Here is a 55,780-nt window from a genome sequence, read left to right on the forward strand (position 1 = left end):
ACGGTCTTCGTGGGCGACCGGCTCTGATCGCCTTCCCCAGGCATCCGACGCGGTGAGGACAGGGCCCGGACGGCGTGAGGTTGTCACGCCCTCCGGGCCCTGACTCGCGTCCAGCACGACCAGCCCTCGTAGGATCACGAGCGTCACAGAGCCTCTGGAGCCCCTGCATGAAGACGATCGACGAACTCCTCTCCGAAGGAGTCGCGGGCAAGCGTGTCTTCGTCCGCGCCGACCTCAACGTGCCGCTGGACGGCACCACCATCACCGACGACGGCCGCATCCGCGCCGTGGTGCCCACCGTGCGGGCCCTGGCCGACGCGGGCGCGCGGGTCATCGTCGCCTCGCACCTGGGCCGCCCCAAGGGCGCCCCCGACCCCGCCTTCTCCCTGGCCCCGGCCGCCGCCCGGCTCGGCGAACTCCTCGGCACCGAGGTCGCCTTCGCCGAGGACACCGTCGGGCCCTCCGCCGGGTCCACCGTGGCCGCGCTCACCGACGGCAGCGTCGCCGTCATCGAGAACCTGCGCTTCAACCCCGGCGAGACCGCCAAGGACGACGCCGAGCGCGCCGCCTTCGCCGACCGCCTCGCCGCCCTCGCCGACGTCTACGTCGGCGACGGCTTCGGCGCCGTGCACCGCCGGCACGCCTCGGTCTTCGACCTGCCCGCACGGCTGCCGCACTACGCCGGATACCTGATCGCCACCGAGGTCGGCGTCCTGCGCAAGCTCACCGACGACGTGGCGCGGCCCTACGTGGTCGCCCTCGGCGGGGCCAAGGTCTCCGACAAGCTGGCCGTCATCGACGAACTGCTCGGCCGGGCCGACCGCATCCTCGTCGGCGGCGGCATGGTCTTCACCTTCCTCAAGGCCCAGGGCCACGAGATCGGCGTCTCCCTCGTCCAGGAGGACCAGATCCCGGCCGTCAGGGAGTACCTGGAGCGCGCCGAGAAGAGCGGCGTCGAGCTGGTCCTGCCGGTCGACCTCGTCGTGGCCGGCGGATTCCCGGACCTCAAGGCCAAGGCCCCGACCCACCCCGAGACCGTCGCCGCGGACGCCGTCCCCGCCGACCGCATGGGCCTGGACATCGGTCCCGAGACCCGCGCGCTGTACGCCTCGAAGCTCGCCGACGCCGCCACCGTCTTCTGGAACGGCCCCATGGGCGTCTTCGAGCACCCCGACTACGCCGAGGGCACCAGGGCGGTCGCCCAGGCCCTCGTCGACGCCCCCGGCTTCACCGCCGTCGGCGGCGGGGACTCGGCCGCGGCCGTGCGCACCCTCGGCTTCGACGAAAAGGCATTCGACCACATCTCGACCGGCGGCGGCGCCTCCCTCGAATACCTCGAGGGCAAGACGCTCCCCGGCCTCGCCGCACTGGAGGACTGACCGCGATGACCACCCGCACGCCGCTGATGGCGGGCAACTGGAAGATGAACCTCAACCACCTGGAGGCCATCGCCCACGTCCAGAAGCTCGCCTTCGCCCTGGCCGACAAGGACTACGACGCCGTCGAGGTCGCCATCCTGCCGCCCTTCACCGACCTGCGCTCCGTGCAGACCCTGGTGGAGCACGACAAGCTGAAGATCAAGTACGGCGCCCAGGACATCTCCGCCCACGACGGCGGCGCCTACACCGGCGAGATCTCCGGCGCGATGCTGGCCAAGCTCCGCTGCGCCTTCGTCGCGGTCGGTCACTCGGAGCGCCGCCAGTACCACGCCGAGACCGACGAACTGGTGAACGCCAAGGTCAAGGCCGCCTACAAGCACGGCCTGACCCCGATCCTCTGCGTCGGCGAGGAGCTGGAGGTCCGCGAGGAGGGCCGGCACGTCGCCCACACCCTCGCCCAGGTCGAGGGCGGCCTCAAGGACGTCCCCGCCGAGCAGGCCGAGACCGTCGTCATCGCCTACGAGCCCGTGTGGGCCATCGGCACCGGCAAGGTCTGCGGTGCCGAGGACGCCCAGGAGGTCTGCGCGGCCATCCGCGGCAGGCTCGCCGAGCTGTACTCCCAGGAGCTGGCCGACGGGGTCCGCATCCAGTACGGCGGCTCCGTGAAGTCCGGCAACGTCGCCGAGATCATGGCGCAGCCCGACATCGACGGCGCCCTGGTCGGCGGCGCCTCGCTGGACACGGACGAATTCGTCGGGATCGTGCGCTTCCGCGACCAGTAGGGACCGGTACGCCGCCCGCCATCACGATCAGTGAGTATGCGGGGGCGGCGATACGTCGTACCCTTGCGGGGGCGCGGTGGTGTGCTGCCGCCGTGCCCCCGCCGTCCGTCAGAGATCCGAGGAAGTTGGTCCAGCCGTGGTTATGGGGTTCTCGATCGCCCTGATCATCTTCAGCCTGCTGCTGATGCTGCTGGTGCTGATGCACAAGGGAAAGGGCGGAGGCCTCTCCGACATGTTCGGTGGCGGCATGCAGTCGTCCGTCGGCGGCTCCTCGGTCGCCGAGCGCAACCTCGACCGGATCACCGTGGTGGTCGGTCTGCTCTGGTTCGCCTGCATCATGGTGCTCGGCCTGCTCATGAAGGCCAACAACTGACGCGGTCAACGCGTTTCGCACTTCTCCACGTAAAGCCCCATGTTCGGTACGCGCCCCGTGGCGCGGCCTATCATGGGGCTTGCGTCTGTGTCCGGGGCTCGCAACTCCCGTCACTGGACGCGCGTTGGGCCTTACGTAGACTGAGGCGCTCGCAGTGAAGCGAAACGCCGACTCGCTTCGGGCACCATCACGCAGGGAGTTACGACCGTGGCAAGTGGCAACGCGATCCGGGGGAGCCGGGTCGGGGCGGGGCCGATGGGCGAGGCCGAGCGAGGCGAGTCCGCCCCGCGTCTGCGCATCTCCTTCTGGTGCTCCAACGGACACGAGACCCAGCCGAGCTTCGCGAGCGACGCCCAGGTCCCGGAGACCTGGGACTGCCCGCGCTGCGGCTTCCCCGCCGGCCAGGACCGGGACAATCCGCCGGACCCCCCGCGCACCGAGCCCTACAAGACGCACCTCGCGTATGTGCGCGAGCGCCGCAGCGACGCGGACGGCGAGGCGATCCTCGCCGAGGCGCTCGCCAAGCTCCGGGGCGAGATCTGAGCCCTCCTTCCGCCTGATCCCGGACCCGGCCGGTCCGTGGAACGCGGCTGCCCTGCCGATCAATTAGGTTGATCGCAGAGGGGCAACCGCGACAAGGAAGAAGGCTGACTCCGACATGAACGCAGACGCCCGTACACGGCTCGACCGGCTGCCGGAATGGGCCGCGCTGGCCGACCACCGCGCGCGGCTCGGTGACGTACGACTGCGCGCGCTGTTCGACGCCGACCCCGGGCGCGGCACCCGTCTGGTGCTGCGGGTGGGCGACCTGTACGTGGACTACTCCAAGCACCTGGTGACGGACGAGACGCTGCGGCTGCTGCGGGGGCTGGCCGCGGCGGTCGACGTGACGGGGCTGCGGGACGCGATGTTCCGCGGCGAGCGGATCAACGTGACCGAGGACCGGGCGGTGCTGCACACGGCGTTGCGCGCGCCGCGGGGCGCCGTGGTGGAGTCCGGCGGGGAGAACGTGGTTCCGGCGGTGCACGAGGTGCTCGACCGGATGGGGGCGTTCGCCGAGCGGGTGCGGTCCGGGGAGTGGCGCGGCTTCACGGGGCGGCGGATCCGTACCGTGGTGAACATCGGGATCGGCGGGTCGGACCTGGGTCCCGCGATGGCGTTCGAGGCGTTGCGGGCCTTCTCGGACCGTTCGCTGGGGTTCCGTTTCGTGTCCAACGTGGACGGCGCGGACCTCCACGAGGCGCTGTGGGGGCTGGACCCGGCGGAGACGCTGTTCGTGGTGGTGTCGAAGACCTTCACGACGGTGGAGACGGTGACCAACGCGTCGTCGGCGCGGTCCTGGCTGCTGGCCGGGCTGGGCGACGAGGCGGCGGTGGCCCGGCACTTCGTGGCGGTGTCGACGAACGCGGAGGAGGTCGCGCGGTTCGGGATCGACACGGCGAACATGTTCGGGTTCTGGGACTGGGTGGGGGGCCGCTACTCCTTCGACTCGGCGGTCGGCCTGTCGCTGATGGTGGCGGTGGGGGCGGAGCGGTTCGGCGAACTGCTGGACGGCTTCCGGACGGTGGACGAGCACTTCCGGACGGCTCCGGCCGAGGAGAACGTGCCGCTGCTGATGGGACTGCTGGGGGTGTGGTACCGGAACTTCTTCGGCGCGCAGTCGCACGCGGTGCTTCCGTACAGCCACTATCTGTCGCGGTTCACGGCGTATCTCCAGCAGCTGGACATGGAGTCGAACGGGAAGTCGGTGACCCGGGGCGGGGAGCCGGTGGAGTGGGCGACGGGCCCGGTGGTGTGGGGGACGCCGGGGACGAACGGGCAGCACGCGTACTTCCAGCTGCTGCACCAGGGGACGGAGCTGGTCCCGGCGGACTTCATCGGTTTCGCCCGTCCGCATCCGGAGCTGGGGCCGGTCCTGGCGGAGCAGCACGATCTGCTGATGGCGAACTTCTTCGCGCAGACCCAGGCGCTGGCCTTCGGCAGGACGGCGCCCGAGGTGCGGGCCGAGGGGGTGGCGGAGGAGCTGGTGGCGCCCCGGACGTTCGAGGGCGGGCGTCCGACGACGACGGTGCTGGCGCCGGAGCTGACGCCGTCGGTGCTGGGGCAGCTGATCGCGCTGTACGAGCACAAGGTGTTCGTGCAGGGCGCGGTGTGGGACATCGACTCCTTCGACCAGTGGGGCGTGGAGCTGGGCAAGGTCCTCGCCCGGCGCCTGGAACCCGCCCTGACCGGCACCGGCACCGTCGCCGGCCTCGACCCCTCCACGGCCGCGCTCGTGGCCGCCTACCGGGAGTCGCGCGGCCGGGAGTGAGGGCCCGGCCCGTCCCGTAGACTCCTCCGCGATCAAGGACATGGTGACTCGGGGGAGTACGACATGGCTGGTTCGCCCGGCGGTTGGACGGGCGGCGGGCTGAGGGCACGGGACGCGCTGCGTCCCAAGCGCGTCGCGCGCGCGGCCTTCCACCCGGCCTGGATACCGGACGCGATCGACCCGGCCGTGGAGCGGCTCAAACGGGCCCGCCTCATCGCCGGGCTGGTCGCTGCCGTCGGCGTCTACACCTTCGTCGAGGGCGGCTTCTCGTTCGACGAGATCCTGGAGAACATGCTGACGGCCTCCGCCGTCCTGCTGTTCATCACCCCGGTCACGGTGGGGGTGATGGTGCTCGTCTGGCGGCGCGGCGGGACCGTCCGCTCCCTCCGGACCCCCCTGCTGAACTCGCTGAAGCTGCTGCTGCTCTTCGTGGGCTCGATCATGCTGACGGTCTTCCTGCTGCAGATCTCGATGGGCTTCTACACGCTGCTGCTCGGGCCGCTCGCCCTGTGGCTGATGGTCGTGGTGGCCCGGGGCGCGGTGCACGTCTCCGGCAACTTCTTCGGCACCGCGGGGGTGCACCGCTGCCTGCCGCCGCTGCTGGCCACCGTGACCACCTGGCTGATGGCCGTTCCCGACCTGGTCACGGGCGATCTGCACGGGCTGAGCCTCACGATGGGCGTCGTCTTCATCCTGGGCGCGCCCGTGACGGTCACCTGTATCGCGCTGCTGGAGGCGGGGCGGCTGCGGCGCCACTACGGCATCCGGCTCGCCGCCCACCCGGCCCCGACGGCGCCCTTCACGGGGCGGATCCCGCCGATGCCGCCCCCGATGCCCCCGACGGCTCCGATGCCCCCGACGGCTCCGATGCCGCCGGTGCCGCCCGTGCCCCCGCCGTACGGTGTCCCGCCGCAGGGCAGCCCCTACGGGCACCGGCCCCCGACGGGCAACCCGTACGCTCCACCCCCGGGCAACCCTTACGGTCCGCCGCAGGGCACCCCCTACGGTCCGCCGCAGGGCAACCCCTACGGCGTCCCGCCCCACGGCAACCCCTACGGGCGCAACCCGTACGGGCCGTGACCCGGGCCGGGGAGCGGGCCCCGGCCCGGCGGGGCACCCGGGCCCACGGAGGCGGCGGGCCCTGAGCGGGCCGGCCCGACGACGGCGGGAAGCGGACGCGCGGGCCCCGGACGGCACCGCGCCGGGGCGGCCCGGACCGCACGCGGGACGAACGGCGAAGGGCCGGGGCACCGGGGTTCTCCCCCGGTGCCCCGGCCCTTCGCCGCGGCGCGGCCGGTTACGCCGACGCCGGCGGGTACAGGGACCTCGGCAGCCGCGCGGCCGCCGCCGAGTCCAGCAGCCACAGGGTGCGGGAGCCGCCGCGGGCGCCCGCCGCCGGTGCCTGGACCTCGCCCGCGCCCGACAGGGCCATCGCCACCGCGTTCGCCTTGTCCTCGCCCGCCGCCAGCAGCCACACCTCGCGGGCGGCGCGGATGGCGGGCAGGGTCAGCGAGATCCGGGTGGGCGGCGGCTTCGGCGAGCCGTGCACCCCGACCACCGTGCGCTCCGTCTCCCGCACCCCCGGGTGCTCCGGGAACAGGGAGGCCACATGGGTGTCCGGGCCGACCCCGAGGAGCAGCACGTCGAAGGACGGCACGGCGACGGGGTCCCCGGGCCGCGCCGCCCGGGCCAGCTCCGCCGCGTAGGCCGCCGCGGCGGCCTCCACGTCGGTGCCGTACGGGCCGTCCGAGGCGGGCATCGGGTGCACCCGCTCCGGCGTCAGCGGCACCGCGTCCAGCAGGGCCTCGCGGGCCTGTGTGAGGTTGCGCTCCGGGTCGCCGGACGGCAGGAACCGCTCGTCGCCCCACCAGAGGTCGACGCGGGTCCAGTCGACGGCGTCCCGGGCCGTGGACGAGGCGAGGGCGGCCAGCAGCCCGTTGCCGTTGCGGCCGCCGGTCAGCACGACGGACGCCGAACCCCGGGCCGTCTGGGCGTCCACGATCCTCGTGACCAGACGGGCTGCCGCGGCCTCGGCCATCAGCTCCTTGTCCCGGTGCACGACCACCTGGGGAGTGCTCACTTGGCCACCGTCCTCTTCGCCGGGGTCTTCCTCCGGGCCTTCACGGGCGCCTTCGCGTCGTCCCCGGCCGCCCCCTCGGCGGCCACGGCGTCATCCGCGGCGTCCCCGGACCCGCCGATGCCCTCGGCACCGTCACCGTCCCCTTCCGCGGAGCCGGGGCCCGGGCCGGAGCTGTCCCCGGCGCCCGTCCCGCCGGGCGCGTCCGGCGCGGCCAGCCGGTCCACGCCGTAGCGCAGCGCGGAGGCGTAGGTGTCGTCCGGGTCCAGGCGCCGCAGCTCCTCCGCGATCAGCTCGGCCGTCTCGCGGCGCTTGAGCGCGACCGCGCGGGCCGGCTGCCCCTTGACGGACAGGGTGGCCAGTGAGCCGTCCGCCCGGTCCAGCACGACCGGACCGCAGTCGGTCTCCATCCGCACGGCGGTCAGCCCCGGTCCCCCGGAGGCGGTGCGCCGCACCGGCACCTCCAGCCGGTCGGCGAGCCACATGGCCAGCAGCTCGCAGCTCGGGTTGTACTCCTCGCCCTCCACCTCGACGCCCTGCACCGTGCAGTCGACCTGGTCCAGCGCCGCCGCCAGCATCGAGCGCCACGGGGTGATGCGGGTCCAGGACAGGTCGGTGTCGCCCGGGGTGTAGGCGTCGGCGCGGGCCACCAGCTCGCCCACCGGGTCCTCGCAGGCGTAGGTGTCGGTGACCCGGCGCTGGGCCAGCGCGCCCAGCGGGTCCCGGGCCGGGTGCAGCGGCGCGTTCACCGGCCACCAGACCACCACCGGGGCGTCCGGCAGCAGCAGCGGCAGGACCACCGACTGGGCGTGGTCCACCACATCGCCGTACAGCCGCAGGACAATCGTTTCCCCCGTGCCGGCGTCGGTGCCGAGGCGGACCTCGGCGTCCAGCCGGGACTGGGTGCGGTCCCGGGGGGAGCGGGAGACCCGCTTGATGACGACGAGGGTGCGCGAGGGGTGCTCGTGCGCGGCGTCGCTCGCCGCCCTCAGCGCGTCGTAGGCGTTCTCCTCGTCGGTGACGATGACCAGCGTGAGCACCATGCCGACGGCCGGGGTGCCGATGGCCCTGCGGCCAAGCACCAGCGCCTTGTTGATCTTGCTGGCAGTGGTGTCCGTGAGGTCTGTCTTCATGGCCGGCGCCAGCTCCGTCCGTCTCGCTCCAGCATCTCGTCCGCCTCCACGGGGCCCCAGGTCCCCGCCGGGTACTGCGCGGGGGTGCCGTTCTCGTCCCAGTACCGCTCGATCGGGTCGAGGATCTTCCAGGACAGCTCGACCTCCTCGGTGCGCGGGAAGAGGTTCGCGTCACCGAGCAGCACGTCCAGGATGAGGCGCTCGTACGCCTCCGGGCTGGACTCCGTGAAGGACTCCCCGTAGGCGAAGTCCATGGACACGTCCCGGATCTCCATCGAGGTGCCGGGCACCTTGGAGCCGAACCGGACGGTGACGCCCTCGTCGGGCTGGACGCGGATGACGATCGCGTTCGAGCCCAGCTCCTCGGTGGCCGTCGTGTCGAAGGGGGAGTGCGGGGCCCGCTGGAAGACCACCGCGATCTCCGTCACCCGGCGGCCCAGCCGCTTGCCGGTGCGCAGGTAGAAGGGGACGCCCGCCCAGCGGCGGTTGTCGATCCCGACCTTGATCGCGGCGTAGGTGTCGGTCTTCGAGGCGGGGTCGATGCCCTCCTCCTCCAGGTAGCCGACGGCCTTCGCGCCGCCCTGCCACCCGGCCGCGTACTGCCCGCGCACCGTGTCCCGGCCCAGGTCCCTGGGGAGCCGGACGGCGCCGAGCACCTTGGTCTTCTCGGCGGCCAGCGCGTCGGCGCCGAAGGAGGCGGGCTCCTCCATGGCGGTCAGCGCCAGCAGTTGCAGCAGGTGGTTCTGGATGACGTCGCGGGCGGCGCCGATGCCGTCGTAGTACCCGGCCCGGCCGCCGATCCCGATGTCCTCCGCCATGGTGATCTGCACGTGGTCGACGTAGGACCGGTTCCAGATCGGCTCGAACATGGTGTTGGCGAAGCGGAGCGCCAGGATGTTCTGGACGGTCTCCTTGCCGAGGTAGTGGTCGATGCGGAACACCTGGTCCGAGGCGAAGACCTCGTGGACGATGGCGTTCAGCTCCTCGGCCGACCGCAGGTCGTGGCCGAACGGCTTCTCGATCACCGCGCGCCGCCACGAACCGCCGCTCTGGTCGGCGAGCCGGTGCTTCTTGAGCTGCTGGATGACCACGGGGAACGACTTCGGCGGCACCGAGAGGTAGAAGGCGAAGTTGCCGCCCGTGCCCTGGGCCTTGTCCAGCTCGTCGATGGTGGCGCGCAGCCGCTCGAACGCGTCGTCGTCGTCGAAGGTGCCCTGCACGAAGCGCATCCCCTGGATGAGCTGCTGCCAGACCTCCTCGCGGAACGGCGTGCGGGAGTGCTCCTTGACGGCGTCGTGGACGACCTGCGCGAAGTCCTCGTGCTCCCAGTCCCGGCGGGCGAACCCGACGAGCGAGAAGCCCGGCGGCAGCAGACCGCGGTTGGCGAGGTCGTAGACGGCGGGCATGAGCTTCTTGCGGGACAGATCGCCGGTGACGCCGAAGATGACCAGGCCCGACGGCCCCGCGATGCGCGGGAGCCGTCGGTCTGCGGGGTCACGCAGCGGATTGCTGCTCGACAATTTCTAGCCCTCCGAGGGAGCGAGGCGCTTCAGCTCCGCCTCCGTGGACTCCAGCAGGTCGTTCCAGGCCGCCTCGAACTTCTCGACGCCCTCGTCCTCGAGCAGCCGGACGACCTCGTCGTAGGAGATGCCCAGCTTCTCGACCGCGTCCAGATCGGCGCGGGCCCGCTCGTACGTCCCGGTGACGGCGTCGCCGGTGATCTCGCCGTGGTCCTCGGTGGCCAGCAGGGTCGCCTCCGGCATGGTGTTCACCGTGTTGGGCGCGACCAGGTCGGTGACGTACATGGTGTCGCTGTACGCCTTGTCCTTGACACCCGTCGACGCCCACAGCGGACGCTGGCGGTTGGCGCCCAGCTTCTCCAGGTCGTTCCAGCGGTCCGAGGAGAAGAGCTCCTCGTACGCCTGGTAGGCGAGCCGGGCGTTGGCGACGGCGGCCCGGCCGCGCAGGGCCTTGGCCTCGTCGGTGCCGAGCTCGTCGATCCGCCGGTCGATCTCGGTGTCCACGCGGGACACGAAGAAGGACGCCACCGAGTGGATCTTCGACAGGTCCAGGCCGCGCTCCCGGGCCTTCTCCAGGCCGGTGAGGAAGGCGTCCATGACCGCGCGGTAGCGCTCCAGCGAGAAGATCAGCGTGACGTTGACGCTGATGCCCAGGCCGATGGTCTCCGCGATGGCCGGCAGCCCGGCCTCGGTCGCGGGGATCTTGATCAGGGTGTTGGGCCGGTCCACCAGCCAGGCGAGCTGCTTGGCCTCCGCGACCGTCGCCCGGGTGTCGTGCGCCAGGCGCGGGTCCACCTCGATGGAGACCCGCCCGTCCTTGCCGTCCGTGGCGTCGAAGACCGGGCGCAGGATGTCGGCGGCGTCACGGACGTCCGCCGTGGTGATCATCCGGATGGCCTCCTCGACGGTGACCCGGCGCGCGGCGAGGTCGGCGAGCTGACGGTCGTAGCCGTCGCCCTGCGAGATGGCCTTCTGGAAGATCGAGGGGTTGGTGGTGACGCCCACGACGTGCTGCTGGTCGATCAGCTCGGCGAGGTTGCCGGACGTGATCCGCTTGCGCGACAGGTCGTCCAGCCAGATCGCGACGCCTTCGTCGGAAAGGCGCTTCAGTGCGTCTGTCATGGAAAATGCATCTCCTACGTGTCGTATACGGGCGTCAGCGCTGAGCCGCGGCGAGGGATTCCCGCGCGGCGGCGGCCACGTTGCCGGCGGTGAAGCCGTACTCCTGGAAGAGGACCTTGCCGTCCGCGGACGCGCCGAAGTGCTCCAGGGAGACGATGCGGCCGGCGTCCCCGACGTACTTGTGCCAGGTCAGGCCGATCCCGGCCTCGACCGCGACGCGCGCCTTCACGGACGGGGGCAGGACGCCGTCCCGGTACCCCTGGTCCTGCTGTTCGAACCACTCCACCGACGGCATGGACACCACCCGCGTCGGCACCCCCTCGGCCTGGAGCCGCTCACGGGCCTCGACGGCGAGGTGCACCTCGGAGCCGGTGGCGATCAGCAGCACCTGCGGCTCGCCGCCCTCGGCCTCGAACAGCACGTAGCCGCCGCGGGCCGCGTTCTCGTCGGGCTCGTAGGTCGGCACGCCCTGGCGGGTCAGCGCCAGGCCGTGCGGCTGGCCCTTGCCGTACTCCTTGGTCCAGCGGCGCAGGATCTCGCGCCAGGCGATGGCCGTCTCGTTGGCGTCGGCCGGGCGGACCACGTTCAGGCCCGGGATGGCGCGCAGCGAGGCCAGGTGCTCGACCGGCTGGTGGGTCGGGCCGTCCTCGCCCAGGCCGATGGAATCGTGGGTCCACACGTACGTCACCGGCAGGTGCATCAGGGCCGACAGCCGCACCGCGTTGCGCATGTAGTCGGAGAACACCAGGAAGGTGCCGCCGAAGACGCGCGTGTTGCCGTGCAGGGCGATGCCGTTCATCTCCGCGGCCATCGCGTGTTCGCGGATGCCGTAGTGGATGGTGCGCCCGTAGGGGTCCGCCTCCGGCAGGGGGTTGCCCGCCGGGAGGAAGGACGAGGTCTTGTCGATGGTGGTGTTGTTGGAGCCGGCCAGGTCGGCCGAGCCGCCCCACAGCTCCGGGATCACCGCGCCGAGGGCCTGGAGGACCTTGCCGGACGCGGCGCGGGTGGCGACGCCCTTGCCCGCCTCGAAGACCGGGATCTTCTCCTCCCAGCCCTTGGGCAGCTCGCCCGCGGCCACCCGGTCGTACTCGGCGGCGCGCTCCGGGTTGTTGTCCCGCCACTGCTGGAAGGACTTCTCCCACACCGCGCGGGCCGCCCGGCCGCGCTCCAGCGCGCCGCGGGTGTGGCCGATGACCTCGTCGGAGACCTCGAAGGTCCGCTCCGGGTCGAAGCCCAGGACGCGCTTGGTGGCGGCCACCTCCTCGTCGCCGAGCGCCGAGCCGTGCGAGGCCTCGGTGTTCTGCGCGTTCGGGGCGGGCCAGGCGATGATCGAGCGCATGGCGATGAAGGACGGCCGGTCGGTGACCCGCCGGGCCTCCTGGACGGCCGCGTGGATCGCCGCCGGGTCCAGGTCGCCGTCCGCCTTGGGCTCCACGCGCTGCACGTGCCAGCCGTAGGCCTCGTAGCGCTTGACGGTGTCCTCGGAGACGGCGGTCTCGGTGTCGCCCTCGATCGAGATGTGGTTGTCGTCCCACAGCAGGACCAGGTTGCCGAGCTTCTGGTGGCCGGCCAGGGAGGACGCCTCCGCGGAGATGCCCTCCTGGAGGCAGCCGTCACCGGCGACGCAGTACACGAAGTGGTCGAAGGGCGACTCGCCCTCGGCGGCCTCCGGGTCGAACAGACCGCGCTCGTAGCGGGCGGCCATGGCCATGCCCACCGCGTTGGCGACGCCCTGGCCGAGCGGCCCGGTCGTGGTCTCCACGCCCGTGGTGTGGCCGTACTCCGGGTGGCCGGGGGTCTTGGAGCCCCAGGTCCGGAAGGCCTTGAGATCATCCAGCTCCAGACCGAAACCGGCCAGGTAGAGCTGTGTGTAGAGGGTCAGCGACGAGTGGCCGGCGGACAGCACGAAGCGGTCGCGGCCGACCCAGTTCGCGTCGGCCGGGTCGTGCCGCATCACCTTCTGGAAGAGGGTGTAGGCCGCGGGTGCCAGGCTCATCGCCGTTCCCGGATGGCCGTTCCCGACCTTCTGTACGGCGTCGGCGGCCAGGACACGAGCGGTGTCCACGGCCCGCTGGTCCAGCTCGGTCCAGTCGAGGTCTGTGGTGGTCGGCTTGATGCTCACCCTGGGTCAGGGCTCCTCTCCACATGTCGGATGCCGGTGCGCGTGGCCGCGTCACCGGCTGCCGGCGCCTGGTCGTGCGTCGGCCGGCCGCTGCCGAGCCTACCCTTGGGAGGACGTGCGTTTTCCCCCGGAATCAAGACTGACGGGACTCTTCGGAAACCGCCTGCCGACTGGGCGGATGCCGGTTCAGCAGGTGAATGCGGAGCCGCTCATCTGACCGCTCGAACGATCTTCGCCGCGCACGTCGGAGCACCCCCGTCAACACGACCCCACCCCCGGGGAGAACGGGGTATGGGCAACGTCTAAAGTGGCGTGGTACGCGCGAGCCTTCACCGGCACTTCACAGGGTGGCTCGCTGGGATGTCTCTGTCAGGGGTGTGCGTGACGGCCGTTGAATCCCGTCCTGCGGGGGTTATCGGGACGAGCCAGAGCCCGAGTCACCGGCCGTTCGGGGCCCGTGTCAAGGCGTTCGTGGCGCTGACCAAGCCGCGGATCATCGAGCTTCTGCTGATCACCACCGTTCCGGTGATGTTCCTCGCCGAACAGGGCGTGCCGGATCTGAAGCTGGTGCTGCTGACCTGCCTCGGCGGCTATCTGTCCGCGGGCGGCGCCAACGCGCTGAACATGTACATCGACCGCGACATCGACGCCCTGATGGAGCGGACCTCGCAGCGCCCGCTGGTCACCGGCATGGTCGGGCCGCGCGAGTGCCTGGCCTTCGGCATCGCCCTGGCGGTCGTCTCCACCCTGCTGTTCGGCCTCACCGTCAACTGGCTGTCGGCCTGGCTGTCGCTCGGCGCGCTCCTCTTCTACGTCGTCGTCTACACGATGATCCTCAAGCGCCGCACCTCGCAGAACATCGTCTGGGGCGGCATCGCGGGCTGCCTGCCGGTGCTGATCGGCTGGTCCGCGGTGACCAACTCGATGTCCTGGGCCCCGGTCATCCTCTTCCTGGTCATGTTCTTCTGGACCCCGCCGCACTACTGGCCGCTGTCCATGAAGGTCAAGGACGACTACGCGCGCGTGGGCGTCCCGATGCTCCCGGTCGTCGCCTCCAACAAGGTCGTCGCCCGGCAGATCGTGATCTACAGCTGGGTGATGGTGGCCGTCTCGCTGCTGCTCACCCCGCTCGGCTACACCGGCTGGTTCTACACGGCCGTCGCCCTGCTGGCCGGCGGGATGTGGCTGTGGGAGGCGCACGGGCTGCAGAACCGGGCCAAGGCCGAGGTGACGGGCTCCAAGCTCAAGGAGATGCGGCTGTTCCACTGGTCGATCACCTATGTGTCGGTGCTCTTCCTCGCCATCGCGGTCGACCCCTTCCTGCGCTGAGCGGACCCACCCCGGCATCCGGCGGGCGGGAGTGCGTGGCCCGGGCCACGGACCCCGCCCGTCGCCGTCCGCTCTACCCGTCGGTAGCATCCTGCCCATGGCAGACACGCAGCAGGTTGACGCGAAGGCCGGGCGCCAGGTGACGCGGCTCGCCCGGTGGATCGGCGCCTTCTCCCGGGCGCACGGCGGGGCCGAGGCCCAGGTGGCCTACCTCGGACAGCGCGGCGCCCGGATCGTCCTCGTCGGCGCGGACGGCATCTGGGGCGACCTCGTCGCCACCTCCTACGACAACGCCCGGCAGGCGGTCGGGAAGGCCGGGATCACCCTCCGCGAGGACTTCGACGGCGAGATGGCCGCCAAGGTGCGCACCGGCCCCTACGAGTGGTCGCGGATGGCCGGGCTCCAGCTCGGCGGGGCGAGCGGCGCCTGAGCCGCGGGACGGGGCGGGACTTCCGGGACCGGGCGGGACCGGGCGGGGCGCCGGGACCGCGAACGCTCGGGGCGCCCGGTGCCGCGTGGGGTTACGGGCCGGGCCCGGGCCGGGGGAGACTGGGCCGATGCAGACCGACGTCCTGCTCGACCGCTTCCTCGACGCCCTGGCCCCCCTCACCCCCGCCGCCGTGTGGGCGCACGGCTCACTGGCGGGCGGCGACTACCAGGAGGGGCGCAGCGACCTCGACCTGATCGCCGTGCTGGACGGCCCCCTGACCCCGCGCACCGCCTGGCGGCTGGGGGTGCTCCACGCCCGGCTGCGCACCGCGCCCCTCGCCGGGCGGCTGCACTGCAGCTATCCGGTGCCCGGAAGCCTGGACGACCCCGCCCGCCGCCACGCCACCTAGGCCCACGGCGGCCTCTTCACCCGGCCCGTCAGCCCCGTCACCCGCGCCGAGCTGCACGCCTTCGGACGCGTCCTGCGCGGCGCGGAGCCGGGGGAGCTGCTGCCGCCGGTGGACCCGGCGGAGCTGGCCGCCTTCGTCGTCCGGGACCAGCGGGACTTCTGGCGGCCCGCCGTGCGCCGCCCCGACCTCTGGCACCAGGACGTCTGGGTCGACCTCGGGCTGCTCACCTTCGCCCGCGCGACGGCCACCCTGCGCGACGGCAGCCTCATCACCAAGCGGCGGGCCCTGGACGAACTGCCGGGGCTCGGGGCGCCCGCCGAGGTCGTCGAGGACATCGTCCGGCGCCGCTACGGCACTCCCGGTCCGGACGCCGGGCCGGGCGCCGCCCGCCGCGCCGGGCTGACCCGGGCCTACTTGGGCCCGGCCATCGACAGGCTGGTGGCGTCGTACTCCTGAGCGGGCGGCACCGGCGTGTCCGAGGGGCGCTCGCGCAGCGACAGCAGCAGCCGCAGCACCGCGATCCACATGACGCAGGAGCCGAACATGTGCAGGCCGACCAGGATCTCGGGCAGGTCGGTGAAGTACTGCACATAGCCGACGGCGCCCTGGAGCAGCAGCACCACGAACAGGTCGCGGGTGCGGGCCAGGGGGCCCGCGGGGGCGTCGACGGCCTTGAGGACGAACCACGTGGCGAAGACCAGCGACACCACGATCCACGCCAGCACGGCGTGCAGCTTGCTGACTGTCTCCCAGTCCAGCGGCATCCGCGGCACGTCGCTGGAGTCGCCCGCGTGCGGCCCCGCCCCGGTCACCACGGTGCCGACCGCGATCAGCGCGGCCGAGACCCCGACCATGACCCACACGAGCTGCACGACCGACGTGCCGACCAGCGGGCGCGGTGCCGCGTCGCCCTCCCGGGTGCGCTGCCACATGACGGTTGCGACCGCGATCAGCGCCGTGGAGAGCAGGAAGTGGGCGGCGACGGTGTACGGGTTGAGGCCGACCAGGACCACGATGCCGCCGAGCACCGCGTTCCCCATGACCAGCCAGAACTGGGCCCAGCCCAGCAGGACCGTCCCGCGCCGGTACGGCTTCTGCGACCGGGCGGCGACGATCGCCCAGCCGACGGCGGCGCACAGCACGTACGTCAGCAGGCGGTTGCCGAACTCGATGACGCCGTGGACGCCCATGGCGCTGGTGGCGGTGAGCGAGTCGTCCGTGCACTTGGGCCAGGTCGGGCAGCCGAGGCCGGAGCCGGTCAGGCGGACCGCGCCGCCGGTGACGACGATGATCACCGTCATGGCCAGGGCGCCGAACGCGGACCGGCGCACGGTCACGGGCCTCGGGGTCCAGCGGGCGGCGATGAAGGCCAGGGGGTTGCGCGCGAAGGCTGCGGCGTCGGCACGGGTCACGTTGGGCACGCCGTCCATCGTAGGCCGCCGCTTGTGCACGCGTTCACGAGGGGGGTCGTCCGGTGCGCCGGGGCCTCCGGGCGGCGGGAGCCGCTTCCGGGCCCGATACCCCGCCCTAGCGGGACCGCCCTGCCCGGCCGGCCCCGCTCCCGGGCCGGGAGCCCTTCCCGGGCCGGTTCCCTTCCCGGGCCGGACCCCGCCGACGCCCGGACCCGGGAGGCGGCCCGCTCACCCGGGCTACTCCCAGCGGAAGAAGCGGCCGGCCGCCGCCAGCCCCGCGACCGCCCACACGGCCAGGATCGCCAGATCGCCCCACGGCATGCCCGCGCCGTGCTGGAGGACCTCCCGCAGTCCGTCCGACAGCGCCGAGATGGGCAGCAGGCCCAGCACCTGCTGCGCGGCGTCCGGGAACCGGTCCAGCGGCACGATCACGCCGCCGCCCACCAGCAGCAGCAGGAAGACCAGGTTGGCGGCGGCGAGGGTGGCCTCGGCCTTCAGGGTGCCCGCCATCAGCAGGCCGAGGCCGGAGAAGGCGGCCGTGCCGAGCACCAGGAGCAGCAGCACGGGGAGCGGGCCGCCCCGCGGCGACCAGCCCAGCGCGAAGGCGATCACGGCCAGCAGCACCACCTGGAGGACCTCGGTGACCAGGACGGACACCGTCTTGGCGGTCATCAGCGCCCAGCGCGGCAGCGGCGAGGCGGCCAGCCGCTTCAGCACCCCGTAGCGGCGCTCGAACCCGGTGGCGATGGCCTGCCCGGTGAACGCCGTCGACATCACGGCCAGCGCCAGCACACCGGGGGCGAGGAAGTCGACGGACTTCCCGGCGCCGGTGTCGATGATGTCGACGGAGCTGAACAGCACCAGCAGCAGCGTCGGGATGATCACCGTCAGCAGCAGCTGCTCGCCGTTGCGCAGCAGCATCCGTGTCTCCAGCGCGGCCTGCGCGGCGATCATCCGGCCGAGCGGCGCGGCACCGGGCCGCGGCGCGTAGGTGCCGGGCCCGCCGGGGGTCGTGGTGGTCATGAGCGCAGCTCCTTGCCGGTCAGCTCCAGGAAGACGTCCTCCAGGGTGTGCCGCTCCACCGAGATCCGGTCCGGCATCACCCCGTGCCGGGCGCACCAGGAGGTCACCGTCGCCAGCAGCTGCGGGTCGACCAGGCCGGCGACCCGGTAGGAGCCCGGCGCCGACTCGGCGGCCGAGCTGCCCGGGGGCAGGGCCTTGAGCAGGGACTCCACGTCGAGCCCGGGGCGGCCGGTGAAGCGCAGGGTGTTCTCGGCACCGCCGCGGCACAGCTCCTCGGGGGAGCCCTGGGCGATGACCCGCCCGGCGTCGATCACGGCGACGTCGTCGGCGAGCCGCTCGGCCTCGTCCATGTGGTGCGTGGTGAGGATCACCGAGACGCCGTCGGCGCGCAGGTCGCGCACCAGGTCCCAGGTGGCGCGCCGGGCCTGCGGGTCCAGCCCGGCGGTGGGCTCGTCGAGGAAGACCAGCTCCGGGCGGCCGACCACGGCCATGGCCAGGGCCAGCCGCTGCTGCTGGCCGCCGGAGAGCCGCCGGTACCCGGTCCGGCCGCAGGAGCCGAGCCCGAGCCGTTCGATCAGGGCGTCCACGTCCAGCGGGTGGGCGTGCAGCGCGGCGATGTGCCGCAGCATCTCGTCGGCGCGGGCGCCGGAGTAGACGCCGCCGGACTGGAGCATCACCCCGATGCGGGGGCGCAGCTCGTCGCCCTGGGTGACCGGGTCGAGGCCGAGGACGCGCACCGTCCCCGCGTCCGGCCGCCGGTATCCCTCGCAGGTCTCGACGGTGGTGGTCTTCCCCGCCCCGTTGGGGCCGAGGACGGCGGTGACGCCCGGCCGGGCCTCCAGGTCGAGGCCGTCCACCGCGGTCCTGGTGCCGTACCGCTTCACCAGGGACCGGACCTGGACCACGGGCTCGCTTCGCATGGGTCACGAGTCTAGGGAGGCGGCGGGGCGCTCAGGAGCGGGGGTGCCCGCCGCCCTCCCCGCGGGGCCGGTGCGCGGGCAGCCACCGCTCGGCGTAGGCCACCGCGTCGGCCACCGGGAACAGCCGCGCCGCCGCCGCGCCGACCGTGCCGCGCGTCACCGGGCGGTCCCGTTCGAAGGCGTGGCCCAGCTCGGCGAAGCGCTCGGCGCTGACCGGCACCTCCACGGCGGTCTCCCAGCCGTCCGGCCCGGGGCGGCCGACCTCCACCGGGGGGCCGGGGATCCGGTACTCGGCCAGGTGGAAGGAGGTGCAGGCGTCGTAGCCGGCGCCCAGCAGCAGGACCCGGGCGCCCATCCGCTCCAGCGCGCCCAGGGGACTGCGGGCGCCGAGCCGGCAGTCGGCGGCGTGGCCGTCGGTCACCTCGGCGGCGCGCGGGCCGAGGGCGGCGAAGGAGGTCTGGGGGTGCGCGCTGCGCAGGGCGCCGGGCCAGGTGCGCACCGTCTCGGGGATCACGCCGACCCCGAGGGAGGGGCTGGTCCGGGGATCGTAGGGGGGCATCGACGCGCGGATGGTCTCCCACCACTCCTCCGGCACCGGAGGGGCGGTCCATTCCGCCGGGTCGGAGAGGTCGCCGGTGTGGGTGGGCACGACCAGGGTGCCGTCGGCGCCGAGCGCGTCGAGGAGGGCGCGCACCACCGCGACCGGACCCCCGCAGACCCAGCCCAGGGAGCTGAGCGAGGAGTGCGCGAGGAGCGTCTCACCGGGGCGGACGCCCAGCTCGCGGAGGTCGGCGGCGAGGGTGCCGCGGGTGGCGAGGGGGCCTGCGGGAGGGGGTGCGGACATGGGCCGGAGTGTGACCGGTGCCCCGCCGGCGGCGCCACCCGGTTTCCGCGCTCCCGGCGGCGGGAGATCGTTTCCGCAGGTCAGCTTAGGTTTGCCTAAGTGATGCAGGGCACCCCGTGTGATCCGGTGGCGGCTTGCCCGGCCCCGATGAATTACGCAACAATGGCGTTGTGAAAAACGTTGGCGAGGCTCCGCAGGAGGAACTCGCGACCGGGGAGCGGTCCACCCGCAACCGGGTCGCGCGCTCCATCCTGGACCACGGGCCGTCGACCGTCGCGGATCTCGCCGGACGCCTGGGCCTGACCCAGGCCGCCGTCCGGCGCCACCTCGACGCGCTCGCCGCCGATGACGTGGTGGAGGCCCGTGAGCAGCGGGTCTACGGCACGCGGACGCGCGGGCGGCCGGCCAAGGTCTTCGCGCTGACCGACTGCGGACGCGACGCCTTCCACCACGAGTACGACCGGCTCGCGCTGGACGCCCTGCGCTGGATCGCCGAGCACGGGGGCGGGGAGCAGGCCGTGGCGGCCTTCGCCCGCGCCCGCATCGCCGCCCAGGCAGGCGCCTACCGCGAGGCGCTCGACGGCGTCGCACCCGAACGGCGGACCGAGGCGCTGGCGAAAGCCCTGAGCGCGGACGGGTACGCCGCCATGTCGCGGAGCGCGCCCCACCCCCAGCAGGGCGAGCAGCTGTGCCAGCACCACTGCCCGGTCGCCCACGCCGCCGAGCGGTTCCCGCAGCTCTGCGAGGCGGAGACGGAGTTCTTCGCCGAGCTGCTCGGTACCCACGTGCAGCGGCTCGCGACCATCGCCCACGGGGACGGCGTGTGCACCACCTTCGTGCCCAGGGCCGGGAAACCCGCCCCGGCGGCCGGGCCCGCCCGCGCCGCCGGACCCGGCGGGGTCCCGCGGACCGCCTAGCCGTCCCGGCCCGATGCCCCGAACCCCGATGTCCCAGACTTCTACGCACCCGCACAACACGGCCGGGAGGAACCCCGCATGACTCTCCCCACGGAGACTGCCCACCCCGAACTCGAGGGCCTGGGCAAGTACGAGTACGGCTGGGCCGACTCCGACGAGGCCGGTGAGTCGGCGCGCCGCGGCCTGAACGAGGACGTCGTCCGGGACATCTCCGGCAAGAAGAGCGAGCCGGAGTGGATGAGCAAGCTCCGGCTCAAGGGCCTGCGCCTCTTCGAGAAGAAGCCCATGCCGAACTGGGGCTCCGACCTCTCCGGCATCGACTTCGACAACATCAAGTACTTCGTCCGCTCCACCGAGAAGCAGGCGGAGTCCTGGGAGGACCTCCCCGAGGACATCAAGAACACCTACGACCGGCTGGGCATCCCCGAGGCCGAGAAGCAGCGCCTGGTCGCCGGCGTCGCCGCCCAGTACGAGTCGGAGGTCGTCTACCACCAGATCCGCGAGGACCTGGAGGAGCAGGGCGTCATCTTCCTCGACACCGACACCGCCCTCAAGGAGCACCCGGAGCTCTTCAAGGAGTACTTCGGCACCGTCATCCCCGCCGGTGACAACAAGTTCGCCGCGCTGAACACGGCCGTCTGGTCCGGCGGCTCCTTCATCTACGTGCCGAAGGGCGTGCACGTGGAGATCCCGCTCCAGGCCTACTTCCGCATCAACACGGAGAACATGGGCCAGTTCGAGCGGACCCTGATCATCGTCGACGAGGGCGCCTACGTGCACTACGTCGAGGGCTGCACCGCCCCGATCTACAAGTCCGACTCGCTGCACAGCGCCGTCGTCGAGATCATCGTCAAGAAGAACGCCCGCTGCCGCTACACCACCATCCAGAACTGGTCGAACAACGTCTACAACCTGGTCACCAAGCGCGCGGTGGCCTACGAGGGCGCGACCATGGAGTGGGTCGACGGCAACATCGGCTCCAAGGTGACGATGAAGTACCCGGCCGTCTACCTGATGGGCGAGCACGCCAAGGGCGAGACCCTGTCCATCGCCTTCGCGGGCGAGGGCCAGCACCAGGACGCCGGCGCCAAGATGGTCCACATGGCCCCGAACACGTCCTCCAACATCGTCTCCAAGTCCGTGGCGCGCGGTGGCGGCCGCACCTCCTACCGCGGACTCATCGAGATCGGCGAGGGCGCCCCGGGCTCCAAGTCCAACGTCCTGTGCGACGCGCTCCTCGTCGACACCATCTCCCGCTCGGACACCTACCCCTACGTGGACGTCCGCGAGGACGACGTGTCCATGGGCCACGAGGCGACCGTCTCCAAGGTCTCCGAGGACCAGCTCTTCTACCTGATGAGCCGCGGCCTGAGCGAGGACGAGGCGATGGCGATGATCGTGCGCGGCTTCGTCGAGCCCATCGCCAAGGAACTGCCGATGGAGTACGCGCTCGAACTCAACCGGCTGATCGAGCTCCAGATGGAAGGCGCGGTCGGCTGACCCGACCGGCACCGACCGCCCAGCCCCCTCACGTACGGAAAGAGAGCACCACGACAGCCATGGCTGAGGCTCAGAACTCCTCCACTCCCACCTCCGGCCGAGCGGGAGGACCCCCGGTGGGCTCCACCACCGCCGGTGCGATCGCGGTGGCCGCCGAGGCCCTGTCGACCGTCGCCACGCGCATGAGCGCGCCCCCCTCCTTCGACGTGGCGGACTTCCCGGTCCCGCACGGCCGCGAGGAGGAGTGGCGGTTCACCCCGCTGGAGCGGCTGCGCGGGCTGCACGACGGCACCGCCATCGCCACCGGCACCGGGGTGAAGGTCGTCGTCGAGGCCCCCGAGGGCGTCACCGTCGAGACCGTCGGCCGCGACGACGCCCGGCTCGGCTCCGCCGGGACCCCGGTGGACCGGGTCGCCGCCCAGGCGTACTCCGCCTTCGAACAGGCCGGCGTGGTCACCGTCCCCAAGGAGACGGTGCTCACCGAGCCCATCCGCATCGCCGTGCACGGCGAGGGCGGCGTCGCCTACGGCCACCAGGTGGTGGAGCTGGGCGCCTTCGCCGAGGCCGTCGTGGTCATCGACCACACCGGCGACGCGGTGCTCGCCTCCAACGTCGACTTCGTCGTCGGCGACGGGGCCCGGCTCACCGTCGTCTCCCTCCAGGACTGGGACGAGAAGGCCGTCCACGTCTCCCAGCACAACGCCCTCATCGGCCGCGACGCCACCTTCAAGTCCGTTGTCGTCACCTTCGGCGGCGACCTCGTCCGGCTCCACCCGCGCGTCCGGTACGCCGGCCCCGGCGGCGAGGCCCGGCTCTTCGGGCTGTACTTCACCGACGCCGGACAGCACCAGGAGCACCGCCTCCTCGTCGACCACAACGTGCCGCACTGCTCCTCCAACGTGGTCTACAAGGGCGCCCTCCAGGGCGAGGACGCCCACGCGGTCTGGATCGGCGACGTCCTCATCGAGGCCAGGGCCGAGGGCACCGACACCTACGAGATGAACCGCAACCTCGTCCTCACCGACGGCGCGCGGGTCGACTCGGTCCCCAACCTGGAGATCGAGACCGGCGAGATCGTCGGCGCCGGGCACGCCTCCGCCACCGGCCGCTTCGACGACGAGCAGCTCTTCTACCTGATGGCCCGCGGCATCCCCGAGATGGACGCCCGCCGCCTGGTGGTCCGGGGCTTCTTCGCCGAACTGGTCCAGCAGATCGGTGTCCCGGACATCGAGGAGCGCCTGCTCGCCAAGATCGAGGACGAGCTGGAGGCGGCGGTCGCATGACCTTCGTACGCGTCTGCGGGGCCGGCGAGCTGGAGGAGGACACCCCCAAGCGGGTGGAGATCGACGGCACGCCCATCTCGCTCGTCCGGACCGAGGGCGAGGTGTTCGCGATCCACGACATCTGCTCGCACGCGAACGTCTCCCTCTCCGAGGGCGAGGTCGACGACTGCCACATCGAGTGCTGGCTCCACGGCTCGCGCTTCGACCTGCGCTCCGGCAAGCCCGACAGCCTTCCGGCGACGCGCCCCGTCCCCGTATATCCCGTAAAGATCGAAGGGGACGACGTGCTCGTCTCCCTCTCCCAGGAGTCCTGAGGCATCCATGGCAACGCTTGAAATCCGAGACCTGCACGTCACCGTCGAGGCCGACAACGCCACGAAGGAGATCCTCCGGGGCGTCGACCTGACCGTGAAGCAGGGCGAGACGCACGCCATCATGGGCCCCAACGGCTCCGGCAAGTCCACCCTGGCCTACTCGCTGGCCGGCCACCCCAAGTACACGGTCACCGGCGGCACCGTCACCCTCGACGGGGAGAACGTCCTGGAGATGTCCGTCGACGAGCGCGCCCGCGCCGGACTCTTCCTCGCCATGCAGTACCCGGTCGAGGTCCCCGGCGTCTCGGTCTCCAACTTCCTGCGCACCTCCGCCACCGCCATCCGCGGCGAGGCCCCCAAGCTGCGCACCTGGGTGAAGGAGGTCAAGGAGGCCATGCAGCGCCTCAACATGGACCCCGCCTTCGCCGAGCGGAACGTCAACGAGGGCTTCTCCGGCGGTGAGAAGAAGCGCCACGAGATCCTCCAGCTCGAACTGCTCAAGCCGAAGATCGCGGTCCTCGACGAGACCGACTCCGGGCTCGACGTCGACGCCCTGCGCGTCGTCTCCGAGGGCGTCAACCGGGTCCGTGAGAGCGGCGCGGTCGGCACCCTGCTGATCACCCACTACACGCGCATCCTGCGCTACATCAAGCCCGACCACGTCCACGTCTTCGCGGGCGGCCGGATCGTCGAGTCCGGCGGCCCCGAACTGGCCGACAAGCTGGAGAACGAGGGCTACGAGGCATACACGAAGGGCGGCGCATCCGAGTGACACTGCTGCCGGGCCTCCTCGACACCGAGGCGATCCGCAAGGACTTCCCCATCCTGGACCGCCAGGTCCACGACGGTCACCGGCTCGTCTATCTGGACAACGCCGCGACCTCGCAGACCCCGCGCCAGGTCATCGACGCGGTCAGCCAGTACTACGAGCAGCACAACGCCAACGTCCACCGCGGCGTGCACGTCCTCGCCGAGGAGGCCACGGCGCTCTACGAGGGGGCGCGCGACAAGGTCGCGGAGTTCATCAACGCGCCCTCCCGCGACGAGGTGATCTTCACCAAGAACGCCTCCGAGTCGCTGAACCTCGTGGCGAACATGCTGGGCTGGGCCGACGAGCCCTACCGCGTCGACTCCGACACCGAGATCGTCATCACGGAGATGGAGCACCACTCCAACATCGTGCCGTGGCAGCTGCTCGCGCAGCGCACCGGCGCGAAGCTCCGCTGGTTCGGCCTGACCGACGACGGCCGCCTGGACCTCTCCAACATCGACGAGGTCATCACCGAGAAGACGAAGATCGTCTCCTTCGTGCTGGTCTCCAACATCCTGGGCACCGTGAACCCGGTCGAGGAGATCGTCCGCCGCGCCCAGGAGGTCGGCGCCCTGGTCTGCGTCGACGCCTCCCAGGCCGTGCCGCACATGCCGATGGACGTGCAGGCGCTCCAGGCCGACTTCGTGGCCTTCACCGGCCACAAGATGTGCGGCCCGACCGGCATCGGCGTCCTCTGGGGCCGCCAGGAGCTGCTGGAGGACCTCCCGCCGTTCCTCGGTGGCGGCGAGATGATCGAGACCGTGTCGATGCACTCGTCGACGTACGCCCCGGCGCCGCACAAGTTCGAGGCCGGCACCCCGCCGATCGCCCAGGCGGTCGGGCTGGGCGCGGCGATCGACTACCTGAACGACATCGGCATGGACAAGGTCCTCGCCCATGAGCACGCCCTGACCGAGTACGCGGTCAAGCGGCTGCTGGAGGTTCCCGACCTGCGGATCATCGGGCCGGGCACGGCCGAGGACCGCGGCGCCGCGATCTCCTTCACGCTCGGTGACATCCACCCGCACGACGTGGGCCAGGTCCTCGACGAGCAGGGCATCGCGGTCCGGGTCGGCCACCACTGCGCCCGCCCCGTCTGCCTGCGCTACGGAATTCCTGCGACCACGCGAGCGTCGTTCTATCTGTACTCCACGCCGGCCGAGATCGACGCACTGATCGACGGTCTGGAGCACGTACGGAACTTCTTCGGCTGACGGGACGAGCGAAGACCATGAAGCTGGACTCCATGTACCAGGAAGTCATCCTGGACCACTACAAGAACCCGCACGGTCGTGGTCTCCGGGACGGCGACGCCGAGGTGCACCACGTCAACCCGACGTGCGGTGACGAGATCACCCTCCGCGTGAAGTACGACGGCACGACGATCAGCGACGTGTCGTACGAGGGCCAGGGCTGCTCGATCAGCCAGGCCTCGGCCTCCGTACTGAACGACCTGCTGGTCGGCAAGGACCTCGACCGGGCCCGCCGCATCCAGGAGACGTTCCTGGAGCTGATGCAGTCCAAGGGCAGGGTCGAGCCCGACGACGCCATGGAGGACATCCTGGAGGACGCGGTCGCGTTCGCCGGGGTGTCGAAGTACCCGGCACGGGTCAAGTGCGCCCTGCTGAGCTGGATGGCCTGGAAGGACGCGACCGCCCAGGCCCTGGACGGAGCCGACGCCGAGAAGGAGACGACGGCATGAGCGACACCCTGGAGATGAAGCCCGCCTCGGAGGAGGAGCTCCGCGAGGCCCTGATGGACGTCGTCGACCCCGAACTGGGCATCGACGTCGTCAACCTCGGCCTCATCTACGGCATCCACGTCGACGACGCGAACATCGCCACCATCGACATGACCCTCACGTCGGCGGCCTGCCCGCTGACGGACGTGATCGAGGACCAGGCCAGGTCCGCCACCGACGGCCTCGTCAACGAGCTGCGGATCAACTGGGTCTGGATGCCGCCGTGGGGCCCGGACAAGATCACCGACGACGGCCGCGAGCAGCTCCGGGCGCTCGGGTTCAACGTCTGAGCCGACGCCCCCGTCCCCCTCGGGCTATCCCGGCCCGGCCGGGGACCCGGCGGCTCACCGGAACGGCGGTGCCCCCGCGGGCGCCGCCGTTCCGGCGTTCCCGCCCGCCCCGCTGCGTACGCTCGTCGCCATGGGATACCTGCTCCTGGCCGGAGCCATCGCCGCCGAGGTCGCCGGGACCACCGCTATGAAGTACAGCGACGGGTTCAGCAGGCTCTGGCCCTCCCTGCTGACCGCCCTCGGCTATCTGATCTCCTTCACCCTGCTCGCCCAGACGCTCCGCACGCTCTCCGTCGGCACCGCCTACGCCATCTGGTCCGGTGCCGGCACCGCCGCCGTCGCGGCGATCGGCGTCGCCTTCATGGGGGAGGGGATGACCCTCACCAAGGCCGCCGGGATCGCGCTGATCATCATCGGCGTGGTGGTCCTCAACGTGGGCGGCGCGCACTGACCGGTGCGGTGCGGTGCGGTATGGGGTGCGGGGTGCGGGGCGGACGGGACACGGGGCGGGGAGCGGGGGCCGCGCTCCGGACGATCCGCGGCGCTCCCGCCGTGCCCGGTCTCCCGACCGGTGCCGTCCGGTCCCGCGCCGCTCAGGTCCCGGCCGGTGCCGCGGTGCCCCGGCGTGGTGCCGTCCGCTCCCGCGCGGTGCCGCGACGGGCCCGCCCGGCTCCGTCCGATCGGTCCCGTCCGCTCCCGCCGGGCCGCGCCCGGTCCCGTCCGGCCCGGTACGCGAGACGGGCGCGGGGTCGGCTCGCATCGGCGGGCGACGGACGGTTAGGTTGCCCTCATGACCGACACGACTGCTCCCCGCGCCACCGGCGCCGTGGCCGCCGGCCTCGCCACGATCGCCGCCGACGGCACCGTCCTCGACACCTGGTACCCCGCCCCCGAACTGTCCGACGAGCCCGGCCCGTCCGGCACCGAGCGGCTGACCGCCGAGCGTGCCGCCGAACTGCTCGGCGGCGGCGCCACCGCGGCGACCGGCCCGGACACCCGCCGGGGCGTCGAGGTGGTGGCGGTCCGCACGGTCATCGCCTCGCTGGACGACAAGCCGGTCGACACGCACGACGTCTACCTGCGGCTGCACCTGCTCTCCCACCGCCTGGTCCGGCCGCACGGGCAGAACCTCGACGGGATCTTCGCCCACCTGGCCAACGTCGCCTGGACCTCCCTCGGCCCGGTCGCCGTCGACGACCTCGAGACGGTCCGGCTGAACGCCCGCGCGGAGGGCCTGCACCTCCAGGTCACCTCGGTCGACAAGTTCCCCCGCATGACGGACTACGTCGCCCCCAAGGGCGTGCGCATCGCGGACGCCGACCGGGTCCGGCTGGGCGCCCACCTCGCCGAGGGCACCACCGTGATGCACGAGGGCTTCGTCAACTTCAACGCGGGCACGCTCGGCACGTCGATGGTCGAGGGCCGCATCTCCGCCGGCGTCGTCGTGGGCGACGGCTCCGACATCGGCGGCGGCGCCTCCACCATGGGCACGCTGTCCGGCGGCGGCAACGTCCGCATCACCATCGGCGAGCGCTGCCTGGTCGGCGCGGAGGCGGGCGTGGGCATCGCCCTCGGCGACGAGTGCGTGGTCGAGGCCGGCCTCTACGTCACCGCGGGCACCCGGGTGACCATGCCCGACGGCGAGGTCGTCAAGGCCCGCGACCTCTCCGGCGCCTCCCACATCCTCTTCCGCCGCAACTCGGTCACCGGCGCGGTCGAGGCCCGCCCGAACAACGCGGTCTGGGGCGGCCTGAACGAGGTCCTGCACAGCCACAACTGAGGCCCGGTCACCGGGAGCGCGCCCTCGCGGGACGGCACGGCGCCGCTCCGGCGGGGGCGTGCGGGATGCGGGCCCCGCCTCACCGGACCCCGCCGCACCGGCCCTCCGCCGTGCGCGCCCCCGCCGTGCGTGCCATCGCCGTACGCGCCCCCGCCCGGCGGGCGTCCGGGCACGGGTGGCGGCGCGTCCACCGGGTCACGCGGCGGCGGCCCGCCCGGCCGGGGCGGTCAGCGCGCGGTGGGCCCGGACGAGGGCCCCGGTCACCTCGGGGGAGGCCGGGAGGAGCGGGGCGCGGACCGGGCCGGCCGGGAGCGAGAGGGCGTTCAGGAGGGCCTTGGCGGTGACCGTGCCGGGGAGTCCGGAGGCCATCATCAGGTCGATCAGGGGCAGCGCCCGGCGCTGCCGGCCGGCCGCCCCCGCCGTGTCGCCCGCGTCGAAGGCGTCCAGGACCGCGCGCAGCGGCCCCGGGGCGGCGTTGGCGACCGTGCTGACGAAACCGGCGCCGCCGAGCGCGTACAGGGGGAGTATCTGCTCCTCGCAGCCCGCGTAGTACGCCAGCTCCGTCGCGGCCAGCACCTTCTGGGTGCCCATCAGGTCGTACGCGCAGTCCTTCACGGCCACCACGCGCGGATGGGCGGCCAGCCGGATCAGGGTCTCCGGCGCGATGCGCACACCGGTGCGGCCCGGGATGTCGTACAGCGCGAGCGGCAGCCCGGTGGCGTCCGCGACCTCCCGGAAGTGCGCCTCCAGCGCGTCCTGGGGCGGGCGGCTGTAGTACGGCGCGGCCACCAGCAGCCCGTCCGCGCCCGCCTTCTCCGCGGCGAGGGCCAGCTCCACCGTGTGCCGGGTGTCGGCCGTGCCCACCCCGGCGACCAGCGGCACCCCCGCCCCGACCGCCTCCCGCACCGCCTCGACCAGCGCCGCCTTCTCCCCGTCCGTCGTGGTCGGCGACTCGCCCGTCGTGCCGGAGAGCACCAGGCCGTCGCAGCCGTCCGCCACCAGGCGCGCGGCGAGCCGCCCGGCGCCGTCCAGGTCGAGCGCGCCCTCCTCGGTGAAGGGCGTGACCATGGCGCACAGCGCGCGGCCGAAGGGAGCGGCCGGGCGGGGCGGGGTGGCGGGCGCGGTGTCGTGTCGTCTGCTCATGGGAGCAGTGTCCGGCCCCCGACCGTGTAGGGCCACTTAAATTTGCTACGCGGTACGGGTAAGCAGAACTGAGAGGTCGCGGGCGGGGAGCGGCGGCGCGGTAGCGGTGCCCGGCCGGGGGTACCCGGGGCCCCGGACCGAGAGGAGGCGGAACACCGTGACGGGAACCCTGCACACCAGGCCGGTGCGCGACGAGCGGCACTCCGTGGGCGAGCTGGTCGGCCGGGCCACCGAACAGCTCTCCCGGCTCGTACGCCAGGAGGTGGCCCTCGCCAAGGAGGAACTGGCCGAGAAGGGCAGACGTGCCGGACGCGGCGGCGGCATGCTCGGCGCCGCCGGAGCCGTCGCCTACGTCGGCCTGTTCGCCCTGGCCGGGACCGGGGTCGCCGCGCTCGCGCTGGTGCTGCCGGTGTGGGCGTCGGCGCTCATCGTGACGGGAGTGCTCTTCGTCGTGGCGGCTCTGCTGGCCCTCACCGGCCGCTCCCAGCTCCGCCGGGCCGTCCCGCCGAAGCCCGAGGAGGCCCTCGACGGCCTCCGGGCCGACGTCGACACCATCAGGGAAAGGGCGCACCGATGAGCGACCGCACCAGCCGCGACCGCACGGGCAGCGGAGCCACCGCCGAGCACACCGGCGGCGCCAAGGGCCCCGACGAACTGCGGCGGCAGATCGAGCGGACCCGGGGCGAACTCGGCGACACCGTGGCGGAACTCGCCGGGAAGGTGGACGTCGGGCGCCGGGCCAGGGTCAGGGCCGCCGCACTGCGGGACCGGGCGGGCGCCAGGGCCGTCCAGCTCCGGTCCACCGCCGCGCACGCCGGGCACGCGGCGCGGGAGAGGGCGGCCGGGTGGAAGGCCGCGGAGGCCGGGGCGGACGGGAACGGTCACGGTCACGGGACTGCGTCCGGGACAGCGACGGGGGCCGAGGCGGAGGGCGCGGGCACGGCGCCCGGCGGCGGTCCGGACACCGCCGCGCCCGGCGGCGCGCACCGGGCGCCCGGACGGCTGCGCGGAGTCGTGGACGCCGGGCGCGGACACCCGCGGGCGGTGCTGGCCGCCGGAGCGGCGGGCGTCGCGGGCGCGGTGGTCGCCGTGGGTGTCCTGCGGCGCGGGCACCGGGGGAGTTGCTGAAGCGGGGAGCCGGAGGCCGGGAGAGAGATCCGGACGCTCGGGAACCAGGAACCAGGAACCAGGAACCAGGGGCCGGGGGCCGGGCGGACGGAGCCCGGGGCGGACGGAGCCGGGGAGCGGAACGTGGGGCGAGTGGATCGCGGTGCGGACGCGGCGTTGGGGCGGCCCGGGGCCGCGTCGTATACGGCCCCGGCCGCGCAGCCCGGCCACGTGCGTCGCCGGACGCCGGGCCCCGGCCGTCAGAGTCCGGGACCTCGGAGCCCCGGATGTCGGTACCCCGGACTTGAGGTCCCGGACCTCGGGCCCGCGCATCGCAGCCCCGGAGGCCGACCGGTCTCCGGGGCCGCGACGCGAGCCGCTCCGGGCCGACGCCCCGCCCCGGAGCGGCACGGCGGGGCGGGGCGGGTGTGGGGGCCGGGCCGGGGCGACTTCAGGCCAATGCGCCCGGCCGTCCCACGCCCGCTTGACCTCAACCTTGGTACAGGTCACAGGGTGGTGCCGTACCCGACGAGCACGCCCCGTGGAGGCCCGTATGACCCGCCGTACCGACGCCCACCCCGATCTCCTCCGCCCCGACGTGGGCGCCCCCCTCTTCAGCACCTGGAGCGTCGGCACCCCCGAGCGGCAGGCGCGGACCGTCGAGGCCGTCGCCCGCGCCTGGGAGCGCCGCCCCTGGCCCGCCGAGGCCCTGCGCTCCTACCACCTCTACACCGCGCACGACGGCAGCACCCTGCTGCACCACTCCCAGTGGGAGAACGAGTCCGCCTACGAGGGCTTCGCCAAGACCCACCGCCAGGAGCGCGTCGACGAGATCGACACCGCCGTGCCCGGCATCGAACGCCACGGGCTCCGCCGCTACCGCCGCTACCGGAGCGGCACCTCGGCGACCGGCCCCGGGGCTCCCGTCCCCGGCTGCGTCATCATCGTGGACATCGAGTTCGAGAGCCCCGACCCGCAGCGGCAGCGGGACTGGGTCGACGCCGTCTTCGAGGCCCTGGACACCGACCCGGAACCGCACACCGGCGGCGGCTCCGCCCACTTCCACCTCAGCACCGACGGCACCCGGGTCCTCAACTACGCCGAGTGGGTGAGCGCCCAGGCGCACATCGACGCCCTCGCCACCTCCGGCGACGGACCCGGCTCGCCGAGCCCCGAGTGGGAGCGGGTGCAGACCTGGCCGGGGATCAGGAACGGCACCTTCCTCCGCTACGACCATGCCCTCGGCCTCGTCCCCCGCTGAACCCGCCCCGTCCGCCCGGCGCCGGGCGCCGTCCGTCCCCGAGCCGGCACCTCCGGCCCCGGCTCAGGGACGGAACCGGAGGACCTGCGGATCGTGGTCGCTGATCCGGTCCTGGAACTCGGCGTTGATGTGCACGCTGTCGTAGGAGGGCCGGCCGTGCCGCCGGACCGACGGGCTCACCAGGATCTGGTCCAGGAGCTGGCTGTTGCCCTGGTAGACGTACGAGTAGCGCTCGGCGCGCGGCAGCGACCCGACCGCCGACCACAGGGCCCCGCCGTCCTCCAGGAGCCCGGTGGTCGTCGAGAACTCGAAGTCGTTGATGTCGCCGAGGGCGATCACGGCGGCCCGCTTCTCGACCGCGAGCACCTGCTTGACGAAGGTGTTCACGGCCTTCGCCTGGAGGTGCCGCTGGGTCTCCGAGGAGCGCGCCGGCGGCTGGTACCGCGCCGTCAGTCCCTGGTCGCCGCCCTTGGAGCTGAAGTGGTTGGCGATCACGACGACCGTCCGGCCGCGGAAGACGAACTCGCCCGCCAGCGGCTTGCGGCTGTCCTTCCAGGCCGGATCGGCCGGGGCGACGCGGCCGGGGGAGAGGGTCAGCGCCGCCCTGCCGCGCACCTTGTGGACCCGGGTGGCGGTGACGGCGTCGCCGCCCGGGCGGTCGGTGAACGCGACCCGCCGGGGGTTGAACAGGAACACCTGGCGGATGTTGCCGCCGGGCTGGCCGCCGTCGGCCTTGTCCACCGGGTCGACGCTCCGCCAGTCGTACCGCGGGCCGCCGGCCGCCACGACGGCGTCGACCAGCCTGCCGACCGTCGCGTCGGCGGACACGGTGCCGTCGTCCGTGACCCCGCTGTCGTCCTGGATCTCCTCCAGGGACACGATGTCGGGCGACCGCAGGTTGCGGGTGATCGCCTCGGCGTGCGCGGCGAAGGTGTTGTCCGACGGGTCGAGGTTCTCGACGTTGTACGTCGCCACCGCCAGTTCCCGCTCGTCCTGCGGGCGGGTCGACTCCCGCCGGACGCCGCCGTCCCGCAGCGTGCCGATCTCGCCCGCGACCACGGTGTAGCCGCCGAACTGGTTGTAGTCCAGCGGGCCCGAGGTGGTCCCGGCGAGGGTGTCGCCCACGTCGGCCCTCGGGAAGTCGGCCGGCCTGCCCTGCGACTGGATCTGGAGCCGGCCGGTGTTGGCGTCCTCGTAGGAGCCGTGGAGCGCGCCGCCGCGGGGCGTCGCGTTCTCCGACGGCTTCACCGTCACCCACAGCTCCGTGTACGGGTCGGAGGCGCCCACCACCCGGACGTCGTCGACCCGGACGGCCATGCCCTCCAGGGACTCGTAGAGGTCCAGGGCGTACCGGTCCGGCCGCAGCGCCAGGCGGTCGATCGAGCCACCGGCGGCGGCGTCGCCCTGGGGGGCGTAGGCGTCCGGCACCGTGGCGGCGGAGACCACGGCCGCCGCCGGGACCTCGTTGCCCCGCGAGACGACCGTGACCACCGGGCGGACGATCTCGGTCACCGACTGGTGGCCGGATTCCGTGCCTCCGGGCACGAACTCCGAGACCGTCCCGGAGACGGTGACCGCGTCCCCCACGGCCGCCTTCGGCGTCGAACCGGTGAAGACGAACACGCCCTCACTGGTCGCCGGGTCGCCGTCCGGCCGGGGATCCTGCATCCAGAACCCCCGCGCGGAGCCGTAGCCCCGGAGACCGGTGACGATTCCGGCCACGTCCGTGACCTGCTCCCCCGCGTACGGGGAGAGGCGGGTGGTGCCCTGGATGTCATGGATGCGCACCACTTCGGCGGAGCCGGAGCCGGAGCCTGCGTGCGCCGGCGCGCTGGCGGCGACGAGGGACGAAGCCGAGCAGACGGCGGCGACGGTGAGCGCGGCGAGGCGCGCGGAGGACTGACTGGCCAACGGAATCCCTCCGGGGGACATGCGTGACGGGGCGCCGGGACGGGGCGGGACGGATGGAGCCGGTCGGGCGGGCGGGACGCGGGGCGGACGGAGCGGCCCCGCGCGGGCCGGGCGCGAGGTACCGAAGACCGCTCCGGGAGGCCCGCGCCGGCCCCGGTGAACAGTTGTCCCGCCGATTTCTACGCGCGTCAATCTCGTGCCTGGCCAACCTCGTTGTCAAGGTTTCGGCCATGTACTCCACCCGTCGGGGAGATGAACCGGGCGGCATGGGCCCAAACCCGTCTAGGCTGAGCCGCTGAGCCCTACGGCGCGCAGGCCGCCCGTACGGCAGTGAGGATGGCCGTGCGGCGGTGAGGACGCGCACGGCGGTCACGGCGCGAGGAGAGAACAGCCGATGTCAGACAGCTCCACCCTGCCGCCCGCACGGTTGCGCCCCGAGGCGGAGCTGGCCCGCGAGGCGCTGTCCACGCCGGTGCTCTCCCGCGCCGCGCGGCTCGCCCGCTGGGCCGGGCCCGCCACCCGTGTCGACGCCGGCGGCGGGCTCGTCGAGGAGCAACTGCCCGCCGCGGCCGCCGCGCTGGACCTCACCGGGGAGGACGCCGCGGCCCACGCGGGCGAGGCGTGGCGGATCGCCGTCGACACCGGCCTGGTCGAGATCACCGACGAGGAGGAGGGCACCGTCGTCCAGGGCGCGGACCTGGCCCTGCTCACCGGCGGTTCCCCGCAGGACGTGCTCGACGTGTGGCTCACCACCCTGGAGACCGTCCTCGCGGACGCGAGCGTGCCCGATCTGGACGATCTCGTCGACGCGATGGCCGAGGGCGGCGAGGTCGACCTCTCCTCCCTCGACTGGGACCCGGAGGCCGAGGCCGAGTTCCTCGACAGCGTGCTCGGCAACCTCTACCTCCTCACCGTCGCCGAGGAGGGGCCCGCCGACGCCCCGGTGCCGCTGCCCGCGCTGGCCGCCTCGGTGATCGTCCCCAGCGACATGGGCGAACCCACCAACGACGTGCTGGAGCAGGTGTCCGACGCCATGATGCGGCTGGACGACCAGTTCCGGATGCTGGAGCCGGTCGGCCTCGTCGCCTACCGCCCCGTCGACGAGGCGCTCATGGCCGACGCGGACGAGGAGCCCGCCGCCCCCGTCGACGAGACGGACGTCGCCCGCTACGGCATGGTCCGGCTCACCCCGCTGGGCCTCTACGGGCTGCGCAACCGGCTGCTGGAGGCCGGCTTCGGCGCGCCCGCCGTCGGCGACCTCGCGGACAAGGGCGCCGACGCGCTGCTCGACGGCACCGCCGCCTACCCGCCGCAGGCGGCCCACGCGGAGACCCTGAACTGGCTGGAGTCCCGCGAACCGCTCACCGCCGCAAGGGAGTTGCTGGCCGCCGCGCGCGGCACCGACCCGGGCGCGCCGCTGCGGCGGCTGCGCTGCCAGCAGGCCCTGTCCCTGGTCGGGACGGAGGCCGGGCCCGCGCTGCGGGAGGTGCTCGACGACGCCGAACTGGGCGGCCTGGCCCGGGTCTGGCTCACCGAGCACGGCGCGCGCGACGTCCCGGCGCCGCCCGAGGAGATGGTCTTCTGGCTCACCATCGACACCCTCGCCGCCCAGCTCGCCGCCGAGGGCAACTCCGAGGAGCTGCGGGCCCTGGTGGAGGGGCTCGCGCGGCAGCACGGCGGCTTCTTCGACACGGCCTGGCGGGTCGAGCACCCGGCCACGGCGGACGTGCTGGAGGCGATGGGGCGGCTGCACCCCGACAAGAAGGTCGCCAAGGAGGCCCGCAAGGCGGCGTTCAAGGCGCGCTCGCAGCACGGCGGATAGCACGCCGGCGGGGCCGTCGGACGGGGCCGGAGGGGCGGGGCGGGCCGCCCGTGCCCGCCGTTCACTGCCGTGCGGTCGCACGCGGCGCGAGGTCCGTGCGGGACGCGAGGGGCGCACGGTACGGGATCCGGGGGCCGGCGGCGGGCGGGTTCCGGAAGGGGCCGGACGACGGACGGGCGGTGTTCAGGCCCCGTTCAGGCGGGAGCGGCACCGTGTGCGCCGTACGAGGACCGCAGTCCTCCGGCACCACCACCCCGTATCAGGAGACGCAGATGCCGCTCACCCGCAGGGACTTCACCCGACGGTCCGCACTCACCGGTGCCGGAGTCGCGCTGGCGGGCAGCGTCGGTGTCCTCGCCACCGCCCCCAACGCGCTGGCCTCCGCGGACGTCAGGACCGCGGGTGCCGGGCGGGGCCAGGGCGAGGACGAGGACCAGGACCGGGACGACCAGGGCCGGGACAACGGCCGCGGGCACGACGGAGCCGGCTACGGCCCCCTCGTCCCCGACCCCGCCGGCATCCTCGCCCTGCCCGCCGGTTTCCGCTACGAGATCATCACCCACAGCGGCCGGACCCGGCTGGAGTCGGGCGAGTACACCCCCTCCCACCACGACGGCACCGCCGCCTTCGCGGGCCCGCGCGGCAGCACCCTGCTCGTCAACAACCACGAGCTCGGCGGCGCCCGCGGCAAGTGGGACCACCCCGTGCCGCTGACCGAGGGGCTCGTCTACGACCCGGCCGCCGCCGGCGGCTGCACGGTCGTCGAGGTCCGCCGCGACGGGCAGGTCGCCGAGTGGGTCGGCATCGCCGGGACCGCCACCAACTGCGCGGGCGGCAGCACTCCCTGGGGCACCTGGCTGACCTGCGAGGAGACCGAGGACAAGGCCGGCAGGAACGGCATGACCAAGGATCACGGCTATGTCTTCGAGGTCGACCCGGAGGACCGCCGGGCCAACCGCGACCCGCGGCCGGTCAAGGCCCTCGGCCGCTACGCGCACGAGGCCGTCGTCGTCGACCCCAAGGGCGGCCACCTCTATCTGACCGAGGACGCCTCCAACCCCAACGGCCTGCTCTACCGCTGGACCCCGCCCCAGGGCTTCCGTCACGGCCGCGGCCGGCTGCGGACCCTCGCCGCCGACGCGGGGGTCCTCCAGGCGTTCCGGTGCTTCGACTCCGGCGGCCGGTTCGTCGACGACCTCTCCCACGCCACCCGGACCGGCACGGTGTACGGCGTCGACTGGATCGACGTCCCCGACCGCGACGCCGCCGCCACCTCGGTGCGCAAGCAGTTCACCACCGGCCAGGTCACCCGAGCCCGCAAGCTGGAGGGCATGTGGTGGGGCGACGGCGGTGCCTACATCGTGTCCTCCTACGCCCGCGCCGAGAGCCCCGGCCGGCCGCACGACGGCCAGGTCTGGTTCTACGACCCCAAGCGCCGCACCCTCACCCTCAAGGTGCTGCTCGGCGTCAACCCCGACCCGTCGGCCGAGGGCGCCTTCGACGGTCCCGACAACATCACCGTCTCGCCGTACGGCGGCCTGGTCATCGCCGAGGACGGCGACGGCCTCCAGCACCTCTTCGGCGCCACCGACAGCGGGCGCACCTACCCCATCGCGCGCAACGAGCTGAACACCGGCACCGCCGCGGACCCCGAGTACAGCGAGTTCACCGGCGTCACCTTCTCGCCCGACGGCCGCACTCTGTACGCCAACATCCAGACGCCGGGCATCATGCTCGCCGTCACCGGTCCCTGGAAGCGCCAGAAGCGCGGCTGAGGCGCGGACCCGCACCGCGGCCGGACCCCTCCGGGCCGCAGGGGTGTGTCAAATGACGTGAACAGTGGCCGCGACCCTGTGCACCGCCCGCTCGGATGAGCGCGCGATGCACAGGGTGCGGCCGTCTGTTCACCTATTTTCCTCCCCGCCCCTCGCGGGGACGGGCGATGGGGGGACCGGTCCGGCGGTCAGAGGGCCTGGGCGGCGGGCTTGACCATGCCCCGGACGGTGCGGGCCTTCAGGAAGTCGCCCATGGCGGTCATCTCCCACTCGCCGGAGTACTGGCGGATCAGCTTCGCCATCATCACGCCCGTCTGGGGCTCGGCGCCGGTGAGGTCGAAGCGGACCAGCTCCTCGCCGGTGGCGGCGTCGAAGAGGCGGCAGTACGCCTTGGCCACCTCGGTGAACTTCTGGCCCGAGAAGGAGTTGACCGTGAAGACCAGACCGCTGACCTCCTGCGGGAGACGGCCCAGGTCGACGGTGATGATCTCGTCGTCGCCGCTGCCCTCGCCGGTGAGGTTGTCGCCCGAGTGCTGGACGGCGCCGCCGAGGATCTGCAGTTTGCCGAAGTAGCAGCTGTCGATGTGGTTGCGCTGCGGGCCGTAGGCGATGACCGAGGCGTCCAGGTCGATGTCCTTGCCCCGGTACGCCGGCTCCCAGCCGAGCCCCATCCGCACCTGGGAGAGCAGCGGACGGCCGCCCTTGACCAGGGACACCGTCTGGTTCTTCCGGAGGCTGACCCGGCCCTTGTCCAGGTTGATCTTCCCGGCGCCCGGCGAGGGCTGCGCCGGCTGCGCGGGCGGGGCCGCGGGCATCGCCGGCACGGCGGCGGACGGCCTCGTGTACGTGACCGGCGGCACCGGGGGAGTCGCGGGTGCCGCCGCGGCCGGGGGCGCCGGGGGTGCGGGGGGTGCGGGGGGCGCGGGGGGTGCCGTGGGCACCGGTGCCGTCGGTGCCGCCGGTTCGTCGACCGTGACACCGAAGTCGGTGGCGATACCGGCCAGGCCGTCGGCGTAGCCCTGCCCGACCGCGCGGGCCTTCCAGACCCCGTTGCGCCGGTAGATCTCCATGACCACCAGCGCCGTCTCGGCACCGAGCCGCGGCGGGGTGAACGTGGCGAGGACGGCGCCGTTCGCCGCGTCGCGCAGGGTCGCGGTCGGCTCGATGCCCTGGAAGGTCTGCCCGGCGGCGTCCGGGCTGGCGGTGACGACGACCCTCTCGACGCCCGCGGGGACGGAGCCGGTGTCCACGGTGACCGAGTCGGGCGCGGTGCCGCCGCCGGAACGGTAGGTCACACCCGGTCCGGTGGGCTGGTTGTAGAAGATGAAGTCGTCGTCGGAGCGCACCTTGCCGTCGGCGGTGAGCAGCAGGCCCGATACGTCGAGCCGCACGGGCGCGGTGACGTCCACCGCCACGCGGGCGGCGGTCAGAGGGATGTTCGAGCCGGGGGTCATAGCTGTCATGCCGGGTGAACGAGCGAAGGTGTTTTACCGTTCCCTTACCCTCGGCCGATCGGGTACGGGACGCCCGGCGCCCCGCCCGTACCCGATCGGCCGCCCCGCCGGTCCGCCGCCCCGCCGCCCCGCCGGTCCGCCGGTCCGGGGGTCCGGGGGACGTCGGCGCCGGTTGCGGGGGTGGCCTCTCCCGCCCCTCCCGCGCGGGGGCCTCCTCTGCCGCTGTCTACCCCTCGAGCGCCGCGCGCATCATCGCCCGGGCCACCGGTGCCGCCAGTCCGTTGCCGCTGACCTCGGAGCGGGTGGCGTCGGACTGTTCGACCACGACCGCCACGGCGACCTGCCGGCCGCTCTCCGGAGAGGTGGCGTAGGAGGTGAACCAGGCGTACGGGGTCCTGCTGTTGTTCTCGCCGTGCTGGGCGGTGCCCGTCTTGCCGCCGACGGTGAGGCCCGGGATACGGGCGTTCGTCCCCGTGCCCTCCTGGACCACCGTCTCCATGGCCGACCGCAGCTGGGCCGCGGTGGCGGTGCCGACGATCCGACGCGACGTGGCCTCGCCGTCGTAGTCCCGGAGCACGTCGCCGCCGCCGTCGGTGACCCGGGAGACCATGTGCGGGGTGACCAGCTCACCGCCGTTGGCGAGGGCCGCCGAGACCATCGCCATCTGCAGCGGTGTCGCCGTCACGTCGAACTGGCCGATGCCGGTCAGCGCCGTCGAGGGCCGGTCCATGTCCTCGGGGTACACGCTGGGGTGGGCGCGGACGGGCACGTTCTGCTCCGTGTCGTTGAACCCGAACCGCTCCGCCATCGCCCGCAGCCTGTCCTGGCCCAGGTCGACGGCCAGCTTCCCGAAGACGTTGTTGCAGGAGTGGCGCAGGGCGGTGCGGAGCGTGGCGTCCTCGCAGGGGGCCGACGGGTCCTCGTTGGTGAGCTTCCGCGAGGTGTCCGGGAGGAGGTACGGGTCGGGGCTGTCCGTCGGTTCGTCCACCGACCCGTACAGCCCCTCTTCCAGCGCCGCCGCCGCGACCACCAGCTTGAAGGTGGACCCCGGGGGCAGCGGCCGGCGCAGCGCCCGGTTGGTCAGGGGCTCGTCGGGATCCCCGGTGAGCCGCTCCCAGGCCGTGGCGGCGGTGTTGGCGTCGGTCAGCTCCGACGGGTCGTAGGACGGGGTCGACACCACGCCGAGGACGCGGCCGGTGCCGGGGTCGACGGCGACGGCGGCGCCCTTCTTCCCGCCGAGCGCCTCGTACCCGGCCCGCTGCACGTCCGGCTCGATGGTGGTGATCACGTCGCCCGGCGCGGACCGGGCGCCGGTGACCGTGTCCATCGCGGTCCGCAGCCGGGGGTCGGTGCCGTTCAGCGCGTCCTGGTGGACGCCCTCCAGCAGGGTGGGGGCGTAGCTCTGGGAGGCGTAGCCGGTCACCGCCGCGTACAGGGGGCCGTCCGTGTACGTGCGCCGGTAGCGGAGGTCACCGCCCTCCGTCGGCGCCGATCCGGTGACCGGGTGCCCGGCCACGACGATGTTCCCGAGCGGCTGCGCGTAGGTCCTGATCGCGTTGCGCCGGTTGTCCGTGTCGTCCGCGAGCGCGCGGCCCTCGTAGAACTGCACCCAGGTGGCCCTGACCAGCAGGGCGAGCACCAGGATCAGAGAGAAGGCCGCCGCGCGCCTGATCATCCTGTTCATCCCGTTCCCTGGACGAGCGGGGGGCGGGGGATCGTTCCGCCGGCGGTGACTTCTCATCGTCCGCTCATCCGTCGCCGGGCGTCCGGTCCCGCAGCCGGAGGACGACCTCGTCGATCTCCCCGCCGCGCGCCGGGGCGTGCCCCCGGGTCCGCGCGCTCGGAGTGAAGCCGCACTTCTCCAGCACCCGCAGCGAGCCCGCGTTGTCCGCCGCCGCCCGCGCGTAGAGCGGCCGTTCCGGCACCTCGGCCAGCAGGTGGCGCAGGGCGGCCGTGGCCACCCCCCGCCCCCAGTAGGCCCGGTCCACCCAGTAGGTGACCTCGCGTTCGCCCGGCTCCCCGTACACCGCGGCACTGCCCAGCACGTCGCCGTCGCCGAGGATCGTGCGCACCACGTCGGAGGAGGCCCGGGCCCGCGCCCAGCGGGCGTCGAAGGCGGCCCGGTCGGCCGGGTCCTCGGGGGTGAAGGCGGCCATGAGCAGCGCCTCAGGATCGTTCAACTGCCGGAAGAAGACGGGCAGGTCGCTGTCGTGAACCTCACGCAGTGCGATGTCCATGGGGAGAGCCTAAGGGGCGGTGCCGGTGGTGCGCCGGGGACCGGAACGACCGGCCGGCCGGTTTTCCCCGGGGTCCGGGAATCACCCAGGCTGCTTGAACGTTCACGTACAGGCTGAGGAGTCCCCGCAGCCGTACGCCGACGACCTGGAGAGAGCCGAGAGATGCGCGTCGAGATCTGGAGCGACATCGCCTGCCCCTGGTGCTACGTGGGCAAGGCCCGCTTCGAGAAGGCGCTCGCGGCCTTCCCGCACCGGGACGCCGTCGAGGTCGTCCACCGTTCCTTCGAGCTGGACCCGGACCGGGCCAAGGGCGACGTCCAGTCCGTCCTGTCCATGCTCACCGCCAAGTACGGCATGAGCGAGGCCCAGGTGCGGGCCGGCGAGGACGACCTGGGCGCCCAGGCCGCCGCCGAGGGCCTGGAGTACCGCACCCGCGACCGCGACCACGGCAGCACCTTCGACATGCACCGGCTGCTGCACCTCGCCCGGGAGCACGGGCGGCAGGGGGCCCTGCTGGACGCCCTCTACCGGGCCAACTTCGCCGAGGAGGCCACGGTCTTCGACGACGACGAACGGCTGGTGGCCCTCGCCACCGGCGCCGGGCTGGCGGAGGACGCCGTCCGCGCGGTGCTCGCCGACCCGGCCGCCCACGCCGACGCGGTGCGCGCCGACGAGCGGGAGGCGGCGGAACTCGGCGCCAGGGGCGTGCCGTTCTTCGTGATCGACCAGAAGTACGGCGTCTCCGGCGCCCAGAGCGCGGAGGTCTTCGGCCAGGTGCTCACCCGGGCCTGGGGCGAGCGCACCCCGCTGACCCTGATCCAGGGCGGCGCCGGGGAGGACGCGGAGAGCTGCGGCCCGGACGGCTGCGCGGTCCCCGGGCACTGACCCGGCACCGGGCACCCGCGCGCCCACGGCATCCGCCGCGCCGCGCATCCCGAGCCGCACACCCCGCGCCACCACGGCAGCCGCCGCGCACGCGCACGGCACCGGGCGGGCCCCCGCCAGGGAGGCTCCGCCCGGTGCCGTCGCCCGCCGCCGGGCTCGTCCGCCGTTCACCGCACGGGCGTGAAGTCCCGCGCCCCGATGAACTCCGGCCGGCGCACCGGCGCCGCGAAGGGCTCGACCGCCGTGTTCTCCACGCTGTTGAACACGATGAACACGTTGCTGCGCGGGAACGGCGTGATGTTGTCGCCGGATCCGTGCATGGCGTTGCAGTCGAACCAGGTCGCGGAGCCGGCCCTGCCGGTGAACAGCTTGATGCCGTGCTCCGAGGCCATCGTGGTGAGCGCCTCGTCCGACGGCGTCCCCGCGTCCTGCATCTGCAGGGACTTCTTGTAGTTGTCCTCCGGCGTGGCCCCCGCGCAGCCGAGGAACGTCCGGTGCGACCCCGGCATGATCATGAGGCCGCCGTTGGTGTCGTGGTTCTCGGTCAGCGCGATGGAGACGGAGACCGCGCGCATGCGCGGCAGGCCGTCCTCGGCGTGCCAGGTCTCGAAGTCCGAGTGCCAGTAGAAGCCGCTGGCCCCGAAGCCCGGCTTGACGTTGATCCGCGACTGGTGGACGTAGACGTCCGAGCCGAGGATCTGCCGGGCCCGGCCGACGACCCGCTCGTCGCGCACCAGTTCCGCGAACACCTCGCTGATCCGGTGCACCTCGAAGACGGACCGGATCTCCTTGGACTTGGGCTCCACGATGGAACGCTCGTCCGCGCGGATCTCCGGATCGGACACCAGCCGGTCCAGCTCCCGCCGGTAGACCTCGACCTCCTCGGGGGCGAGGAGCCGGTCGAGGGCGAGGAAGCCGTCGCGCTCGAAGGAGCCGAGGTCATCGGCGGCGAGCGGGCCGGGGGCGCCCCGCTCCCCCCAGACGACCGGGTCGCGGCGGGGCGTGGCCACCTCGGTGGAGCCCCGGGTGGGGTAGGGATCGGTGACGTTCGTGGCCGTGGTCACGGTGGTTCACACCTCCTCGGTGAGCAGGGGGTAGACGCCGTTCTCGTCGTGGTCCTCGCGCCCGGTCACGGGCGGGTTGAAGACGCAGATGCAGTGGAAGTCCTCCTTGACCCTGAGCGTGTGCCGCTCGTGGCCGTCCAGGAGGTACATGGTGCCGGGGGTGATGTAGTAGGTCTTCCCGGTCTCGCGGTCGGTCAGCTCGGCCTCGCCCCGGGTGCAGACGACGGCCTCGATGTGGTTCGCGTACCACATGTCGGTCTCGGTGCCCGCGTAGAGGATCGTCTCGTGCAGGGAGAAGCCGACCTTCTCCTTGGCGAGGACGATGCGCTTGCTCTCCCAGGTGCCGGACGCCGACTTCACGTGCCGGTCGGTGCCTTCGATCTCCTTGAACGAACGGACGATCACGGTGTTGCGATGCCTCCTCGGTGAAGGGGTGGTGCGGGGATACCGGCGCCCGCGGGTCCGCCGCGGGGCGCGGGCGCCGGAAGCGCTCGGGTTCAGGCCGTCTCGCGCACCGCGCGGGCCAGCGTCTTCATGCCCTCGTCCAGCTCGTCGGGCGTGATGGTCAGCGCCGGGAGCAGCTTGACGACCTCGCTCTCCGGGCCGGAGGTCTCGATGAGCAGCCCCAGTTCGAAGGCGCGCCGGGCGATCCGCCCCGCGCGGGGCTTGTCGTGGAACTCCACGCCCCACACCAGGCCCCGGCCGCGGTACTCCTTGATGTCGGCCAGGTTCTCCTCGGTGATGGCGATGAGGTGCTGCTCGATCTGCTCGCCGCGGGTGCGGGTCTGCTTCTCCATCGCGGAGCCGTCGCTCCAGTACGTCTCCAGCGCGGCCGTCGCGGTGACGAAGGCCGGGTTGTTGCCGCGGAAGGTGCCGTTGTGCTCGCCCGGCTCCCAGACGTCCAGTTCGGGCCGGAACAGGCACAGCGACATGGGGAGCCCGTAGCCGCTGATCGACTTGGAGACGGTGACGATGTCCGGGGTGATCCCGGCCTCCTCGAAGGAGAAGAACGCGCCGGTGCGTCCGCAGCCCATCTGGATGTCGTCGACGATGAGCAGCAGGTCCTGCCGCTCGCACAGCGCGGCCAGCGCGCGCAGCCACTCCGGGCGGGCGACGTTGATGCCGCCCTCGCCCTGCACGGTCTCGACGATCACGGCGGCCGGCTTGTTCAGGCCCGAGCCCTGGTCCTCCAGGAGCCGCTCGAACCACAGGAAGTCCTCGACGGTGCCGTCGAAGTAGTTGTCGAACGGCATCGGCGTGCCGTGCACCAGGGGGATGCCGGCGCCGGCCCGCTTGAAGGCGTTGCCGGTCACCGCGAGCGACCCCAGCGACATGCCGTGGAAGGCGTTGGTGAACGACACGATCGCCTCGCGTCCCTTCACCTTCCGCGCCAGCTTCAGCGCGGACTCCACGGCGTTGGTGCCCGTCGGGCCCGGGAACATGACCTTGTAGGGCAGGTCGCGCGGGCGGAGCACCACGTCCTGGAAGGTCTCCAGGAAGCGCCGCTTGGCCACGGTCGACATGTCCAGGCCGTGCGCGACGCCGTCCCGCTCCAGGTAGTCGATCAGCGCGCGTTTCAGTACGGGGTTGTTGTGCCCGTAGTTGAGCGACCCGGCTCCGGCGAAGAAGTCGAGGTACTCGTGGCCGTCCTCGTCGTACATGCGGCTGCCGTGGGCACGGTCGAAGACGGTGGGCCAGCCGCGGCAGTAGCTGCGCACCTCGGACTCCAGGGTCTCGAAGACACTCAGATCGGGCTGGGTGATGGTCACGACGAATCGCTCCTCGTTGCGAGAGGGGTGAGAGGGGGAGTCGGGCGGATTCCGGCGGAACGGCGGCGTTCCGGGCCGGAACCGGGTCAGGGGGAGCCGGGGGCGTCCGCGGCGCCGGCCGTGGCCGGGGCGGACAGCGGGCCTATCCGGTACAGGACCTCCGCGTCGTGCGGCCCGTCGGGGAACGACTCCGTCGCGAACAGCACCTCGCGCTCCAGCGGGGCGCGGTGCCGCTGGGCGAAGGACGTGAACAGCCGCTCGGAGGCGGTGTTGCCGGGCGAGATCGTGGTCTCGACCGCGCTCAGCCCGTGCTCGGCCACGGTCCGGGCGGTGAGCGAGTCCAGCATGGCCGAGGCCAGCCCCCGCCCGCGGAGGGCGGTGTCCACCGCCACCTGCCACACCAGCAGGGTGTCGGGGCGGTCCGGCCGGATGTAGCCGGTGATGAAACCGACCGGCTCACCGCGCCCGTCGCGGGCGACGGCCGAGGTGGCGGCGAAGTCGCGGCACCACAGCAGATAGCTGTAGGAGGAGTTCAGATCGAGCACCTGGGAATCCCTTGCCATCCGCCACAGGGCGGCCCCGTCGGCCACTCTCGGACGGTCGATTTGCAGCTCTGCTTGCGCGGGAGTCATGCAGATTGAATTTACCCAGGGAAATGGGAAAATGCATCGCCGGACGGGGTTACATGTCGGCGTCGCCTGTGTTATCACGCGGGCGCGTTACGGGGCCTCGGAAGGTTGACGCTTTGGGATATTTCGACCGGGTTATATGGTAGAAAACGGACAGTATGTGTAACGGGTCACAATCATGTAACCCGTTCGCCGCAACGTCGGAAACGCCCGCTTTCCGGCGCCCTGAAATCACTGCGTTTAGGTCCCCGGAAAGCGGGCAGAAGAATACGGGAAGCTGCCCTGAAAAGAATTCATTAATTTCAGGTGATCGAATATTCTGACGTTACCCGTTATTCATGGTGATGAGTGGTTCGCGCTTTCGTTCGTCAACGCCACGCACCCTCGGCGGCGCGTCGCGCCCCCTCCGGGTCCGTCGTCCGTCCCGTCCCGGCCAGCGCGTCGCCCAGCGCGGCCAGACAGGCCAGCACCGTCTCCGGCGTCGCGTCCCGCCCGTAGTGGTTGACCCGGATCATCTCCCCGGCCAGCGCCCCGCCGCCCGCGGCCAGCGGCAGCGCCGGGTCCGCGGCCAGGGCACGCGCCACCAGCGCGGAGGCGTCCACCCCCGGCGGCGTCCGCAGCGTCGTCGCGACCGGCGCCGCGTCCCGCGCCTCGCGCACGTAGGGCTCCAGCCCGCCGCCCAGCGCCGTCGCCCCGGCCCGGGTGGCCGCCGCGGCCGACGCGTGCCGCGCCATCACCGCGGGCAGCCCCACCGCCCCGACGCGCTCCAGGCACGCCTCCAGCGCCAGCATCTCCAGCTGCGCCGGGGCGTGCAGCAGCGCCCGGCGGCCCCCGTCGATCCAGCGCTCCTTCCAGTCCAGCAGCGACAGGAACGAACGGCGCGGCGCGCCCGGGTTGGCCGCCATCCGCGCCCACGCCCGCTCGCTGACCGACACCGCCGACACCCCGGCCGGACCGCCCAGCGCCTTCTGCGCGCCGATCACGCACAGGTCCACGCCCCAGGCGTCCGGCAGCACCGGCTCCGCGCCGACCGAGGCCACCGCGTCCACGGAGAACAGCGCGCCCCGCTCCCGCACCACCTCGCCGATCTCCGCGACCGGGTTGGTGTTCCCGGTCGCCGCCTCCGCGTGCACCAGCGACACGAAGTCGATCCCCGGATGCTCCGCGAACGCCTCCCGCACCTGCTCGGCGGTGACCGCCGTGTGGAACGGCACGGCCAGGTCGTGGACCGTCGCCCCGCAGTCCCGCAGCCAGTTCCCGAAGGTCTGCCCGTACGGGCCGGTGATCACGTTGAGCGCGACCGTGTCCGGACCGGCGGCGCCGCGGATCGCGCCCTCCAGCGGCAGCAGCGCCTCGCCCTGGGTGATCACCACGTCCTGCGCGGTGTCCAGCAGCCGCGCCACCCGGTCCTCGATCGCGGCGAAACGGGCGGCGTCCATCGGGGCCGGGTCCAGCAGGGGGTGGGTCACGGCGGCGCTCTTCTCGGTCATGTCCGGGCGCGGTCACGGACCGGTGGGCCGTCACGGCCGGGCGGGCTGCGGATACGGGATCGAGGGTAGCCGCGCCCCGCGCGGCCCTCCGCGCCGGATGCCGTCCGCCGCGGCTCCCGCGCCCGGAACTGTGGCTTCCGCCACTGCCGAGCCGCTCCCCGACCTGATGGACTCCTCCGCGTGCTCGTCCTCCTGCTGCTCGTCCTCATCGCGGTGGTGACGGCCCTCGTCCTGCGCCGCGCCGTCCCGGCCCCGCCCGAGCGCGCCCCCCGGTGCGCCCGGGGCGCGCGGCCCACCGGGGCCGTGCCCGCGCGCCCGGCCGTCCCCCCGGCGTACCGCCGCGCCGGAGCCCGGCTGCGGGCCGTCGCCGGATGCGCCGGGGTCGGGGCCGCCGCCCTCTACGCCTGGGGCGCGCTCTCCGTGGCCTGGGCGGTGGTGGAGGCGGAGGACGGCGGTTCCGCCTCCGCGCCCATGGCCCCCTGCCGGACCGGCGCCGAACCGGAGCGGGCCGCCCGGGTCGTCGACTACTCCGTCTCCTACCTGCCCCTCGGCTTCCTCTGCGAGACCGGCGACGGCGACGGCTACGATTCCGGCGAGATCCCCGGCTACGCCAACCCCGGCGTCGCCGTGCTCGGCCTGACCGCCGCCGCGGGCGCCGTCGGCGCCGGATGCGCGGGGGAACTCGGCGCCCGCGCCGCGGCCCGCGCCCGCCGGGACCGGGGGAGCGGAGCCCCCGCCCCGCCGCACGGCCGGCCGGAACGGCCGTAGGCCCCGCCGCCGGGTCGGCCGCCGGGTCCCGTCGCGACCGGGCGGCCGGGGACGCGACGGCAGGGCCTAGGGTGCCGGACATGACTGATCAGGCGGTGCTGCACGTGAAGGGGCGGGTCCTCGTCGGCCCCCGTGACGAGGACGTCCGCGACGAGGTGTGGGTGATCGGCGGCAGGATCTCGTACGACCGCCCCGCCGGGGCCCGCGACGTCCGCACCGTCGAGGGCTGGGCGCTGCCCGGACTGGTCGACGCGCACTGCCACGTCGGCCTCGACCAGCACGGCGCCGTCCCCGCCGACGTCGCCGAGCGGCAGGCGCTCACCGACCGGGACGCGGGCACCCTGCTCATCCGCGACGCGGGCTCGCCCTCCGACACCCGCTGGATCGACGACCGCGAGGACCTTCCGAAGATCATCCGGGCCGGGCGGCACATCGCCCGCACCCGCCGCTACATCCGCAACTACGCCTGGGAGATCGAGCCCGAGGACCTCGTCGCCCACGTCGCCCGGGAGGCCCGGCGCGGCGACGGCTGGGTGAAGCTGGTCGGCGACTGGATTGACCGCGACCTCGGCGACCTGTCCGCCTGCTGGCCGCGCGACGCCGTCGAGGCGGCCATCGCCGAGGCCCACCGGCTGGGCGCCCGGGTCACCGCGCACTGCTTCGCGGAGGACTCGCTGCGCGATCTGGTCGAGGCCGGCATCGACTGCGTGGAGCACGCCACCGGACTGACCGACGACACCATCCCGCTCTTCGCGGAGCGGGGCGTCGCCATCGTGCCCACCCTGGTCAACATCGCCACCTTCCCCGCCCTGGCCGACGGCGGGCAGGGCAGGTTCCCGCGCTGGTCCTCCCACATGCGCCGGCTGCACGCCCGGCGCTACGAGACGGTGCGCAACGCCCGCGACGCCGGGGTCCCCGTCTTCGTCGGCACCGACGCGGGCGGCTCCCTCGCCCACGGCCTGGCGGCGGCGGAGGTCGCCGAACTGGTCACCGCCGGGATCCCGCCCGTCGAGGCCCTCGCCGCCACCACCTGGGCCGCCCGGCGCTGGCTCGGCCGCCCCGGACTGGACGAGGGCGCCCCGGCCGACCTCGTGGTCTACGAGCGGGACCCGCGCGCGGACGTGCGGGTGCTCGGCGCCCCGCACCGGGTGGTGCTCAACGGACGCGTGGTCGGATAGCGGGCACGGGTGACGGGAGGGAACAACCGTGCAGGAAGAATCGAAAACGCGGACGGAAACCTCACGAAGGGGTGAAGTGACCCGGGAACGCTGACGGCCGACGGCGCGCGGAGACATTCTGTGCGGGTCCCAAGCATGTCGCTCATGCGTGTTCCGCACGCATGTCCCAGTGGGGGTCCCACCACCTTGAACGGCAACACCTTCCGCATGCCCGCGCACCGTCTGGCCGCCCTCGCGGCGGCCACGGTCCTGACCGCCGCTCCCGCGGTCCTGACCGGCGCGGGCACCGCCCACGCCACCGGTGACCGGGGCCGCGCGAGCGCCGCGGTCCTGCGCACCGCGCTCGACGTGTCCCTGCTCAACCGGACCGTGAACGTCCCGCTCGCGGTCGGCCTCAACGAGGTGCGGGCGCCCGGCAACGCGCACCGGACCGCGCTGACCGCCACCCTGGACGCCGTCGACGGCGGCCGTCCCTTCGCCGTGCTGCGCGCCGACGTGGCCGAGGCGCGGGCCGAGGCCGACGGGAGCCGGGCCGAGGGCGCCACCCGGCTGGTCGGCGCCGCGGTCCACCTGCCCGGACTGCCCCTGCTGTCGCTGATCGAGGTCGAGCAGGTCACCGCCACGGCCACCTGCGAGGCCGGGAGGAAGCCGGTCGCCTCGTCGAACCTGCTGGGCCCGGTGACGGTGCTCGGCAGGAAGACCGAACTGACCGCCGGGGGCACCACGGAGGTGAAGGTGCCAGGCGTGGGAGAGGTGCGGCTGGACCTGTCCCGGACCGCGACCACCTCCCGCACGGCCGCCGCCACCGCCCTCGTGCTGAAGGTCTCCGTCAACCCGCTCGACCTGAACGTGTCCGAGGTCGACGGCACGGTGACGCTCGCCGAGGCCACCTGCGAGGCCCCGCCGCCCGCCCGGGAGGCCGCCGAACCGCCCGCGCCGGAGTCGCCCGCCGTCGAACCGGCCGCCGGGACCGCGCCCCAGGGCTCCCGGGAGGAGGTCAACCTGGCCGAGACGGGCGGCAGTTCCGCCACCCCGTACATCGCCGCCGGTGCCGCCGTGCTCGTCCTGGGCGGCGGCGGGGCCCTGGTCATGGCCCGCCGCAGGCGGGGCTGACGGAACCGGCCCCTGTCGGCCGGCCCGTGGCCCTGTCCCCGCCACGGGCCGGCCGGCGCCCCGCTCAGCCCCGCAGGGCCTCGGCCAGCGCCGCCAGGAAGACGTCCGTCGTCGCCCGGTCCCGCACCGCGAGGCGCAGCCAGTCGGCGTCCAGGCCCGGGAAGGTGTCGCCGCGGCGCACCGCGTGGCCGAGCGCGCGCAGCCGGTGGCGCACCGCCGCGGCGCTGGGCAGCCGGACGAGCACGAAGGGGCCCTCGGCGGGCCCGGCCACCCGCAGCCCCGCCCCCGCGAACCGTCCGAGCCCGGCGACGAGATGGTCCCGGTCGGCGGCGACGGCGCGGGCCGCGCGGGCGGCCTCCGCGAGGGCCGGGGGCGCCACGCACGCCTCCGCGGCCACCAGCGCGGGTGTGGAGACCGGCCACAGGGGCTGGGCGCGCTCCAGCGCCCGGACGGTCCCCGGTTCGGCGAGGACGTAGCCGACGCGCAGTCCGGCCAGCCCCCAGGTCTTGGTGAGGCTGCGCAGCACCACCAGGCCCGGCACGTCCGTCCGCCCGGCCAGCGCCTCCCGCTCGTCCGGCACCGCGTCCATGAACGCCTCGTCCACCACCAGGGTCCGCCCGGGACGGGCGAGCGCGGCCAGGTCCCGCGCCGGGTGGAGCACCGACGTCGGGTTGGTGGGGTTGCCGATCACCACCAGATCGGCGTCCCCGGGCACCGCCGCCGGGTCCAGCCGGAAGCCGTCCGCCGCGCGCAGCAGGACCCGGCCGACGGTGTGCCCGGCGTCCCTCAGCGCCGCCTCCGGCTCGGTGAACTGCGGATGCACCACCACCGGACGGCGCGCCCCGAGCGCCCGGGCCAGCAGGACGAACGCCTCCGCCGCGCCCGCCGTCAGCAGCACCCGCTCCACCGGCAGCCCGTGCCGCTCCGCCACCGCCGCCCGCGCGGCCCGTCCGTCCGGATAGGCGGCGAGGGAGTCCAGCGAGGCGGCCAGGCGCTTGCGCAGCCAGCGCGGCGGTGTGTCCGCGCGCACGTTGACCGCGAGGTCCACCAGGGCCGCCCCGTCGTCCCGGACCTCGGCGTCCCCGTGGTGCCGCAGATCGGGAGGGGGCGGCGGGCCGGGACGGTGCCCCGCGCCGGGGCCGGGTGCTGAGTACGTGTCCATGCACGTGATGGTGCCCGGGGCGGTCCCGTCCGCCGACGCCGGGGCCGGGAGGCGGACGACGGCGACGGTCGCCCGGGCCGGCCGCGCCGCCGATCTGCGCTTGGGCACGATCAGTTCGCCGCCGCCCCGCAGGGCCGCCGCCTCCGCGACCGACGGGGTGCCGACCGCGCGGAGCGCCGCGTCCGAGGGATGGGGCACCGCGACGGCGGCCAGCTCCTCGGGGGTGTAGGTGAGAACGGGAACACCGAAACGTTTCGCCGTCACGAGAATCCCGGGTTCCCTCCCCCGGACGTCCACGGTGGCCAGCGCCACCACCGGCCCGGCCGCCCCGGCCTCCCGCAGCGCGTCCGCGACCAGCCGGACCACCTCCCCGGCCGGCACGCCCGGGGAGGCCCCGATCCCGACCACCAGGCCCGGGGACCCGGCCGCCGCCCCACCGGTCCCACCAGCGACTCCGCGCATATTTACCGCCGTTCCCGCTGTCGTGCGCGTGTGACGGCGCCCCGATCGGATAGCAAGGGGGCATGGCGGTCCTCGTCGCGCTCGGCGCGTTCCTGATGACGCTGGCCGGAGGCTGGACGGCTCAGCGCGTGACCGACCGGCGGCACCTGGTCCTCGGGCTGGCCGGCGGTCTGATGCTGGGCGTGGTCGGCCTGGACCTGCTGCCCGAGGCGCTGGAGGCCGCCGGCCACCAGGTCTTCGGCGTCCCGGTGGCCCTGCTGCTGTTCGTGGCCGGATTCCTCCTCGCGCACATGGTGGAGCGGCTGCTCGCGGCCCGCCGCGCCGCCCACGGCGGCGACGAGTACGCCGAGGGCGCGACGGGCGGGCGCTCGCCCGAGGTGGGGCTGACGGCCGCCGCCGCGATGGTCGGGCACAGCGCGATGGACGGCGTGGCCATCGGGGCGGCCTTCCAGGTCGGCGGCGGCATGGGCGCGGCCGTCGCCCTGGCCGTGATCGCCCACGACTTCGCCGACGGCTTCAACACCTACACGCTCACCAGCCTCTACGGGAACGCCCGCCGCCGCGCGGTCGCCATGCTCGTCGCGGACGCCGTGGCCCCGGTGGCCGGGGCGGCCTCCACCCTCGTCGTCTCCGTCCCCGGTGCCGCGCTCGGCGGCTACCTCGGCCTCTTCGGCGGTGTGCTCCTCTATCTCGCCGCCGCCGAGATCCTGCCCGAGGCCCACCACGAGCACCCCGCCCCCGCGACCCTGCTCTGCACCGTCGCCGGGGCCGCCTTCATCTGGCTGGTGGTGGGGCTGGCCGAGTGAGCGCCGCCCGTCACCCCTCACGGGGCGCGGCAGCCCGCCACGAAGCGCCGGGCGGTCTCCGGCCGGGCCGCCCAGTGGGTGTGCACATAGCTGGCGTGCACGCCCCGCCGCACGAACCCCTCCACGCGCCGTCCGGGCCCGCGCAGCCCCCACGCCGGAGCCGCCCCGGCCCCCGGCTCCACGACCGTCCGGTGGAACTCGTGCCCCCGCATCCGCGTCCCGGCGGCGGCCAGGACGGAATCGGTCACGGCCACCGCGTCCCGGTAGCCGAGCGTCAGCCGCTCCGACATCCGCGCCGAGGCGTCCAGTACCCCGCACAGGGGCCGCCCGTCCAGCTCGCGGCAGAGGTACAGCAGCCCGGCGCACTCGGCGGCGACGGGGGCGCCGCCCAGCGCCAGCGCCGCCACCGCCGCGCGCAGCGGCTCGTTGGCGGACAGCTCCGCGGCGTACACCTCGGGGAAGCCGCCGCCGACGACCAGTCCGCGGGTGCCGTCCGGCAGCGCCTCGTCCCGCAGCGGGTCGAAGGGGACGACGACGGCCCCGGCGGCGGTGAGCAGTTCGCTCTGCTCGGCGTAGGAGAAGGTGAAGGCGGGCCCGCCGGCGACGGCGACCGTCGGCGCCCCCGGCAACCCCGGCACTCCGTCGGCCCCGGCCCCGGCCCCGGTGCCGTCCGGCACGGGCGCGGCGTCGGCGGGCGCGGTGTCCGCGAGCGCGGTGCCCGCGTCCCACACCGGCGAGGACAGCGGCCCGGCCCCGCGCGCCAGCGCGACCAGCGCCTCCAGGTCGCACCCGGCGGACACCCGCGCCGCCATCGCCGCCACGGCGTCCAGCGCCGCCGCCCGCCGCTCCGCGACCGGCACCAGCCCCAGGTGCCGGGACGGGGTGCCGACCTCGGGGGCGCGCCGCACCACGCCGAGGACCGGTACCCCGACGTGCTCCAGTGCCTCCCTCAGCAGCTCCTCGTGGCGGTCGGAGGCGACCTTGTTGAGGATCACCCCGCCGATCCGCACCTCCGGGTCCCAGCTCACGAAGCCGTGCACCAGCGCCGCCACCGAACGCGACTGCGAGGAGGCGTCCACCACGAGCACCACCGGTGCCCGCAGCAGCTTGGCGACCTGGGCGGTGGAGGCGAGTTCCCCCTCGCCCGCGGCGCCGTCGTAGAGGCCCATCACGCCCTCGACGACGGCGATGTCGCAGCCGCGCGCCCCGTGCAGGAACAGCGGCCCGATCAGCTCCGGCCCGCACAGGTAGGAGTCCAGGTTCCGGCCCGTGCGCCCGGTGGCGAGGGCGTGGTAGCCGGGGTCGATGTAGTCCGGGCCGACCTTGTGCGGGGAGACGGACAGCCCGCGCGCGGTGAGGGCGGCCATCAGCCCGGTGGTGACGGTGGTCTTGCCGCTGCCCGAGGAGGGGGCGGCGACCACCAGCCGGGGCACGGACGGGGAGGTCACCACTCGATGCCCCGCTGGCCCTTCTGGCCCGCGTCCATCGGGTGCTTGACCTTGGTCATCTCGGTCACCAGATCGGCGAAGTCCAGCAGCGCGGCGGGCGCGTTGCGGCCGGTGACGACGACGTGCTGGTTGCCGGGCCGGGCGCGGAGGGTCCGGATCACCTCGTCGGTGTCGATCCACCCCCAGTGCAGCGGGTAGGCGAACTCGTCGAGGACGTAGAGGCGGTAGCGCTCGGCGGCCAGGTCCCGCTTGACCTGCTCCCAGCCCTCCCTGGCCTTCTCCTCGTTGTCCATCTGGTCGTCGCGCTGGACCCAGGACCAGCCCTCGCCCATCTTGTGCCAGTCGACGGTCCCGCCCTCGCCGGAGGCGCCGAGGGCCCGCAGCGCGTTCTCCTCGCCGACCTTCCACTTGGCGGACTTGACGAACTGGAACACCCCCACCGGCCACCCCTGGTTCCAGGCGCGCAGCGCCATCCCGAAGGCGGCGGTGGACTTGCCCTTGCCCGGGCCCGTGTGGACCATCACCAGCGGGCGGTTGCGCCGCTGGCGGGTCGTCAGCCCGTCCTCGGGTACGACGCTCGGCTGTCCCTTCGGCACTACGCGGCCCTCCTCGTCCCGGTCTCCCGGACATCCCTGACCAGCCCGGCGATGGTGTCCGCCCGCAGCTCCTCCAACGTGACGGCCGTGCCGCCCAGGTCACCCGCGAGCCGGCCGGCCAGCCCCAGCCGCACCGGGCCCGTCTCGCAGTCCACGACCACGCAGGCGGTGCCCTCGGCCGCGAACAGCCGGGCGGCCCGCGCGGACAGCGCCAGCGGGTCGGGGCCGCCGGTGGCCCGTCCGTCGGTCACCACCACGACCAGCGCCCGGCGCGCGGGGTCGCGCAGCCGCTCGACCCGCAGCACGTCGTGGGCCCGGAGCAGCCCGGCGGCCAGCGGGGTGCGCCCGCCGGTCGGCAGCGACTCCAGCCGGGCCGCCGCCGCGTCCACCGACGAGGTCGGGGGCAGCGCCACCTCGGCGGCCGTGCCGCGGAAGGTCACCAGGCCGACCTTGTCCCGCCGCTGGTAGGCGTCGAGCAGCAGGGAGAGGACGGCGCCCTTCACCGCGCCCATCCGCCGCCGGGCCGCCATCGAACCGGAGGCGTCGACGACGAACAGCACGAGGTTGGACTCGTGGCCCTCGCGCACCGCCTGCCGCAGGTCGTCCCGCCGCACCACCAGCCCGGGGCCGCCGCGCCCGCGCGCCCGCTGGTGGGGGGCGGCGGCCCGGACGGTGGCGGACAGGTGCAGCCGGGTCAGCGTGGCCCGGGGGCGGCGGGCGCCGGTGGTGCGGCCCTGCTCGGTGCGCGCCCTCGACCTGCGGCCGGCGGCGCCGTCCCCGAGGCCGGGCACGCTGAGGACCTTCGTCCGGAACGGATCGGCGGCCCGCGCCGGGGCCTGCTCGCCCGCGCCGGGCCCGCCGGGAGGCCGCGGCCCCTCCCCGGCGCCCTCCGGACCACCGGCCCCGGGGTCCGCGCCGTCACCCGTCTCCCCGGCGCCACCGCCGTCCCCCGAGGACGCGCTGTCCCCGGAGGGCGCGCTGTCCCCGTGCCCGCCGCCGTCGGATTCCGGCGGTCCGCCCGGACCCTCCGGACCGCCGGGACCGCCGGGGCCGTCCGGCCCGGGATCGGGGTCGTCGTCGCCGAACTCGTCCAGGGCCTCGTCGAGCCGGTCCTCGTCCAGCCCGGGGGCGTCGAAGGGATTGCGGCGGCGCCGGTGCGGCAGGGCCAGCAGCGCCGCCCGGCGCACGTCCTCGGCCAGCACCTCGGTCCGCCCCGCCCACGCGGCGAGCGCGGTCGCGGTACGGGCCATCACGATGTCCGCGCGCATCCCGTCCACCTCGAACGCCGCGCAGGTCGCCGCGATCCGGCGGAGCGCCGTGTCGTCCAGCCGCACCGAGGGCAGCAGGGCGCGCGCCGCCACGATCCGCTCCCGCAGCGCGGCCTCCTCCCCGGCCCAGCGCGCGGCGAAACCGGCGGGGTCGTCGTCGTAGGCCAGGCGGCGCCGGACGACCTCCACCCGCTGCTCCGGATCGCGCGAGGCGGACACCTCCACGGTGAGCCCGAAGCGGTCCAGCAGCTGCGGACGCAGCTCGCCCTCCTCCGGGTTCATCGTCCCGACGAGCAGGAAACGCGCCGCGTGCCGGACGGAGACGCCCTCGCGCTCGACGTACGAGGCGCCCATCGCCGCCGCGTCCAGCAGCAGGTCGACGAGGTGGTCGTGGAGGAGGTTGACCTCGTCGACGTAGAGGATGCCCCGGTTGGCGGCGGCGAGCAGGCCCGGCTCGAAGGCCTTCACGCCCTCCGCCAGGGCCCGTTCGATGTCCAGCGCCCCCACCAGCCGGTCCTCCGAGGCACCGACCGGCAGTTCGACGAGGGCGGCGGGGCGCTCGGCCGCGGGGGGCGAGCCGTGCGGGCCGTCGGGGCAGGACGGGTCGGGG

General features: G+C 73.7%; 52 protein-coding genes and 1 pseudogene (2 of these 53 running past the window's edge). 30 read left to right on the forward strand and 23 right to left on the reverse strand.

The features are described 5' to 3' along the window. From gap to ACZ7LB_RS02600, 7 genes are all read left to right on the forward strand, one after another. Positions 1-27: the 3' end of a type I glyceraldehyde-3-phosphate dehydrogenase gene (gene gap / locus ACZ7LB_RS02570; protein WP_471465000.1), read on the forward strand. The gene continues 981 nt to the left of window position 1, outside the view; only the last 27 of its 1,008 coding nucleotides appear in the window; its start codon lies beyond the left edge, outside the window; the stop codon is at positions 25-27. A 140-nt stretch (positions 28-167) separates the two neighbouring features. Then, positions 168-1,379 carry a phosphoglycerate kinase gene (locus ACZ7LB_RS02575; RefSeq protein ID WP_471465001.1) on the forward strand — a complete coding sequence of 404 codons (1,212 nt, stop codon included), beginning with the start codon at positions 168-170 and terminating at the stop codon, positions 1,377-1,379. 5 nt (positions 1,380-1,384) lie between these two features. Further along, positions 1,385-2,161, forward strand: a complete 777-nt coding sequence (gene tpiA / locus ACZ7LB_RS02580; RefSeq protein WP_471465002.1) for a triose-phosphate isomerase — start codon at positions 1,385-1,387, stop codon at positions 2,159-2,161. Positions 2,162-2,303: 142 nt separating this feature from the next. Then, positions 2,304-2,534 carry a preprotein translocase subunit SecG gene (secG, locus tag ACZ7LB_RS02585; RefSeq protein WP_202550002.1) on the forward strand — a complete coding sequence of 77 codons (231 nt, stop codon included), beginning with the start codon at positions 2,304-2,306 and terminating at the stop codon, positions 2,532-2,534. Positions 2,535-2,741: 207 nt separating this feature from the next. After that, a complete protein-coding gene (locus tag ACZ7LB_RS02590; RefSeq protein ID WP_003976875.1) occupies positions 2,742-3,077 on the forward strand; it encodes an RNA polymerase-binding protein RbpA in 336 nt (111 codons plus the stop codon). A gap of 115 nt (positions 3,078-3,192) precedes the next feature. Next, positions 3,193-4,845, forward strand: coding sequence for a glucose-6-phosphate isomerase (pgi, locus tag ACZ7LB_RS02595; RefSeq protein ID WP_471465003.1), 1,653 nt, complete (start codon positions 3,193-3,195; stop codon positions 4,843-4,845). A gap of 63 nt (positions 4,846-4,908) precedes the next feature. Next, complete coding sequence (locus ACZ7LB_RS02600; protein WP_471465004.1) at positions 4,909-5,925, forward strand: hypothetical protein; 1,017 nt, start codon at positions 4,909-4,911, stop codon at positions 5,923-5,925. A gap of 217 nt (positions 5,926-6,142) precedes the next feature. Here ACZ7LB_RS02600 and pgl read toward each other — a convergent pair whose 3' ends face one another. From pgl to tkt, 5 genes are read right to left on the reverse strand one after another with little or no spacing between them, the layout of a single operon-like run. Then, positions 6,143-6,925: a 6-phosphogluconolactonase gene (gene pgl / locus ACZ7LB_RS02605; protein ID WP_471465005.1), complete on the reverse strand. Its 783-nt coding sequence runs from the start codon at positions 6,923-6,925 to the stop codon at positions 6,143-6,145. Beyond that, on the reverse strand, positions 6,922-8,055 hold the full coding sequence (gene opcA, locus ACZ7LB_RS02610; protein WP_471465006.1) for a glucose-6-phosphate dehydrogenase assembly protein OpcA: 1,134 nt from the start codon (positions 8,053-8,055) through the stop codon (positions 6,922-6,924). Before opcA ends, pgl begins: the two co-directional genes overlap by 4 nt. Beyond that, positions 8,052-9,575: a glucose-6-phosphate dehydrogenase gene (gene zwf / locus ACZ7LB_RS02615; protein WP_471465007.1), complete on the reverse strand. Its 1,524-nt coding sequence runs from the start codon at positions 9,573-9,575 to the stop codon at positions 8,052-8,054. Before zwf ends, opcA begins: the two co-directional genes overlap by 4 nt. Positions 9,576-9,578: 3 nt before the next feature. Then, entirely contained in the window at positions 9,579-10,697 is a 1,119-nt protein-coding gene (tal, locus tag ACZ7LB_RS02620; protein ID WP_471465008.1) for a transaldolase, read from the reverse strand. 34 nt (positions 10,698-10,731) lie between these two features. Further along, positions 10,732-12,819: a transketolase gene (gene tkt / locus ACZ7LB_RS02625; RefSeq protein ID WP_471465009.1), complete on the reverse strand. Its 2,088-nt coding sequence runs from the start codon at positions 12,817-12,819 to the stop codon at positions 10,732-10,734. A gap of 375 nt (positions 12,820-13,194) precedes the next feature. Here tkt and ACZ7LB_RS02630 point away from each other — a divergent pair, with 375 nt between their 5' ends. From ACZ7LB_RS02630 to ACZ7LB_RS02640, 3 genes and pseudogenes are all read left to right on the forward strand, one after another. After that, entirely contained in the window at positions 13,195-14,148 is a 954-nt protein-coding gene (locus tag ACZ7LB_RS02630; protein ID WP_471465117.1) for a heme o synthase, read from the forward strand. A 97-nt stretch (positions 14,149-14,245) separates the two neighbouring features. Then, entirely contained in the window at positions 14,246-14,578 is a 333-nt protein-coding gene (locus ACZ7LB_RS02635) for a hypothetical protein (RefSeq protein ID WP_471465010.1), read from the forward strand. Between the two features lie 127 nt (positions 14,579-14,705). Continuing rightward, positions 14,706-15,443 (forward strand): annotated as a pseudogene (locus ACZ7LB_RS02640) (nucleotidyltransferase domain-containing protein). On the opposite strand, the gene ACZ7LB_RS02645 reads toward ACZ7LB_RS02640, so the two are convergent. The 4 genes from ACZ7LB_RS02645 to ACZ7LB_RS02660 form a co-directional block, all read right to left on the reverse strand. After that, positions 15,398-16,417, reverse strand: coding sequence for a COX15/CtaA family protein (locus ACZ7LB_RS02645; protein WP_471465011.1), 1,020 nt, complete (start codon positions 16,415-16,417; stop codon positions 15,398-15,400). The pseudogene ACZ7LB_RS02640 and the gene ACZ7LB_RS02645 overlap by 46 nt on opposite strands. Positions 16,418-16,636: 219 nt before the next feature. After that, on the reverse strand, positions 16,637-17,422 hold the full coding sequence (locus ACZ7LB_RS02650; protein ID WP_471465012.1) for an ABC transporter permease: 786 nt from the start codon (positions 17,420-17,422) through the stop codon (positions 16,637-16,639). Then, on the reverse strand, positions 17,419-18,342 hold the full coding sequence (locus ACZ7LB_RS02655) for an ABC transporter ATP-binding protein (protein ID WP_471465013.1): 924 nt from the start codon (positions 18,340-18,342) through the stop codon (positions 17,419-17,421). Before ACZ7LB_RS02655 ends, ACZ7LB_RS02650 begins: the two co-directional genes overlap by 4 nt. Positions 18,343-18,373: 31 nt before the next feature. Next, positions 18,374-19,186 (reverse strand): AAC(3) family N-acetyltransferase, encoded by an 813-nt coding sequence (locus ACZ7LB_RS02660; RefSeq protein WP_471465014.1) that lies wholly within the window; start codon positions 19,184-19,186, stop codon positions 18,374-18,376. Positions 19,187-19,356: 170 nt separating this feature from the next. On the opposite strand from ACZ7LB_RS02660, the gene ACZ7LB_RS02665 reads away from it, so the two are divergent. The 10 genes from ACZ7LB_RS02665 to dapD all read left to right on the forward strand — a co-directional run bounded on the left by ACZ7LB_RS02665 (position 19,357) and on the right by dapD (position 27,822). Next, a complete protein-coding gene (locus tag ACZ7LB_RS02665) occupies positions 19,357-20,103 on the forward strand; it encodes a helix-turn-helix transcriptional regulator (protein WP_471465015.1) in 747 nt (248 codons plus the stop codon). A 78-nt stretch (positions 20,104-20,181) separates the two neighbouring features. Then, complete coding sequence (gene sufB / locus ACZ7LB_RS02670) at positions 20,182-21,603, forward strand: Fe-S cluster assembly protein SufB (RefSeq protein WP_471465016.1); 1,422 nt, start codon at positions 20,182-20,184, stop codon at positions 21,601-21,603. 59 nt (positions 21,604-21,662) lie between these two features. Beyond that, a complete protein-coding gene (sufD, locus tag ACZ7LB_RS02675) occupies positions 21,663-22,886 on the forward strand; it encodes a Fe-S cluster assembly protein SufD (protein ID WP_471465017.1) in 1,224 nt (407 codons plus the stop codon). Next, on the forward strand, positions 22,883-23,200 hold the full coding sequence (locus ACZ7LB_RS02680) for a non-heme iron oxygenase ferredoxin subunit (RefSeq protein WP_471465018.1): 318 nt from the start codon (positions 22,883-22,885) through the stop codon (positions 23,198-23,200). Before sufD ends, ACZ7LB_RS02680 begins: the two co-directional genes overlap by 4 nt. A gap of 7 nt (positions 23,201-23,207) precedes the next feature. After that, entirely contained in the window at positions 23,208-23,972 is a 765-nt protein-coding gene (sufC, locus tag ACZ7LB_RS02685; protein ID WP_471465019.1) for a Fe-S cluster assembly ATPase SufC, read from the forward strand. Next, positions 23,969-25,225, forward strand: a complete 1,257-nt coding sequence (locus ACZ7LB_RS02690) for a cysteine desulfurase (protein ID WP_471465020.1) — start codon at positions 23,969-23,971, stop codon at positions 25,223-25,225. Before sufC ends, ACZ7LB_RS02690 begins: the two co-directional genes overlap by 4 nt. A 17-nt stretch (positions 25,226-25,242) precedes the next feature. After that, positions 25,243-25,713, forward strand: a complete 471-nt coding sequence (gene sufU / locus ACZ7LB_RS02695; protein WP_471465021.1) for a Fe-S cluster assembly sulfur transfer protein SufU — start codon at positions 25,243-25,245, stop codon at positions 25,711-25,713. Next, positions 25,710-26,042: a metal-sulfur cluster assembly factor gene (locus ACZ7LB_RS02700; protein WP_161225299.1), complete on the forward strand. Its 333-nt coding sequence runs from the start codon at positions 25,710-25,712 to the stop codon at positions 26,040-26,042. The genes sufU and ACZ7LB_RS02700 overlap by 4 nt, the downstream gene beginning before the upstream one ends. Before the next feature lie 130 nt (positions 26,043-26,172). After that, entirely contained in the window at positions 26,173-26,493 is a 321-nt protein-coding gene (locus tag ACZ7LB_RS02705; protein WP_471465022.1) for a DMT family transporter, read from the forward strand. A gap of 339 nt (positions 26,494-26,832) precedes the next feature. After that, on the forward strand, positions 26,833-27,822 hold the full coding sequence (dapD, locus tag ACZ7LB_RS02710) for a 2,3,4,5-tetrahydropyridine-2,6-dicarboxylate N-succinyltransferase (RefSeq protein ID WP_471465023.1): 990 nt from the start codon (positions 26,833-26,835) through the stop codon (positions 27,820-27,822). Positions 27,823-28,017: 195 nt separating this feature from the next. Here dapD and dapA read toward each other — a convergent pair whose 3' ends face one another. Further along, positions 28,018-28,965, reverse strand: coding sequence for a 4-hydroxy-tetrahydrodipicolinate synthase (gene dapA, locus ACZ7LB_RS02715; RefSeq protein ID WP_471465024.1), 948 nt, complete (start codon positions 28,963-28,965; stop codon positions 28,018-28,020). A gap of 157 nt (positions 28,966-29,122) precedes the next feature. Between dapA and ACZ7LB_RS02720 the strand changes: the two genes are divergently transcribed. The 3 genes from ACZ7LB_RS02720 (at position 29,123) to ACZ7LB_RS02730 (ending at position 31,333) form a co-directional block, all read left to right on the forward strand. Then, positions 29,123-29,542 carry a phage holin family protein gene (locus ACZ7LB_RS02720; protein ID WP_471465025.1) on the forward strand — a complete coding sequence of 140 codons (420 nt, stop codon included), beginning with the start codon at positions 29,123-29,125 and terminating at the stop codon, positions 29,540-29,542. Then, entirely contained in the window at positions 29,539-30,093 is a 555-nt protein-coding gene (locus ACZ7LB_RS02725; protein ID WP_471465026.1) for a DUF3618 domain-containing protein, read from the forward strand. Before ACZ7LB_RS02720 ends, ACZ7LB_RS02725 begins: the two co-directional genes overlap by 4 nt. 532 nt (positions 30,094-30,625) lie before the next feature. Beyond that, positions 30,626-31,333, forward strand: coding sequence for an antibiotic biosynthesis monooxygenase (locus ACZ7LB_RS02730; protein ID WP_471465027.1), 708 nt, complete (start codon positions 30,626-30,628; stop codon positions 31,331-31,333). Positions 31,334-31,396: 63 nt separating this feature from the next. On the opposite strand, the gene ACZ7LB_RS02735 is transcribed toward ACZ7LB_RS02730, so the two are convergent. Beyond that, entirely contained in the window at positions 31,397-33,244 is a 1,848-nt protein-coding gene (locus ACZ7LB_RS02735; protein WP_471465028.1) for an endonuclease/exonuclease/phosphatase family protein, read from the reverse strand. Positions 33,245-33,638: 394 nt separating this feature from the next. Here ACZ7LB_RS02735 and ACZ7LB_RS02740 point away from each other — a divergent pair, with 394 nt between their 5' ends. Together ACZ7LB_RS02740 and ACZ7LB_RS02745 are read left to right on the forward strand one after the other, a co-directional pair. After that, positions 33,639-35,066 (forward strand): hypothetical protein, encoded by a 1,428-nt coding sequence (locus ACZ7LB_RS02740; protein WP_471465029.1) that lies wholly within the window; start codon positions 33,639-33,641, stop codon positions 35,064-35,066. Between the two features lie 272 nt (positions 35,067-35,338). Continuing rightward, a complete protein-coding gene (locus tag ACZ7LB_RS02745) occupies positions 35,339-36,841 on the forward strand; it encodes an alkaline phosphatase PhoX (protein WP_471465118.1) in 1,503 nt (500 codons plus the stop codon). Between the two features lie 188 nt (positions 36,842-37,029). Here ACZ7LB_RS02745 and ACZ7LB_RS02750 read toward each other — a convergent pair whose 3' ends face one another. From ACZ7LB_RS02750 to ACZ7LB_RS02760, 3 genes are all read right to left on the reverse strand, one after another. Further along, positions 37,030-38,295, reverse strand: coding sequence for a TerD family protein (locus ACZ7LB_RS02750; RefSeq protein ID WP_471465119.1), 1,266 nt, complete (start codon positions 38,293-38,295; stop codon positions 37,030-37,032). Between the two features lie 226 nt (positions 38,296-38,521). After that, positions 38,522-39,979: a penicillin-binding transpeptidase domain-containing protein gene (locus tag ACZ7LB_RS02755; RefSeq protein ID WP_471465030.1), complete on the reverse strand. Its 1,458-nt coding sequence runs from the start codon at positions 39,977-39,979 to the stop codon at positions 38,522-38,524. Between the two features lie 64 nt (positions 39,980-40,043). Beyond that, on the reverse strand, positions 40,044-40,532 hold the full coding sequence (locus ACZ7LB_RS02760; RefSeq protein WP_471465031.1) for a GNAT family N-acetyltransferase: 489 nt from the start codon (positions 40,530-40,532) through the stop codon (positions 40,044-40,046). A 162-nt stretch (positions 40,533-40,694) separates the two neighbouring features. Here ACZ7LB_RS02760 and ACZ7LB_RS02765 point away from each other — a divergent pair, with 162 nt between their 5' ends. Further along, the gene (locus tag ACZ7LB_RS02765; protein WP_471465032.1) at positions 40,695-41,417 is read left to right on the forward strand and encodes a DsbA family oxidoreductase; all 723 of its coding nucleotides are present in this window, start codon (positions 40,695-40,697) and stop codon (positions 41,415-41,417) included. A gap of 167 nt (positions 41,418-41,584) precedes the next feature. Here ACZ7LB_RS02765 and thpD read toward each other — a convergent pair whose 3' ends face one another. The 5 genes from thpD to ACZ7LB_RS02790 form a co-directional block, all read right to left on the reverse strand. Then, entirely contained in the window at positions 41,585-42,481 is an 897-nt protein-coding gene (gene thpD, locus ACZ7LB_RS02770) for an ectoine hydroxylase (RefSeq protein ID WP_471465033.1), read from the reverse strand. A 6-nt stretch (positions 42,482-42,487) separates the two neighbouring features. Then, the gene (locus ACZ7LB_RS02775; protein WP_161225312.1) at positions 42,488-42,886 is read right to left on the reverse strand and encodes an ectoine synthase; all 399 of its coding nucleotides are present in this window, start codon (positions 42,884-42,886) and stop codon (positions 42,488-42,490) included. 92 nt (positions 42,887-42,978) lie between these two features. Next, entirely contained in the window at positions 42,979-44,250 is a 1,272-nt protein-coding gene (gene ectB / locus ACZ7LB_RS02780; protein WP_161225313.1) for a diaminobutyrate--2-oxoglutarate transaminase, read from the reverse strand. Positions 44,251-44,336: 86 nt separating this feature from the next. Next, on the reverse strand, positions 44,337-44,882 hold the full coding sequence (gene ectA, locus ACZ7LB_RS02785; RefSeq protein ID WP_471465034.1) for a diaminobutyrate acetyltransferase: 546 nt from the start codon (positions 44,880-44,882) through the stop codon (positions 44,337-44,339). Between the two features lie 365 nt (positions 44,883-45,247). Continuing rightward, positions 45,248-46,348 (reverse strand): pyridoxal-phosphate-dependent aminotransferase family protein, encoded by a 1,101-nt coding sequence (locus ACZ7LB_RS02790; RefSeq protein WP_471465120.1) that lies wholly within the window; start codon positions 46,346-46,348, stop codon positions 45,248-45,250. 201 nt (positions 46,349-46,549) lie between these two features. Between ACZ7LB_RS02790 and ACZ7LB_RS02795 the strand changes: the two genes are divergently transcribed. The 3 genes from ACZ7LB_RS02795 to ACZ7LB_RS02805 all read left to right on the forward strand — a co-directional run bounded on the left by ACZ7LB_RS02795 (position 46,550) and on the right by ACZ7LB_RS02805 (position 49,428). Further along, entirely contained in the window at positions 46,550-47,137 is a 588-nt protein-coding gene (locus tag ACZ7LB_RS02795) for a hypothetical protein (protein ID WP_471465035.1), read from the forward strand. A gap of 80 nt (positions 47,138-47,217) precedes the next feature. After that, positions 47,218-48,315, forward strand: a complete 1,098-nt coding sequence (locus ACZ7LB_RS02800) for an amidohydrolase family protein (protein WP_471465036.1) — start codon at positions 47,218-47,220, stop codon at positions 48,313-48,315. A 186-nt stretch (positions 48,316-48,501) separates the two neighbouring features. Beyond that, positions 48,502-49,428 (forward strand): SCO1860 family LAETG-anchored protein, encoded by a 927-nt coding sequence (locus ACZ7LB_RS02805; protein ID WP_471465037.1) that lies wholly within the window; start codon positions 48,502-48,504, stop codon positions 49,426-49,428. 64 nt (positions 49,429-49,492) lie between these two features. On the opposite strand, the gene cobC is transcribed toward ACZ7LB_RS02805, so the two are convergent. Next, complete coding sequence (gene cobC, locus ACZ7LB_RS02810) at positions 49,493-51,052, reverse strand: Rv2231c family pyridoxal phosphate-dependent protein CobC (RefSeq protein ID WP_471465038.1); 1,560 nt, start codon at positions 51,050-51,052, stop codon at positions 49,493-49,495. Positions 51,053-51,114: 62 nt separating this feature from the next. Here cobC and ACZ7LB_RS02815 point away from each other — a divergent pair, with 62 nt between their 5' ends. Next, positions 51,115-51,858, forward strand: a complete 744-nt coding sequence (locus ACZ7LB_RS02815) for a ZIP family metal transporter (RefSeq protein WP_471465039.1) — start codon at positions 51,115-51,117, stop codon at positions 51,856-51,858. A gap of 17 nt (positions 51,859-51,875) precedes the next feature. On the opposite strand, the gene ACZ7LB_RS02820 is transcribed toward ACZ7LB_RS02815, so the two are convergent. The 3 genes in view from ACZ7LB_RS02820 to ACZ7LB_RS02830 are tightly spaced (each overlapping or abutting the next) and all read right to left on the reverse strand, a layout consistent with a single transcriptional unit that may run on beyond the window. Then, positions 51,876-53,309 carry a cobyrinate a,c-diamide synthase gene (locus tag ACZ7LB_RS02820; protein ID WP_471465040.1) on the reverse strand — a complete coding sequence of 478 codons (1,434 nt, stop codon included), beginning with the start codon at positions 53,307-53,309 and terminating at the stop codon, positions 51,876-51,878. Then, positions 53,303-53,902, reverse strand: a complete 600-nt coding sequence (cobO, locus tag ACZ7LB_RS02825) for a cob(I)yrinic acid a,c-diamide adenosyltransferase (protein ID WP_471465041.1) — start codon at positions 53,900-53,902, stop codon at positions 53,303-53,305. The genes ACZ7LB_RS02820 and cobO overlap by 7 nt, the downstream gene beginning before the upstream one ends. Beyond that, positions 53,902-55,780 carry the 3' portion of a putative cobaltochelatase gene (locus ACZ7LB_RS02830; RefSeq protein ID WP_471465042.1) on the reverse strand. 209 nt of this gene lie beyond the right edge of the window, so 1,879 of the gene's 2,088 nt are visible here — the last part of the coding sequence; its start codon lies off the right edge, out of view; its stop codon occupies positions 53,902-53,904. The genes cobO and ACZ7LB_RS02830 overlap by 1 nt, the downstream gene beginning before the upstream one ends.

The sequence above is a fragment of the Streptomyces sp. NPDC107521 genome (assembly GCF_055598485.1).

What these genes read in the sequence shown, in the direction of transcription:
- ACZ7LB_RS02760 (WP_471465031.1), bottom strand. Translation starts at nt 40,532, where the DNA reads ATGGACATCGCACTGCGTGAGGTTCACGACAGCGACCTGCCCGTCTTC.
- ACZ7LB_RS02765 (WP_471465032.1), top strand. Translation starts at nt 40,695, where the DNA reads ATGCGCGTCGAGATCTGGAGCGACATCGCCTGCCCCTGGTGCTACGTG.
- dapA (WP_471465024.1), bottom strand. Translation starts at nt 28,965, where the DNA reads ATGAGCAGACGACACGACACCGCGCCCGCCACCCCGCCCCGCCCGGCC.
- ACZ7LB_RS02650 (WP_471465012.1), bottom strand. Translation starts at nt 17,422, where the DNA reads ATGACCACCACGACCCCCGGCGGGCCCGGCACCTACGCGCCGCGGCCC.
- ACZ7LB_RS02635 (WP_471465010.1), top strand. Translation starts at nt 14,246, where the DNA reads ATGGCAGACACGCAGCAGGTTGACGCGAAGGCCGGGCGCCAGGTGACG.
- sufB (WP_471465016.1), top strand. Translation starts at nt 20,182, where the DNA reads ATGACTCTCCCCACGGAGACTGCCCACCCCGAACTCGAGGGCCTGGGC.
- ACZ7LB_RS02645 (WP_471465011.1), bottom strand. Translation starts at nt 16,417, where the DNA reads ATGGACGGCGTGCCCAACGTGACCCGTGCCGACGCCGCAGCCTTCGCG.
- ectA (WP_471465034.1), bottom strand. Translation starts at nt 44,882, where the DNA reads ATGACTCCCGCGCAAGCAGAGCTGCAAATCGACCGTCCGAGAGTGGCC.
- dapD (WP_471465023.1), top strand. Translation starts at nt 26,833, where the DNA reads ATGACCGACACGACTGCTCCCCGCGCCACCGGCGCCGTGGCCGCCGGC.
- ACZ7LB_RS02750 (WP_471465119.1), bottom strand. Translation starts at nt 38,295, where the DNA reads ATGACCCCCGGCTCGAACATCCCTCTGACCGCCGCCCGCGTGGCGGTG.
- sufC (WP_471465019.1), top strand. Translation starts at nt 23,208, where the DNA reads ATGGCAACGCTTGAAATCCGAGACCTGCACGTCACCGTCGAGGCCGAC.
- ACZ7LB_RS02745 (WP_471465118.1), top strand. Translation starts at nt 35,339, where the DNA reads ATGCCGCTCACCCGCAGGGACTTCACCCGACGGTCCGCACTCACCGGT.
- pgi (WP_471465003.1), top strand. Translation starts at nt 3,193, where the DNA reads ATGAACGCAGACGCCCGTACACGGCTCGACCGGCTGCCGGAATGGGCC.
- ACZ7LB_RS02755 (WP_471465030.1), bottom strand. Translation starts at nt 39,979, where the DNA reads ATGAACAGGATGATCAGGCGCGCGGCGGCCTTCTCTCTGATCCTGGTG.
- ACZ7LB_RS02730 (WP_471465027.1), top strand. Translation starts at nt 30,626, where the DNA reads ATGACCCGCCGTACCGACGCCCACCCCGATCTCCTCCGCCCCGACGTG.
- tpiA (WP_471465002.1), top strand. Translation starts at nt 1,385, where the DNA reads ATGACCACCCGCACGCCGCTGATGGCGGGCAACTGGAAGATGAACCTC.
- ACZ7LB_RS02655 (WP_471465013.1), bottom strand. Translation starts at nt 18,342, where the DNA reads ATGCGAAGCGAGCCCGTGGTCCAGGTCCGGTCCCTGGTGAAGCGGTAC.
- cobC (WP_471465038.1), bottom strand. Translation starts at nt 51,052, where the DNA reads ATGCGCGGAGTCGCTGGTGGGACCGGTGGGGCGGCGGCCGGGTCCCCG.
- ACZ7LB_RS02800 (WP_471465036.1), top strand. Translation starts at nt 47,218, where the DNA reads ATGACTGATCAGGCGGTGCTGCACGTGAAGGGGCGGGTCCTCGTCGGC.
- ACZ7LB_RS02600 (WP_471465004.1), top strand. Translation starts at nt 4,909, where the DNA reads ATGGCTGGTTCGCCCGGCGGTTGGACGGGCGGCGGGCTGAGGGCACGG.
- sufD (WP_471465017.1), top strand. Translation starts at nt 21,663, where the DNA reads ATGGCTGAGGCTCAGAACTCCTCCACTCCCACCTCCGGCCGAGCGGGA.
- ACZ7LB_RS02680 (WP_471465018.1), top strand. Translation starts at nt 22,883, where the DNA reads ATGACCTTCGTACGCGTCTGCGGGGCCGGCGAGCTGGAGGAGGACACC.
- sufU (WP_471465021.1), top strand. Translation starts at nt 25,243, where the DNA reads ATGAAGCTGGACTCCATGTACCAGGAAGTCATCCTGGACCACTACAAG.
- ACZ7LB_RS02575 (WP_471465001.1), top strand. Translation starts at nt 168, where the DNA reads ATGAAGACGATCGACGAACTCCTCTCCGAAGGAGTCGCGGGCAAGCGT.
- opcA (WP_471465006.1), bottom strand. Translation starts at nt 8,055, where the DNA reads ATGAAGACAGACCTCACGGACACCACTGCCAGCAAGATCAACAAGGCG.
- ACZ7LB_RS02740 (WP_471465029.1), top strand. Translation starts at nt 33,639, where the DNA reads ATGTCAGACAGCTCCACCCTGCCGCCCGCACGGTTGCGCCCCGAGGCG.
- ACZ7LB_RS02815 (WP_471465039.1), top strand. Translation starts at nt 51,115, where the DNA reads ATGGCGGTCCTCGTCGCGCTCGGCGCGTTCCTGATGACGCTGGCCGGA.
- ACZ7LB_RS02700 (WP_161225299.1), top strand. Translation starts at nt 25,710, where the DNA reads ATGAGCGACACCCTGGAGATGAAGCCCGCCTCGGAGGAGGAGCTCCGC.
- tal (WP_471465008.1), bottom strand. Translation starts at nt 10,697, where the DNA reads ATGACAGACGCACTGAAGCGCCTTTCCGACGAAGGCGTCGCGATCTGG.
- ACZ7LB_RS02660 (WP_471465014.1), bottom strand. Translation starts at nt 19,186, where the DNA reads ATGTCCGCACCCCCTCCCGCAGGCCCCCTCGCCACCCGCGGCACCCTC.
- ACZ7LB_RS02705 (WP_471465022.1), top strand. Translation starts at nt 26,173, where the DNA reads ATGGGATACCTGCTCCTGGCCGGAGCCATCGCCGCCGAGGTCGCCGGG.
- secG (WP_202550002.1), top strand. Translation starts at nt 2,304, where the DNA reads ATGGGGTTCTCGATCGCCCTGATCATCTTCAGCCTGCTGCTGATGCTG.
- ACZ7LB_RS02725 (WP_471465026.1), top strand. Translation starts at nt 29,539, where the DNA reads ATGAGCGACCGCACCAGCCGCGACCGCACGGGCAGCGGAGCCACCGCC.